General features: G+C 75.6%; 37 protein-coding genes (2 of these 37 cut by a window edge). 11 read left to right on the forward strand and 26 right to left on the reverse strand.

From position 1 onward, the window contains the following. Both ZF1_RS16510 and ZF1_RS16515 read left to right on the forward strand, forming a co-directional pair. A protein-coding gene (locus tag ZF1_RS16510; protein ID WP_337825988.1) for an ABC transporter ATP-binding protein crosses the window boundary here: on the forward strand, window positions 1–55 show its 3' portion. The gene continues 1,742 nt to the left of window position 1, outside the view; 55 of the gene's 1,797 nt are visible here — the last part of the coding sequence; its start codon lies beyond the left edge, outside the window; the stop codon is at window positions 53–55. Window positions 56–163: 108 nt separating this feature from the next. Continuing rightward, complete coding sequence (locus ZF1_RS16515) at window positions 164–1,204, forward strand: ABC transporter substrate-binding protein (protein ID WP_073574557.1); 1,041 nt, start codon at window positions 164–166, stop codon at window positions 1,202–1,204. A 67-nt stretch (window positions 1,205–1,271) separates the two neighbouring features. Here ZF1_RS16515 and ZF1_RS16520 read toward each other — a convergent pair whose 3' ends face one another. The 3 genes from ZF1_RS16520 to ZF1_RS16530 are packed head-to-tail and all read right to left on the reverse strand — an operon-like array spanning window position 1,272 to window position 18,058. Then, window positions 1,272–16,376, reverse strand: coding sequence for an amino acid adenylation domain-containing protein (locus ZF1_RS16520; protein ID WP_482637709.1), 15,105 nt, complete (start codon window positions 16,374–16,376; stop codon window positions 1,272–1,274). Window positions 16,377–16,424: 48 nt separating this feature from the next. Beyond that, window positions 16,425–16,637 (reverse strand): MbtH family protein, encoded by a 213-nt coding sequence (locus tag ZF1_RS16525; RefSeq protein WP_062395825.1) that lies wholly within the window; start codon window positions 16,635–16,637, stop codon window positions 16,425–16,427. A 38-nt stretch (window positions 16,638–16,675) separates the two neighbouring features. Then, window positions 16,676–18,058, reverse strand: a complete 1,383-nt coding sequence (locus ZF1_RS16530) for a lysine N(6)-hydroxylase/L-ornithine N(5)-oxygenase family protein (protein WP_073574555.1) — start codon at window positions 18,056–18,058, stop codon at window positions 16,676–16,678. 664 nt (window positions 18,059–18,722) lie between these two features. Here ZF1_RS16530 and ZF1_RS16535 point away from each other — a divergent pair. Further along, complete coding sequence (locus tag ZF1_RS16535; RefSeq protein ID WP_482637710.1) at window positions 18,723–20,072, forward strand: GGDEF domain-containing protein; 1,350 nt, start codon at window positions 18,723–18,725, stop codon at window positions 20,070–20,072. A gap of 5 nt (window positions 20,073–20,077) precedes the next feature. On the opposite strand, the gene ZF1_RS16540 is transcribed toward ZF1_RS16535, so the two are convergent. The 7 genes from ZF1_RS16540 to ZF1_RS16570 form a co-directional block, all read right to left on the reverse strand. Beyond that, on the reverse strand, window positions 20,078–20,707 hold the full coding sequence (locus tag ZF1_RS16540; RefSeq protein WP_179762537.1) for a TetR/AcrR family transcriptional regulator: 630 nt from the start codon (window positions 20,705–20,707) through the stop codon (window positions 20,078–20,080). A 32-nt stretch (window positions 20,708–20,739) separates the two neighbouring features. Further along, window positions 20,740–21,891 carry an acyl-CoA dehydrogenase family protein gene (locus ZF1_RS16545; RefSeq protein ID WP_482637711.1) on the reverse strand — a complete coding sequence of 384 codons (1,152 nt, stop codon included), beginning with the start codon at window positions 21,889–21,891 and terminating at the stop codon, window positions 20,740–20,742. 28 nt (window positions 21,892–21,919) lie between these two features. Continuing rightward, a complete protein-coding gene (locus tag ZF1_RS16550) occupies window positions 21,920–22,681 on the reverse strand; it encodes a 3-hydroxyacyl-CoA dehydrogenase (protein WP_073574552.1) in 762 nt (253 codons plus the stop codon). A 34-nt stretch (window positions 22,682–22,715) separates the two neighbouring features. Continuing rightward, entirely contained in the window at window positions 22,716–23,864 is a 1,149-nt protein-coding gene (locus tag ZF1_RS16555; protein WP_100877499.1) for a thiolase family protein, read from the reverse strand. A 249-nt stretch (window positions 23,865–24,113) separates the two neighbouring features. After that, complete coding sequence (locus ZF1_RS16560; protein WP_482637712.1) at window positions 24,114–25,460, reverse strand: dicarboxylate/amino acid:cation symporter; 1,347 nt, start codon at window positions 25,458–25,460, stop codon at window positions 24,114–24,116. Between the two features lie 203 nt (window positions 25,461–25,663). Further along, entirely contained in the window at window positions 25,664–26,989 is a 1,326-nt protein-coding gene (locus tag ZF1_RS16565) for an MFS transporter (RefSeq protein WP_482637713.1), read from the reverse strand. Further along, window positions 26,986–28,206: a M20 metallopeptidase family protein gene (locus ZF1_RS16570; protein WP_482637714.1), complete on the reverse strand. Its 1,221-nt coding sequence runs from the start codon at window positions 28,204–28,206 to the stop codon at window positions 26,986–26,988. Before ZF1_RS16570 ends, ZF1_RS16565 begins: the two co-directional genes overlap by 4 nt. Window positions 28,207–28,325: 119 nt before the next feature. Here ZF1_RS16570 and ZF1_RS16575 point away from each other — a divergent pair, with 119 nt between their 5' ends. Next, on the forward strand, window positions 28,326–29,354 hold the full coding sequence (locus ZF1_RS16575) for an Lrp/AsnC family transcriptional regulator (protein WP_482637715.1): 1,029 nt from the start codon (window positions 28,326–28,328) through the stop codon (window positions 29,352–29,354). A 6-nt stretch (window positions 29,355–29,360) separates the two neighbouring features. Here ZF1_RS16575 and ZF1_RS16580 read toward each other — a convergent pair whose 3' ends face one another. From ZF1_RS16580 to ZF1_RS16615, 8 genes are read right to left on the reverse strand one after another with little or no spacing between them, the layout of a single operon-like run. Beyond that, entirely contained in the window at window positions 29,361–31,142 is a 1,782-nt protein-coding gene (locus tag ZF1_RS16580) for an acyl-CoA dehydrogenase (protein WP_482637716.1), read from the reverse strand. Between the two features lie 46 nt (window positions 31,143–31,188). Continuing rightward, window positions 31,189–32,289, reverse strand: a complete 1,101-nt coding sequence (locus ZF1_RS16585) for an FAD-dependent oxidoreductase (protein ID WP_482637717.1) — start codon at window positions 32,287–32,289, stop codon at window positions 31,189–31,191. Beyond that, window positions 32,286–34,622, reverse strand: coding sequence for a hypothetical protein (locus ZF1_RS16590; RefSeq protein WP_482637718.1), 2,337 nt, complete (start codon window positions 34,620–34,622; stop codon window positions 32,286–32,288). The genes ZF1_RS16585 and ZF1_RS16590 overlap by 4 nt, the downstream gene beginning before the upstream one ends. Beyond that, the gene (sbnA, locus tag ZF1_RS16595) at window positions 34,622–35,677 is read right to left on the reverse strand and encodes a 2,3-diaminopropionate biosynthesis protein SbnA (RefSeq protein WP_482637719.1); all 1,056 of its coding nucleotides are present in this window, start codon (window positions 35,675–35,677) and stop codon (window positions 34,622–34,624) included. The genes ZF1_RS16590 and sbnA overlap by 1 nt, the downstream gene beginning before the upstream one ends. Before the next feature lie 31 nt (window positions 35,678–35,708). After that, the gene (gene sbnB, locus ZF1_RS16600) at window positions 35,709–36,752 is read right to left on the reverse strand and encodes a 2,3-diaminopropionate biosynthesis protein SbnB (RefSeq protein WP_100877493.1); all 1,044 of its coding nucleotides are present in this window, start codon (window positions 36,750–36,752) and stop codon (window positions 35,709–35,711) included. Beyond that, complete coding sequence (locus tag ZF1_RS16605; protein ID WP_482637720.1) at window positions 36,749–37,726, reverse strand: TauD/TfdA family dioxygenase; 978 nt, start codon at window positions 37,724–37,726, stop codon at window positions 36,749–36,751. The genes sbnB and ZF1_RS16605 overlap by 4 nt, the downstream gene beginning before the upstream one ends. 17 nt (window positions 37,727–37,743) lie before the next feature. Then, window positions 37,744–40,284 (reverse strand): non-ribosomal peptide synthetase, encoded by a 2,541-nt coding sequence (locus ZF1_RS16610; protein WP_482637721.1) that lies wholly within the window; start codon window positions 40,282–40,284, stop codon window positions 37,744–37,746. Then, window positions 40,281–42,974 carry a Pls/PosA family non-ribosomal peptide synthetase gene (locus tag ZF1_RS16615; protein ID WP_482637722.1) on the reverse strand — a complete coding sequence of 898 codons (2,694 nt, stop codon included), beginning with the start codon at window positions 42,972–42,974 and terminating at the stop codon, window positions 40,281–40,283. Before ZF1_RS16615 ends, ZF1_RS16610 begins: the two co-directional genes overlap by 4 nt. A 489-nt stretch (window positions 42,975–43,463) precedes the next feature. Here ZF1_RS16615 and ZF1_RS16620 point away from each other — a divergent pair, with 489 nt between their 5' ends. Then, on the forward strand, window positions 43,464–44,945 hold the full coding sequence (locus tag ZF1_RS16620; protein WP_179762527.1) for an alkaline phosphatase D family protein: 1,482 nt from the start codon (window positions 43,464–43,466) through the stop codon (window positions 44,943–44,945). Window positions 44,946–44,960: 15 nt separating this feature from the next. On the opposite strand, the gene ZF1_RS16625 is transcribed toward ZF1_RS16620, so the two are convergent. Together ZF1_RS16625 and ZF1_RS16630 are read right to left on the reverse strand one after the other, a co-directional pair. Further along, window positions 44,961–46,127, reverse strand: coding sequence for an acyl-CoA dehydrogenase family protein (locus ZF1_RS16625; protein WP_482637723.1), 1,167 nt, complete (start codon window positions 46,125–46,127; stop codon window positions 44,961–44,963). Beyond that, window positions 46,120–47,331 carry an acyl-CoA dehydrogenase family protein gene (locus ZF1_RS16630; protein WP_179762525.1) on the reverse strand — a complete coding sequence of 404 codons (1,212 nt, stop codon included), beginning with the start codon at window positions 47,329–47,331 and terminating at the stop codon, window positions 46,120–46,122. Before ZF1_RS16630 ends, ZF1_RS16625 begins: the two co-directional genes overlap by 8 nt. 149 nt (window positions 47,332–47,480) lie before the next feature. On the opposite strand from ZF1_RS16630, the gene ZF1_RS16635 reads away from it, so the two are divergent. Together ZF1_RS16635 and ZF1_RS16640 are read left to right on the forward strand one after the other, a co-directional pair. Beyond that, complete coding sequence (locus ZF1_RS16635; RefSeq protein ID WP_157818196.1) at window positions 47,481–47,630, forward strand: hypothetical protein; 150 nt, start codon at window positions 47,481–47,483, stop codon at window positions 47,628–47,630. A gap of 16 nt (window positions 47,631–47,646) precedes the next feature. Further along, window positions 47,647–50,280 (forward strand): ATP-dependent RNA helicase, encoded by a 2,634-nt coding sequence (locus ZF1_RS16640; protein ID WP_482637724.1) that lies wholly within the window; start codon window positions 47,647–47,649, stop codon window positions 50,278–50,280. A gap of 156 nt (window positions 50,281–50,436) precedes the next feature. Here the strand turns inward: ZF1_RS16640 and ZF1_RS16645 are convergent, their stop codons facing one another. Both ZF1_RS16645 and ZF1_RS16650 read right to left on the reverse strand, forming a co-directional pair. Continuing rightward, window positions 50,437–51,240, reverse strand: coding sequence for a class F sortase (locus ZF1_RS16645; RefSeq protein ID WP_482637725.1), 804 nt, complete (start codon window positions 51,238–51,240; stop codon window positions 50,437–50,439). Window positions 51,241–51,271: 31 nt separating this feature from the next. Then, window positions 51,272–51,661, reverse strand: a complete 390-nt coding sequence (locus ZF1_RS16650) for a hypothetical protein (RefSeq protein WP_482637726.1) — start codon at window positions 51,659–51,661, stop codon at window positions 51,272–51,274. A 135-nt stretch (window positions 51,662–51,796) separates the two neighbouring features. On the opposite strand from ZF1_RS16650, the gene ZF1_RS16655 reads away from it, so the two are divergent. Further along, complete coding sequence (locus ZF1_RS16655; RefSeq protein ID WP_251782221.1) at window positions 51,797–52,771, forward strand: threo-3-hydroxy-L-aspartate ammonia-lyase; 975 nt, start codon at window positions 51,797–51,799, stop codon at window positions 52,769–52,771. Between the two features lie 32 nt (window positions 52,772–52,803). Here the strand turns inward: ZF1_RS16655 and ZF1_RS16660 are convergent, their stop codons facing one another. Beyond that, a complete protein-coding gene (locus ZF1_RS16660; RefSeq protein WP_482637727.1) occupies window positions 52,804–54,111 on the reverse strand; it encodes an MFS transporter in 1,308 nt (435 codons plus the stop codon). A 115-nt stretch (window positions 54,112–54,226) separates the two neighbouring features. Between ZF1_RS16660 and ZF1_RS16665 the strand changes: the two genes are divergently transcribed. Beyond that, on the forward strand, window positions 54,227–54,517 hold the full coding sequence (locus tag ZF1_RS16665) for a hypothetical protein (RefSeq protein WP_476651737.1): 291 nt from the start codon (window positions 54,227–54,229) through the stop codon (window positions 54,515–54,517). Here the strand turns inward: ZF1_RS16665 and ZF1_RS16670 are convergent. Then, window positions 54,502–55,521: an alcohol dehydrogenase catalytic domain-containing protein gene (locus ZF1_RS16670; protein WP_482637728.1), complete on the reverse strand. Its 1,020-nt coding sequence runs from the start codon at window positions 55,519–55,521 to the stop codon at window positions 54,502–54,504. The genes ZF1_RS16665 and ZF1_RS16670 overlap by 16 nt on opposite strands. Before the next feature lie 70 nt (window positions 55,522–55,591). Between ZF1_RS16670 and ZF1_RS16675 the strand changes: the two genes are divergently transcribed. Next, window positions 55,592–56,116: a TMEM175 family protein gene (locus ZF1_RS16675; protein WP_482637729.1), complete on the forward strand. Its 525-nt coding sequence runs from the start codon at window positions 55,592–55,594 to the stop codon at window positions 56,114–56,116. 128 nt (window positions 56,117–56,244) lie between these two features. On the opposite strand, the gene ZF1_RS16680 is transcribed toward ZF1_RS16675, so the two are convergent. Continuing rightward, a complete protein-coding gene (locus ZF1_RS16680; protein ID WP_476651740.1) occupies window positions 56,245–56,625 on the reverse strand; it encodes a VOC family protein in 381 nt (126 codons plus the stop codon). A gap of 195 nt (window positions 56,626–56,820) precedes the next feature. On the opposite strand from ZF1_RS16680, the gene ZF1_RS16685 reads away from it, so the two are divergent. Next, window positions 56,821–57,207, forward strand: a complete 387-nt coding sequence (locus ZF1_RS16685; protein ID WP_307799818.1) for a DUF6319 family protein — start codon at window positions 56,821–56,823, stop codon at window positions 57,205–57,207. Window positions 57,208–57,234: 27 nt separating this feature from the next. On the opposite strand, the gene ZF1_RS16690 is transcribed toward ZF1_RS16685, so the two are convergent. Beyond that, window positions 57,235–57,671, reverse strand: partial view of an IclR family transcriptional regulator gene (locus tag ZF1_RS16690; RefSeq protein WP_482637730.1) — the 3' portion only. It continues 253 nt past the right edge of the window; only the last 437 of its 690 coding nucleotides appear in the window; the start codon falls outside the window, past its right edge — the gene reads right to left on this strand; it ends in the stop codon at window positions 57,235–57,237.

Here is a 57,671-nt window from a genome sequence, read left to right on the forward strand (position 1 = left end):
GTGGCAGGCCTGGACGGGTCTGCGCGGTGAGTCCGTCCGGCGTACCGGCGACTGAGGTAAGGATCTCTTGACCTGGCCTGGGACTTAGGTAAGCCTCAACTGCCACATCGGATCACCGGGCAACGACGGCCCCGTCGTCCCGGGTCGAGAGAACAGGAACGTCATGCCTCACGCCTCACCGTCCAGGGGACGGTTCCGTCCACTGCTCGTCGCCCTGCTCGGTGTCCTCGTCCTCGCCGGGTGCTCGTCGGCGCCGTCGGGCGGCGGCGCCGAGGCCCCCGCGGCCCCGGCCGCGTCCGGCACCTTCCCGGTGACCGTCGAGCACAAGTACGGCTCCACCGAGATCACCGCCGAGCCCGAGCGGGTCGTGACCCTGGGCTACACCGACCCGGACGCGCTGCTCGCCGTCGGGATCGCGCCGGTCGGCATCGTCGACTGGTTCACCCAGCCCCCGGCCGGTAACACGTGGCTGTGGCAGGAGCAGGGCTTCGCCGGGCAGACCCCCGAGGTCGTCGGCGTCCGCGAGGAGTACCAGCTGGAGAAGATCGCGGCGCTCCAGCCGGACCTGATCATCGCGTCGTACTCGGGCATGACCCAGGAGCAGTACGACCAGGTCTCCCGGATCGCGCCGACGGTCGCGCAGCCGAAGGGCTTCGAGGACTACACCGCGTCCTGGCAGGTCATGACCCGGGAGATCACCAGGGCCGTCGGCCGTGAGCAGCAGGGCGACGAACTGATCGCCGCGACCGAGAAGAAGATCGCCGACGCCAAGGCCGCGCACCCCGACTGGGCGCAGCAGACCGCCGTCGCGGTCTCCTACGACACCCCGAACTACTTCGCGTTCGCCGGTGGCGACATCAAGGCCGACCTGCTCGCCCAGCTCGGCTTCCGCGCCCCCGAGGCGATCACCCGGGCCGCGGCCGGGACGAGCGAGGCGCAGCTGAGCCCGGAGCAGGCCGGCGAGTTCGACGTCGACAAGCTGCTCGTGCTCGCCCCGACCGAGGCCGCGAAGGCCGAGATCCAGGCGCGTCCGGAGTTCAGCAGGCTCGACGCCGTCCAGCAGGGCCGGGTGCTGTGGATGCTCAGCTCCGACCGCACCGAGCCGCTGCCCGCCGCGCTGAGCTACGGCAGCGTGCTCAGCCTGCCGTACGCGATCGACAAGCTGGTGCCGGAGCTCGAGGCGCTCCCCGCCACCCAGGGCTGACCCCGGGGCGCACCCCGCGCACACGAGAGGGGGCCGGTCGCACCGCGACCGGCCCCCTCCGTCGTGCTCAGCCCTGCCCGGTCACCTCGCGCAGCGCCGCACCCCACCGCCGGCCGAGGTCGGCGACGACGGCGTCGTCGAACACCGCCACCGGGTGGATCAGGTCGGCGTGCACCCGGGGTCCGTCCACGCCGTCGACGGTACGGGCGATCACGGTCAGCGGGAACCGCTGACGCATGTCCGGCTCGACGGCGACGTCGAGGACGTCGTCCTCGTCGGCGAAGCCCCAGTCGCGCGGGGCGCGCCGGTCGAACCGGCCCAGGTAGTTGAACTCGATCTCGGGCAGCGGAAGCGGCGCGAGCTCCGCGGCGGTGTCGGGGTTCAGGTGGCGCAGCAGGCCGAATCCGATGCCGTGGTCGGGCTCGCCGTCGAGGTCGGCGACCAGCCGGTCGCGCACCTGCCCGGCGGGTCCGCGCGGGTCGACCGCGACCGGCCGGATCGCGGTGAACCAGCCGACGGTGCGGGACAGGTCCGGTCGCGCCGCGACGGCCTCCTCCTCCCGGCCGTGTCCCTCCATCGCGAGCGGCACGACCCCCTCGGCGGGGGCGCCGTGGTGGCGCGCGAGGCCGGCGACGGCGATCCCGAGCCCGGCGGCCAGTGCCCGGTCCGCACCGGCGGCGAGGACGGCGGCCGACAGGTCCGCGGGCAGCTCCACCGGATGCACCCGGTTGGTGCCGTGCCGGTCGCGGTCCGGGTCGAAGGGCGTCGCCAGCGGCAGTGCCACCCGCGGTCCGGCCAGGACCGACCGCCACCGGCCGGTCTCGGCGACCCGCTGCGGGCGGGCGGCCTCGGCGGCGAGCATCGACGCCCAGGCGCGGTAGGACACCGGGACCGGCGGCGGCGACGGCTCGCGCCCCGCGTCCTGGGCGGCGACGGCACCGGCGAGATCGTCGAGCAGGATCCGCCACGACACCCAGTCCACGGCGACGTGGGCCACCACCAGCAACAGGCGGCCGGGGGCGTCCGGTCCGGCGTCGAACCAGACCGCCGACAGCATCGTGCCGGAGCCGGGGTCGAGCCGGTCGCGCGCGGCGAGTGCCTCCTCCCCCAGCTGCTCGCGCACCTGGTCGGCGGTGTTCGCCGCGCTGACCGGCACCTCCCGCAGCACCGGGCCGGGCACCGCGGCCGGGATCTCCAGGCCGTCGGCGGTGCGCCGGGCGCGGAGCATGCCGTGCGTGGCGAGCAGCGCGCCCAGGGCGCGGCGCAGCACCGGCCCGGTCAGCCCGGCCGGCGTGCGCACCAGCACCGACTGGTTGTAGCCGGGCGCGTGCGGGTCGACCTCGGTGAGCCAGTCCAGGATCGGGGTGGACCCGACCGGCCCGACGCCGTCGTCGTGGGTGTGGTCGTGCGCGACCGGCTCGGCGACGGTGGCCAGCCCGGCGACCGTGCGCTGCCGGAACACCTGGCGCGGGGTGAGCGCCAGCCCGGCCGCGCGGGCCGCGGACACCAGCCGGATCGCGATGATCGAGTCCCCGCCGAGGGCGAAGAAGTCGTCGTCGGCGCCGACCCGGTCGACGGCCACCAGCTCGGCGACCAGCCCGGCCAGCACCCGTTCCGGACCCTCGGCGGGCTCCCGGCCGCTCCCGGTCGCGGGGGCGGGCTCGGGCAGCGCCCGCTTGTCGACCTTCCCGTTCGGGGTGCGCGGCAGCGGCCCGTCGAGCGCGACGAGGTGCGCCGGGACCATGTGCTCGGGCAGCCGCCCGCGCAGGTGCTCGGCGAGGCCGGCGGGCACCGCGGTGCCGCCGCCCGCCGGGACGACGTAGGCGTCGAGCCGGGTGACCGGGCCCCGCCGTCGTACGACGACCGCGGCCTGCGCGACGTCCGGGTGCGCGGCCAGGACGGCCTCGATCTCGCCGGGCTCGATCCGGTAGCCACGGATCGAGACCTGGTCGTCGGAACGGCCGAGGAACTCCAGGACCGGCTCGCGGTCGGGGTGCTCGGCGCCGTCGTCGAAGCGCAGCCGGACGCGGTCGCCGGTGCGGTACATCCGGGTGCCCGGCTCCCCGAACGGGCAGGCCACGAAGCGGTCCGCGGTGAGGGCGGTGCGCCCCAGGTAGCCGCGGGCCAGCCCGGCCCCGGCCACGTACAGCTCGCCGGGGACGCCGGGCGGGACGGGGGTGAGGGCGTCGTCGAGGACGTAGGTCCGCACGCCCGGGTCGGGGCGCCCGATCGGTGACCGGAACGCGGTGCCCGGCCGCGAGTGCCACAGCGTGGAGTTCACGGTGGCCTCGGTGAGCCCGTAGGCGACGTGCAGGTCCAGGTGCGCGCCCCAGCGGTCGATCAGGTCCGGCGGGACGGCCTCGGTCCCGGCGAGCACCGTCGACCCGGCCGGGAGCGACGCCTCCGGCGGCAGCGCGGTGATCAGCGACGGCGGCAGGATCAGGTGCGTGAGCCGCTGCTCGGCGAAGAACCCGGTCAGCTCGGACGGGTCGGCGTCGCGGCCGCGCAGCCGCTCCGGGGCGACGACGAGCCGGGCCCCGGAGCACAGCGCCATGCACAGCTCGAACACGAGCACGTCGAAGCCGGGCGCGGAGAACTGCAGGACCCGGGAGTCCTCGGTGAGCCGCATCCGGTCGCGGGCCAGCTCCAGCAGCTCGCCGATGCCGGCGTGCGGCAGGACCGCGCCCTTCGGGCGTCCGGTCGAGCCGGAGGTGTAGATGACGTAGGCGGCGCCCGCCGGGTCGGTGGGCGGGTCCGCCGGGGCCGGGCCCGGCTCCGGAGGCGCCGGGACGAGGTGGGTGACGCCGTCGACGGCGGGCAGCAGGGCCGCGGCGTCGCCGGTCGTCACGACCAGCCGGGTGCCGGAGTCGGTGAGCAGGTACTCCAGCCGCTCGGCGGGCAGGTTGAGGTCCAGCGGCAGGAACGCGCCACCGGCGCGCAGCACCGCCAGCACCGCGACGACCATCTCGACCGACCGCGGCACCGCGACCCCGACGACGGTCTCCGGGCCGACGCCGCGGGCGCGCAGCTCGCGGGCCAGAGCGGCGGTCTCGACGTCGAGCCCGGCGTAGTCGAGCTCGCGGTGCTCGTCGGCGACGGCGACCGCGGTGGGCCGGTCGGCGACGGAGCCGGCGACCATCTCCCACATCGTGCGGGCGGCCGGGACCGGGCCGCCGTCGAGGGCGCGGCGGGCCCGTTCGGCCTCCCCGGCCGCGGCGACGTCGATCCGGCGGACCGGGCGCCGCGGGTCGGCCACGACGGCGCGCAGCACCGTGGTCAGCCGCTCCCCCAGCGCGTGCACGGTCGCGGCGTCGAACAGCTCGGTGCGGTACAGCAGCCGCACCCCCAGCGGTTCCTCCGGCCCGCCGTCGCGGAATTCGACGACCAGGTCGAACTGGGCGCGGGCGGGCGGCTGCGGCTGCTCGCCGACGGTGACACCGGGCAGGACCAGGCCCGACTCGCGGGCGGTGCCACCGGCGCGGTGCACCACCATCACCTGGAACAGCGGGGTGGTGTCGGCGCTGCGGTCCGGGTTGACCGCGCGCACCACCGACTCGAAGGGCACGTCGGCGTGCGCGAACGCCTCCAGGTCGGCGGCCCGGACCCGGTCCAGGACCTCGGTGAACCCGGGGTCGCCGGACAGGTCGGTGCGCAGCACCAGGGTGTTGACGAAGAACCCGACGACGTCCTCCAGTGCCTGGTCCGCGCGGCCGGCGACGGGGGCGCCCAGCGGGATGTCGTCGCCGGCGCCGAGGCGGTGCAGCAGGACCGCGACCGCGGCCCGGGCGAGCATGAAGGTGCTCGCACCGGCGGCGCGCGCCGTGCGGCGCAGCTCGGCGCCGAGCGCGGGGTCGATCGGCACGTCGACCGCGTCGCCCGCCATCGTCGGCGACGCCGGCTCGGGCCGGTCGGTCGGCAGGTCCAGGCGCTCGGGCAGCCCGGCCAGGGTGCGGGTCCAGAACCCGAGCTGGCGGCCCGCGACCGACGACGGGTCGGCCGGGTCGCCGAGCAGCTCCCGCAGCCACAGGGTGTGGTCGGCGTACTGCACCGGCAGCGGGGTGAGGCGGGGCGCGCGGCCCGCGGACCGGGCCGCGTAGGCGGTCGCGAGGTCGGCCAGGAACGGCCGGTCGGACCACTCGTCGGTGGTGACGTGGTGGAGCACGAGGACCAGCACGTGCTCGCCGGTGTCGGACTCGGTGAGCAGCAGCGCCCGGACCGGCACGTCCGATCCCAGGTCGAACGGGCGCCGGATCTCCGCCGCCACCTCCGCCGGGGTGGCGGCGGCGTCGACGGTGCGGCGCACGAACGGCACCCGGGCCGCCGCGGCGTCGACGACCACCTGGACCGGGACGCCGTCGCCCCCGTCGACGAGCAGGGTGCGCAGCGACTCGTGGCGGGCGACGACGTCGTGTAGCGCCTGCTCCAGTGCGTCGGCGTCCAGGGCTCCGGCCAGCCGGAAGGTGATCGGGAAGTGGTAGGCGCTGTCGCGGCCCGCGTCGGCGTCGAGCCGGTCGAGGACCCAGAGCCGGTGCTGCGCCGACGACGCGGGCAGCGGCTCCGGGCGGGGCCGCGGCGACAGCACGGGGCGGGCAGGACCACGCTCGGCGCCGGCCGCGTCACCGGCGTCGAGGTGGGCGGCGAGCCGGGCCGGTGTCGGCTCGGTGAACAGGTCGCGGATCGACACCTCGGCCCCGAGCGCGGTGCGCAGCCGGGCGACGATCCGGGTGGCGAGCAGCGAGTGCCCGCCGAGGTCGAAGAAGTCGTCGTCCACGCCGACCTCGTCGAGGCCGAGGACCTCGGCGAACACCGTGCAGAGGGCCTGCTCGGTCGCGGTCTCCGGGGCCCGCGACGGCGCCGCGGCGGCGCGGGCGTCGGGGACGGGCAGCGCGCGGGTGTCGAGCTTGCCGTTGGCGGTCAGCGGCAGCTCGTCGAGCAGCACGAACGCCGACGGCACGAGGTGGTCGGGCAGGGCTGCCCGCAGGTCCTCGCGCAGCACCGGGACCAGCTCGGCGGCGAACCGGGCCGCGGCCGGGTCGGTCGCCTCGGGCGCCGCCGGGTCCCCGGCGCGGTGCAGCCCGACCAGCGGACGGCCCGCCGGATCGGCCCCCACGAGCACGACGTCGAGCACGCCGGGCCCGTCCGGGGACCAGGTCGGCTCGGCGTCGCGGCCGTGCCGGGCGGCGAGGGCGCGCAGCGCGTCGGGCTCCGGATCGTCGGCCGGGCGGCCCTGCTCGGTCGCGAGCCGCACGTCCGGGACGCCGGTGAGGCGCAGGCCGGTGGTCCCGGCGTCGGCGAGCAGCCGGTCGAGGTCGTCGAGCGAGGACAGGTCGGTGCCCCAGCGCAGGGTGCGGGCCGGGTCGGCGCGGCGCACGTCGGCGCCGGGCAGGTGCAGCTCGACGTCGTAGCGGTGGCGGGTCAGCTCGTTGTGGGCGTCGCCGCGCTTGGCGCGCACCGCGACCTCCGCGCCGAGACCGGCCGCGACCCGGTCGAAGAACGCCGGGGCGAGCAGCAGCTCCTTCTCCAGGGCCAGCGACCGCTCCGCCGCGGCGTCGACCGCGGCGGGGTCGGCCCCGTCGCCGAGCCGGGTCCGGGCGATCGCGGTGTGGAACGCGTGCAGCGTGTCCGGGCGGCGCACGTCCCCGACGACGATCCGGCCACCGGGGGCGAGCAGCTCCGCGGCGCCGGTGAGGACCCGCTCCAGGTAGCCGGCGTCGGGGAAGTACTGCACCACCGAGTTGATCACGACGGTGTCGAAGTGGCCCCGCGGCAGCCCGGACAGGTCGTCGGCGGGCCGGGTGTCGAGCTCGACGTGGCCGTAGCGGGCCGGGTCGTCGGCGAGCGCGGTGCGCAGCGCGGTGATCACCGGCTCGGCGAGGTCGGTGCCGCGGTACTCGGTGACCTCGGGGGCGAGCGGGCCGAGCAGCAGCCCGGTGCCCACCCCGATCTCCAGCACCCGCTGCGGACTCAGTGCCCGGATCAGGTCGACGGTCGCGGCCCGCCACTGCGACATCTGCGCGAACGGGATGGGATCGCCGGTGTAGGAGGAGTCCCAGCCGGCGTAGTCCTCGGTGGATACCGCGACCGGGATCCGGGAGTACTCCTCGGAGTAGATCGCGCGCCACTCGTCGACGGCGCCGGCGGCGGTGGCCGCGCGGTCGGCCTCGTCGGGGGCGGCGGGGACGACGTAGCCGACCAGCCGGAGCGACCCGCCGTCCGGGGCGGGGACCGGGACGACCGCCGAGCGCGACACCAGCGGGTGCCGGTCGAGGCGGGCGGTGACCTCTCCGGGCTCGACGCGGTGCCCGCGGATCTTCACCTGGTCGTCGGTGCGGCCCAGGAAGTCGAGCAGCCCGCCGGTGCCGGGGCGGCGCCGGACCAGGTCACCGGTGCGGTACATCCGCCCGCCCGGGCTCCACGGGTCGGCGACGAACCGCTCGGCGGTCAGCGCGAACCGGTCGAGGTAGCCGCGGGCCAGGCCGTCGCCGGCGATGTACAGCTCACCGGCGACGCCGTCGGGCACCGGGCGCAGCCACGGGTCCAGGACGTGCGCGACGGTGTTGCTGATCGGCTTCCCGACCGCCGGGGTGGCCGAGTCCGCGGTCCCGGTGCCGAGGGTGTTGATCGTGTACTCGGTGGGGCCGTAGAGGTTGTAGCCGAGCACGCCGTCGGCATCGCGCAGGGTCGACCAGACGGCGTCGGACACGGCCTCGCCGCCGAGCAGCACCAGCGGCATCGGGCGCCGGGCGAGCAGCCCGGTCTCCAGCAGCGCCGCGGCGTAGGTCGGGGTCACGTTGACGACGTCGACCTCGTGGGTGTCGCAGTAGGACACCAGCCGGTGCGCGTCGCGGCGCAGCTCCTCATCGGCCACGTGCACCTCGTGCCCCTCGACCAGCCAGAGCAGCTCCTCCCAGCTCATGTCGAACGCGAAGGACACGGTGTGCGCGACCCGCAGCCGGGCGTCGGGCCCGCGGCGGGCGCGGACCTCGGCGACCACCGGGTCGAAGATCTCGCGGCGGTGGTTCAGCTGCATGTTCGTCAGCCCCCGGTACGGGGTGACGACGCCCTTGGGCCGCCCGGTGGAGCCGGAGGTGTAGATGACGTAGGCGGGCAGGTCGAGCCGTGCCGGGTTCTCGCGGGCGAAGCTGCCCAGCTCGGCGTCGGGGATCGGGCCGGGGTCCAGTGCGGCGCGCTCGGCCGCGACGGCCGGGTCGTCCAGCGCGACCGTGGGCACACCGGCGTCAGCCAGGGCCGGGGCGACCGCGGTCGTGGTGAGCACCGCGACCGGGCGGGCGTCGCGCAGGGTCTCGACCAGCCGGGCCGCGGGGTGGTCCAGCTCCAGCGGCAGGTACGCCGCGCCCGCGCGCAGCACCGCGAACAGCGCGACGACGGTCTCGGCGGAGCGCGGCAGCCCCAGCGCGACGACGGTCTCGGGCCCGGCGCCGCGGGCGCGCAGCAGCCGCGCGGTGCGGTTCACCGCCGCGTCCAGCTCGGCGTAGGTGAGCCGCACGTCCCCGGCGACGACGGCGAGGTCGTCGTGGGCGAGCGCGGCCCGGTCGGCGAGCAGGTCGGCGACCGTCGCGGTGCCGGTGTCGACCCGGCGCCCGGTGCGGTGCGCCTCGACCTCGGTGCGCTCGTCGTCGCCGAGCGGGTCGATCCGCGCGACCGGGGAGTCGGGGGCGTCGAGCAGACCGTGCAGGACGCGGCGCACCCGCTCGACCCAGCGGGCCGCGGACCGCTCCCCGACGGTGTGCGACAGGGTCAGCCGGAACCGCTCGCCGGGGGTGACCGCGAGGGTCAGGGCGTAGTGCGTGGTGTCGGTGCTGGTCAGGTCGGTGATGCCGTGCCGGGCGCCGAGGTCGGCGACCCGCTGCTCACCGCCCTCGGGGCGGTAGACGAACAGCGTGTCGAACAGCGTCCGGTGCCCGGAGACCTGCTGGATCTCCCCCAGCCCGACGGTCTCGTGCCCCAGCAGCGCGACCCGCTCGGCCTGCACCCGGGCGAGCAGCTGCGCGCCGGTCTCGCCGGGGCGCAACGCGACCCGGGCGGGCACGGTGTTGAGGAACAGCCCGATCACGTTCTCCACGTCGGGCACGGTCGCGGGCCGCCCGGCGACCGAGGTGCCGAACACGACGTCGTCGCGGCCGGTGCCGGCGGCCAGGGCCAGCGCCCAGACCGTGGAGAGCACGGTGTTGGGGGTGACCGCGGTGACGCGGGCCAGCTCCCGCAGCCGCGCCGAGGTGTCCGCGTCGAGGGCGAGGTGGGTCTCGGCGACCTCCCGCGGGCCCGCGGCGGGGACCGGCGCGGTGAGGGTGGGCTCGTCGAGCCCGGCGAGTGCGTCCCGCCAGGCGGCCCGGCCGGGCTCCGGGTCGCGGGCGGCGATCCAGGCCAGCAGGTCGTCGTAGCCGCCGCCGGGAGCCGGGGGCGGCGACCCGGCGTAGGTGTCGAACAGCCCCTCCAGGAACAACCAGGCCGACCAGCCGTCCCAGATCAGCAGGTGGCGGTGGATCAGCAGCCGGTCGCGGCCGTCGCCGCGCAGCACGGTGATCCGGAACAGCGGCGGGGCGCTCAGGTCGAACGGCGCGGTCCGGTCGGCGGCGGTGAGCCGGTCCCGTTCCGCCTGCGAACCGGTGTGCACCAGACGGACCGGCGGGGCCGGGTCGGCGGCGATGAACTGCACCGGCCCGTCGAGGCCGTCGGCGGTGAACCCGGCACGCAGCGTGGGGTGGCGGCGCAGCATCGCGGTCACCGCGTCGCGCAGCCGGTCGAGGTCGATCTCGTGGTCGAGCTCGACGGTCTCCTGCACGGTGTAGGCGTCACCGGCTGCGGTGACGGTGCCCGCGGTGCCGTCGAGGGTGGCGTGGAAGTAGAGGCCCTCCTGCAGCGGGGACAGCGGCCAGACCCGTTCGACGTCGTCGCCGGCGATCTCCCGCACCCGGGCGAGGACGGCCGGGTCGGGGTCGGGCAGCGGCGGTACCGGCTCGGCGGCCGTCCCGGCCCGACCGGCGACGGCGGCCGGGGTGCGCCCGGCCAGCACGTCGCCGGGCCCGACGTCCAGCCCGGCCCGTCGCGCCCGCGAGGACACCGCGATGGAGGTGATGGAGTCCCCGCCGAGGGCGAGGAAGTCGTCGTCGGGGCCGACCCGGTCGCGGCCCAGGACCTCGGCGAACGCCGCGCACAGCACGCGTTCGACCTCGGTGGCGGGCTCGCGGTGCGACCCGCCCGCGGCGACGTCCGGGGCGGGCAGCGCGGCCTGGTCGAGCTTGCCGTTGGGGGTCAGCGGCATCTGCTCCAGCACGACGACCGCGGCGGGCACCATGGCCTCGGGCAGCACCCGGGCCAGCGCGGCGCACAGCCCGTCGCCGTCGGGAGCGGCGCCGGCGGCGGGCACGACGTAGCCGACCAGCGACGGGGACGGCCCGTCCCGGCGGACGACGACCGCCGCGCGGCCGACCCCGTCGGTCGCGGCGAGCACCGCCTCGACCTCACCCGGCTCGATGCGCTGCCCGCGGATCTTCACCTGGCCGTCGGAGCGGCCGAGGTAGACCAGCTCGCCGTCGACGCGGCGCACGACGTCGCCGGTGCGGTAGAGCCGCTCCCCCGGCGCGCCGAGCGGGTCGGCGACGAAGCGGTCCGCGGTCAGCCCGGGGCGGGCGTGGTAGCCCCGCGCCAGCTGCACGCCGCCGAGGTACAGCTCGCCGGGGACCCCGTCGGGGACCGGGCGCAGGCAGGCGTCCAGGACGTGGGTGCGGGTGTTCGCGACCGGCACGCCGATCGGGACGACGGCGCCCGGGTCGGCGGCGACGGTGTGCGCGGTGACGTCGACGGCGGCCTCGGTGGGCCCGTAGAGGTTGTGCAGCGCCACCCCGGTCAGCGCGTGCCAGCGCCGGGCCGCGGCCGCGGACAGCGCCTCGCCGGAGCAGAACACCCGCCGCAGCGTGGCCGCCCACCGCGGGTCGGCGACGACCTGCTCGGCGGCGAGGAAGCCCTCCAGCATCGAGGGCACGAAGTGCAGCGTGGTGATCCGCTCGTCGCGGACCAGCCGCGCCAGGTACTCGGGGTCGCGGTGCCCGCCGGGGGCGGCGAGCACCACGGTCGCGCCGGTCGAGGGGGCCCAGAAGAACTCCCACACCGACACGTCGAACCCGGCGGGGGTCTTCTGCAGCACCCGGTCGTCGGCGGTGAGCGGGTACGCGTCCTGCATCCAGTCGAGCCGGTTGCCGATGGCGCGGTGGCTGACCACGACGCCCTTGGGCCGCCCGGTCGAGCCGGAGGTGTAGATCAGGTAGGCGGCGTCGTCGGGGTCCGGGTCGGGCAGCGCGGCGGGCACCGGGCCGTCGGCGAGCTCGGCGACGGCGAGGCGGCGCACCCCGGGCAGGTCGGGCAGCGGGTCGGTGCCCGCGGGCACCAGCACGGTGTCGACGCCCGCGTCGGCGGCGGTGAACGCGATCCGCTCCGCCGGATGCTCCGGGTCCAGCGGCAGGTACGCCGCCCCGGCGCGGACGACGCCGAGCAGCGCGACCATCAGCTCGGTCGAGCGCGGCACGGCGATCCCGACGACGCTGCCCGGTCCGGCACCGCGCTCGCGCAGCGCCCCGGCCAGCGCGGCCGAGCGGCGGTCCAGCTCGGCGGCGGTGAGCGTCCCGTCCGGTGCGACGACGGCGGTGCGGCCGGGGTCGGCGGCCAGCCCGTCGGCGACCCGGCGGGCCAGGGTCCGCGGGTCGGCGGCCCGCTCGGGGCCGTGCACACCCTGCTCGGGACGGGTGCGCAGCGGCAGCGCGGCGATCGTGCGCTGCGGGCCGGTGACCAGCGCGGTCAGGGTGCGCTCGAACATCTCGAGCAGCAGGCCCGCGGTGGCGTCGTCGACGCGGGCGGTGTCGTGCTTGAGCACGACGGAGGTCTCCCGGCCCGGCCGCACGACCAGCGCGAGCGGGTAGTGCACCGCGTCGCGCACCTCCACCCCGGTGACCAGGCCGTTCGCGGTCTGCTCCGCGGCGTAGTTCTCGATCACCACGATGGAGTCGAACAGCTCCCCGCGGCCGCGCTGCAGCTCCGCGAGCCGGACCTGCGGGTGGTCGAGGACGGCGGTGCGGCCGTCCTGCATCCGGCGCAGCGGCGCGGCCGGCGGCTCTCCGGGTGCCCAGCGCATCCGCACCGGGACGGTGTTGACGAACAGCCCGACGGCCTCGCCGATGCCGTCGACGGCGGCGTCGCGGCCGGACACGGTGCTGCCGACGAGCACGTCCCGGCTGCCGGTGAGCGCGCCGACGGTGAGGGCCCAGGCGGTGTGCAGCACCGTCGACGGGGTGACGCCGCGGGCGCGGGCGGCGCGGTCGAGGGCGGCGGTCGCGCCGGCGTCGAGGGCCAGTGCGCGCTGGGCGTGCGGCCGGTCCCCGCCGTCCGGGCGGGTCCGCGGGGCGGGGAGGGCGTCGAGCAGCCGGACCGGTTCGGCGCCGGCGAGCTCCGCGTCCCACACGGCGCGGGCGGCCGCCCGGGCGTCGCCGGTGTCGAGGGCGGTGAGGTGGTCGAACCAGGCGCGCAGCCGCTGTTCGGCGCGGGCGCGCGGCCCGCCGGGGTCCTGCGGGGTGCCGGCGGCCCGGGCGGCGTGGGCCTGCTCCAGCTCGGTGACCAGCAGCGCCACCGACCACCCGTCGAGGACGGCGTGCTGGAAGGTCAGGGCGAGGCGGGTGCGGCCGTCGTCGTGCAGCAGCGCGGCGCGCAGCAGCGGCGGGCGGGCGAGGTCGAACGGGCGGGCCCGCTCGGCGTCGAGCACGGCGGCCGGGTCGGTGCCGCGCACGTCGTGCTCGGTCCACGGCAGCGTGACGCGGTCGGCGACGCCCTGGACGACGCGGCCGTCGGCGCGCTGGGCGAACCCGGCACGCAGCTGCGGGTGCCGGTCGAGCAGGTCGGACAGCGCGGCGCGCAGGGTGCCCGGGTCGACGTCGGCGGGCAGGTCGAGGACCTCCTGCACGACGTAGGAGGTGTCGGCCGGGTCGAGCGCGGCGTGGAAGAAGAAGCCCTCCTGCAGCGGGGACACCGGCCCGGCGAGGGTGACGGGGCCGAGCACGGCGGCCGCGGCGTCGTCGAGGACGGTCGTGTCGGGCCCGGTGGGCGCGGCGACGGCGTGGTGCTCGGTCACGAGCGGCGCGAGCTCGGCGACGGTGCGGTGGGTGAATACCTGCCGCGGGGTGACCAGCAGGCCGGACTCGCGGGCCCGCACGACCAGCCGGATCGACAGGACCGAGTCGCCGCCGAGGGCGAAGAAGTCGTCGTCGACGCCGAAGCCGGGCACCCCGAGGACCTCCGACACGAGGTCGCAGAGCAGCGCCTCGCGTGGTGTGCCGGGACGGGTGCCGCGGACCTGCGCGGACAGGTCGGGGGCGGGCAGCGCGGCCCGGTCGGTCTTGCCGTTGGCCAGTACCGGCACCGACGGCAGCGGGACGACGGCGGCGGGCACCATCCAGTCCGGGAGCCGGTCGCGCAGGTGCTCGCGCAGGGCGCCGACCAGGGCGTCGACGTCCCGGAACGGGGCCGGGCGGTGGAACGCGGGGCCGGTCGGGTCCGTGCTCGCGCGGTGCAGTGGGCCGGGGTCGACGCCGGGCCGGGAGAACAGCAGCTCGACCGTCGCCCCGGTGCCCCAGGTGCCCTCGGCCGTGTAGCCGAGGGACTCGCCGAGGGCCAGCAGCTCCTCGGGGTCGGCGCCGGCGGGCGGTTCGGGCTCGCCGTCGATGCGGGCGCGGGTGGCGCGGTCGGCGGCCGATCGCAGGTCGGGGACCCCGACCACGCGCACCACGTCCGCGCCGGCACGGGCCGCGCCGTCACCGTCGCGGCCCGCGGCCGGGCCGCTGTCGCCCGCCGGGCCGGGCCCGGCGCCCAGCGCGGCACGCAGGGCGTCGGTGAGCGCGGCCGGGTCGGCCCCGACCGCCTCCCAGTCGAGGACGAGCGGCGCGGTCGCGGGATCGGGCCGCGCGGCGGCGCCGGGCCGGAGCACGACGTCGTAGCGGTAGCGCGAGAGCTCGTCGTGCGCGCGGGCCCGCTTGATCCGGATGCTGCTCGCGTCGAACCCGTCGAGGGCGGTGAAGAACCGCGGCGCGCAGAGCAGCTCGCCCTCCCAGGCGACGGCGCCGTCGAGGGCGCGGCGCAGCTCGGCGGGCTCGGCGTCGGGCCGCCGGGCGGCGACGACCCCGGCGCGGAAGGTGCGCAGCAGCCCGGCGTGCCGGACGTCGCCGACGACGATCGCGCCGCCCGGGGCGAGCAGCGCCGCGGCCCGGGTCAGCACGTCGGTCAGGTACTCCGGGCCCGGGAAGTACTGGGCGACGGAGTTGATCACAATGGTGTCGAAGGGACCGGTGATGCCGTCGAGCTCGTGGGCGGCGGCGGGGGCCAGCTCGACGCGCCCGTGCAGCTCGGGGCGGGTCGCGACCCACCGCGACAGCGCGGCGACGGCCTCGGCGGACACGTCGGTGCCGACGTAGCGGGGACAGTCCGGGGCCAGCTCCGCGAGCAGCAGGCCGTTGCCCACGCCGAGCTCCAGGACCCGGCCGGGGCCGAGCTCGCGGATCCGGGCGACGGTGGCGTCGCGCCAGGCCTGCATGTCCGCGCGCGGGATGGGGGTGCCGTCGTAGGTGGAGTTCCAGCCGGCGAAGCCGCCCTCGTAGCCGGTGGGGTCGCCGTCGTCGGCGGAGGTGGCGGCGTAGAGCAGCTCGTGGACGTCGCGCCAGTCGGCGACGCGCTCGGCACCGTCGTCGGCGGGGGTGTCCCCGGCGGTCGCGGGGACGACCCACGCGGTGAGACGCCGGTCCCCCGGCGCGGCCTCGTGCACGCCGACGACGGCCTCGGCGACGTGGGGGTGGGCCCGCAGCGCCGACTCGATCTCGCCGGGCTCGATCCGGTAGCCGCGGACCTTGAGCTGGTCGTCGACGCGGCCCAGGAACTCGAGCTCGCCGCGCTCGTCGACGCGCACGAGGTCGCCGGTGCGGTAGAGCCGCCCGCCCGCGGGCCCGAACGGGTCGGCGACGAACCGCTCCGCGGTCAGGCCCGGCTTGTTCAGGTAGCCCCGGGCCAGACCGGGGCCGCCGAGGTAGAGCTCGCCCTGCTCGCCGTCCGGGACCGGGGCCAGGTCGGGGCCCAGCACGTACGCGTCGGTCATCGGGTCGGCGACCCCGATCGGCACCACCGGCCCGGTCCGCGCCGGGTCGCACCGGCCCAGCGTGGAGTTGACGGTGACCTCGGTCGGACCGTAGGCGTTGAACATCGTCCGGCCCCGTGCCCAGCGCGCGACCAGCTCCGGGGACACCCGCTCGGTACCGGCGAGCAGGGTCGCCGGGGGCAGCGTGACGTCCGGGCCCAGCGCGGCGAGCAGCGCGGGCGGGAGCACCATCACCGTCACCGCGTGCTCGTGGGCGTAGTCGGCCAGCTCGGGCACCGGCAGCCGCAGCTCCGAGGGCACCACGACCAGCCGCCCGCCGGAGAGCAGTGCCATGCACAGCTCCCAGAACGCGACGTCGAAGCCGGTCGAGGCGAACCCGAGGATCCGGTCGTCCGCGCCGAGCCCGAGCCGCTCGGTCTGGGTGGCGACGAGCTGGGTGACACCGCTGTGGGTCAGCACGACGCCCTTGGGCCGCCCGGTGGAGCCGGAGGTGTGGATGACGTAGGCGGCGCCGAGGACGTCGACGTCGGGCACCGGGGCGACCGGGGCGGCGGCGATCGCCGCCCGGTCGGCGTCGTCGTCGAGCAGCACGGTCGGGGTCCCGTCGGGCAGCGGCAGCTCGGCGGCGACACCGGCCGTGCTCAGCACGACGGCCGGGCGGGCGTCGTCGAGCACCAGCGCGGTCCGCGCCGGCGGCTGGTCCGGGTCGACCGGCAGGTACGCCGCGCCCGCACGCAGGATCGCCACCTGCGCGACGACGAGGTCCACCCCGCGCGGTACGGCGAGCGCGACCAGCCCCTCCGGTCCCGCGCCGCGCCCGCGCAGCACCGACGCGAGGCGCCCCGCCCGCTCGTCGAGCCCGGCGTAGGTGAGCTGCTCGCGGCGCTCCCCCGAGCCGCACTGCACCGCCACGGCGTCCGGCGTGGCCGCGACCTGCCGGGCGAACAGCTCCGGCCAGGTCGCGAGCGCACCGTCCGGCAGGGGTCCCGGGCGCGGGTCGGACGGGGACGGCAGCGTGCGGGTCACGGGAGGCGCTCCAGGGGTGGTGATGCGGGACGGGCGGTGTGGGACGGGTCAGCCGGCAGCGCGTTCGCGCAGGCTGCGCGGCCGCAGGTCGGTCCAGTGCGTCTCGACGAAGGACAGGCACGACGGCTTGTCGGCCGGCCCGTGCTCGACCGTCCAGCCGGCGGGGACCTCGGCGAACGCGGGCCACAGCGAGTACTGGCCCTCGTCGTTGACCAGCGCGTAGAAGCTGCCCTCGGGGTCGTCGAAGGGGTTCGTGGACATGGCTCTCCCTGGGATCGGCGGAACGGGTGGGGTCGCGCTCAGACGACGACGGGCGTCGGCGCCGTCGACGGCACGGGGGCGCCGGTCAGCGAGGCGACGACCTCGCCGGACCGGACCGCGATGTTGGACAGCAGGGTCGAGGTGATGCCGTGCGTGTGCTCGGTCGGTCCCTGCAGGTAGAAGCCGGCCCGCACCGCGGTGCCGTCGGCCAGCGCGGTGGTGCCGAGCCGGTAGTCGCGGTGCACGTCGAGCCGGCCGCGGGCGTCGCGGGCGCAGGCCTCGTCGAGGCCGCCGGACAGCAGCCACAGCGGGTCGGCGGGGCGGTAGCCGGTCGCGTAGACGACGGCGTCGGCGGTGATGACCTCGCGCGAGCCGTCGATCAGCGACTCGACGGCCAGCTCCACCCGGTCCCCGACGTCGACGACGTCGGCCACCCGCGACACGTTGCGGAAGCGCAGGCGCTCGGTCCCGGCGACCCGCTCGTGGTAGTGGGTGCGGTAGAGGCCCTCGATGAGCTCCGGGTCGACCACGGAGTAGTTGGTGTTCGCGTGGTAGCCGAGGATGCGGTCCTTGACCTCGTCCGGCGCGGTGTAGAAGTCGTCGACGGCGGCCGGGTCGAAGATCCGGTTGGCGAAGGAGGTGTCGTCGGCGGGGCTGTAGCCGTAGCGGGCGAACACCGCGTGCACCTCGGCGGTCGGGAAGGTGCGGTGCAGGTGCTCGACGGTCTCGGCGGCGCTCTGTCCGGCGCCGACGACGGCGAAGCGGGTCGGCTCGGTCCCGGCGAGCTCGCGGGTGCGGAACAGCAGGTCGCGGTTGTGCCAGACGCGACCGCCCATGGTGATCCCGCGCGGCAGGACGGGGGTGAGCCCGCAGGCGAGGACGACGTTGCGGGCGCGCAGGCGCTCCACCCGGTCCCCGGTGCGGACGACGACGTCGACGAGCTCCACGCCGTTCCCGCCGCGGACCGGCTCGATCTCGAGGACCTCGCTGCCGTAGTCGACCGTCACCGCCGACCCGGCGGCCGCGCTGATCTCCCCCACCCGTGCCGCGGCCCACTCCAGGTAGTCGTGGAACTCGCGGCGGGTCGGGAACGACGAGCCGTAGTTGATGAAGTCGGCGAGCCGGTCCCGGTCGTGGAGGTAGGACAGGAAGGAGAAGCCGCTGGTCGGGTTCCGCAGCGTGACCAGGTCCTTGAGGTGCGAGACCTGCATGGTCGCGTCCTCGAGCAGCATCCCGCGGTGCCAGCCGAACCGCTCCTGGCGCTCGACGAAGCGGGCGCTCACCCGCGCGTCGGCGGGGACCGTCGCGTTGTGCTCGAGCAGGGCGATGGCGATGCCGAGGTTCGACGGCCCGAACCCGACCCCCACCACGTCGAGTACCTCCGGGGTGGAGTGGGGGTTCGCGTTCGCGGGGTTCGCCATCACTGTCCTCTCGTAGCTTCGGCACGCCTCAGATAAGGCGAGGCTAACTGCAACACGAAGGTGGATGTCCCGCCTAGGGGGTGATCGCCGGGGCCCGGCCCCGAGGGACCGTCCGCACTGGTCAGCGCCGCGACGTGACGCAGGTGTCACCCATTGGGAGTACAAGGCGCAACGGTGCACGCACCGCCGCACGAGGGTGTCGCATGTCCCGCCCGCGCGTCATCAGATCTGACGAGAAGGCCTGTCGGGCCACCCGGGGCGTGAACGCGCCGGCCGGTGGCGCCCCCGGCCGCGCGACGGCGCGGAACGGCGGCGCCGCGCGGGACGACCGAGTGTCCCGCGCGACGCCGATGACGGTTCACCAGTCCCAGTTGCGCACGAGCGATCCCCCCTCGACCGGAGTGCTTCTTCCCGTCCCGGAACGGACGCCGTTGCGCTCCGCACGTGAGGACGCACGGCGTGCTCCACGATCGAGTGATGACGTGACCAGAGTAAGCGACGGACAACGCTCCGTCACGATTTAACGTGGACCTGAGGCGTTCGCCGTCGGTTCCGGGCCGTTCGGCGCGGATTCCGGCCACCGGGGGACGAACGGCAAAGGCTTGCCTTACCCGCGGGTAGCCTCGGTCCATCCCCTGACGCAGCCGACGAACAGGCAGACGACGTGACCTCTGGCCCGGTGGCACCGCACCCGGCCGGTCGCCGCCGTCGTGCGCCGGACGCCCGGTCGCTGCTCGGCCTGCCGCTGCGCCCGCTGCTGCTGGTCCTGGTCGTGGAGACCGCCGCGGTGGCAGCGGTCGTCGCGGGCCTGCTCACCGGGGACCCGCCGGTACGGACCGAGGTGCTGCTCTGCGGGCTGCTGGTGCTGGTGGCCGCGGTGCACACCGAGCTGTCGGTCAACGCCGAGCGCCTGCGGCGCCGGATCGCCGCGACCCGCTACATCAACATGACCTCGGTGTGGACCTTCGCGGCCGCGCTGCTGCTGCCGCCGGGGCTCGCCACGGTCGTCGTCGTCGTCATCTACCTGCACCTCTACCTGCGGGTGGCCCGCCCGAGCGGCACGCCGCCGCACCGCCAGGTCTACAGCGCGGCCACGGTGCTGCTCGCCGTGCACGCCGTCGCGGGGCTGCTCGCGCTGGTCGACGGCCGGGCCGGGGCGCTGGCGACCCCGCAGAACGCGGCGCTGGTGCTGGGCGCGCTGGTCGCCTACACGGCGGTGAACACGCTCCTGGTCGTGTCGGTGCTGCGGCTGACCGCACCGGGCTCGCGGTTCCTCACGATCCTGCTGGGCGGCGACATCGGCCTGGAGCTGGCGACGCTGTCGATCGGCGGGCTGGTCGCGGTCGTGCTCGCCAACACCTCCCCCTGGTTCGCGTTGCTCGCGGTGCTGCCGCTGCTCGTCGTCGAGCAGACCACCCTGGTGCGGCAGCTGGAGGCGCAGGTCGACACCGACGCCAAGACCGGGCTGCTCAACCCGGCGGCGTGGCGCTGGCGCAGCCGGCAGATGCTGGAGCGCGACACGCGTACCGACCGGGCCGCCGCGGTGCTGATCCTCGACCTCGACCACTTCAAGGCGGTCAACGACCGGTACGGCCACCTGGCGGGCGACGACGTGCTCCAGGCCGTCGCCGACGTCCTCACCGCCGAGGTCCGCGACCAGGACCTGGCCGGCCGGTTCGGCGGCGAGGAGTTCGTGGTCGCGCTCGGCGGGATGCGCACCGACGACACCCCGGCCGCCCGCGCCCGCGAGGTCGCCGAGCGGATCCGGCGGGGCGTGCGTGCGCTGCAGGTCGACACCGCGACAGCCGGGCTGGTCACCGGGCTGTCGGTGTCGGTCGGGGTCGCGACGACGCCCGACCACGGCACGGACCTCGACGGCCTGCTGGCCGCCGCGGACGCCGCGCTCTACGAGGCCAAGCACGCGGGCCGCGACCGGGTGGCGGTCCGGCGCCCCGCACCGCCGGTCGCCGCCGAGGGCGCGACGCCGCCGTTCGGGCTGAGCTTCGGCACCTGAGCCGGTCACGGCCCCAGCAGCACCCGCGCCAGGTCCTTCCACTGGGGCAGCATCGCGTCACCCGCGGGGTCGCGCGGGTCGAAGGTGTAGGTCAGCGCGGTCCCCCGCATGGAGGTGAGCAGCAGGTCGCGCAGCTGCTTGAACCGCGGGCGGCCCGCCAGCTCGTCGCCGAACATGCGGGCCATCGACGCGCGGATCGCCGCACCGAGCCGCTTCTCCTCGGGACGCAGCGCCTCGGCGATCTCGGAGTTGGACCGGGCCGCGGTCCACAGCTCCACCGCCGCCCAGAAGTGCGGCTCGGAGAAGCTCTCCCACAGCAGCTCGATGACCCGGTCGGCGCGTTCGAACAGGCCGACCTGGTCGGCGTCGAGCACCCGTCGCACGCGTTCCTCGGTGTCGGCGACGCGTTTGACCGCGAGATGCTGCGCCGCCGCGACCAGCAGTCGGTCCCGGCTGGGGAAGTGGTGCAGCAGCCGACCGCGCGAGACGTCGGCGGCCGACTGGATGGTCAGGGTCGTGGATCCGGAGTAGCCGCCGTCGATGAGGCAGGCGACGGCGGCGTCCAGGATCCGGGCGCGGCTGTCCGAGGACCGCTGCGCCCGGCTCCTGACCACCGGAGTGGGTTCGGTGTTCATGATGTGGTCATGATCGCCTGTCGGGCATCGGCTCAGAGTCCCAGACCCCGGCCGATCACCTCCTTCATGATCTCGGTGGTGCCGCCGTAGATCCGGGTGATGCGGGCGTCGGCGTAGGCCTTGGAGACCGGGTACTCGCTCATGTAGCCGTAGCCGCCGTGCAGCTGCAGGCAGCGGTCGGCGACCCGGCCCTGCAGCTCGGTGCACCAGTACTTCGCCTTCGACGCGTCGACGGCGGTGAGCTCGCCCGCGTTGAGCGCGCGGACGCAGTCGTCGACGTAGTGCTCGGCGAGGTCGATCTCGGTGTCCATCTCGGCCAGGGCGAACTTCGAGTTCTGGAACGAGCCCACCGGCGAGCCGAAGGCCTTGCGCTCCTTGACGTAGGCGAGGGTCCCGTCGAGCACCGCCCGGGCCGCCGCCGCACCGGCGATCGCGATCGACAGCCGCTCCTGGGGCAGCTTCTCGACCAGCTGGACGAAGCCCTTCCCCTCCTCGGGCCCGAGGAGGTTCTCCACCGGGACCTTCACATCGGTGAAGGACAGCTCCGCGGTGTCCTGGGCGTGCATCCCGAGCTTGTCGAGGTTGCGGCCCCGCTCGAAGCCCTCCATCCCGCGCTCGAGCACGAGCAGACTCATGCCCTTGTGCTTCTGCGACGGGTCGGTCTTGACCGCGACGACGATCAGGTCGGCGTTGATCCCGTTGGTGATGAAGGTCTTCGCGCCGTTGACGACGTAGTGGTCGCCGTCGCGGATCGCGGTCGTCGACATCGACGCCAGGTCCGAGCCGATGCCCGGTTCGGTCATGGCGATGGCGAGGATCGTCTCGCCGCTGACGACGCCCGGCAGCCAGCGCTGCTTCTGCTCGTCGGTGCAGTAGGTGAGCAGGTAGGGCAGCACGATGTCGTTGTGCAGGGTCAGGCCGAGGCCGGACCCGGCGGCGCCGACACGCAGCAGCTCCTCGCTGATGACGGCGTTGAAACGGAAGTCCTGGACCCCGCCGCCGCCGAACTCCTCGGGCGCGTCGATGCCCAGGAAGCCGTTCGCACCGGCGGTGGTGAACAACTCCCGCGCGACGGCGCCGTCACGTTCCCACTGCGCCTCGTGCGGGACGATCTCCTTCTCGACGAAGGCGCGGAACGCCTCCCGGAAGTCCTCGTGGTCGGACTCGTAGAGCGTGCGCTTCACGGCGCCCCCTCCCCTCGGGTGGTCGTGACTAGCGGGGCTGCATCCGGATGGCGCCGTCGAGACGGATCGTCTCGCCGTTCAGCATGGGGTTCTCCACGATGTGGGCGGCGAGCTTGCCGTACTCCGCGGGCTGCCCCAGCCGCGACGGGTGCGGCACCTGCTTGCCCAGCGAGGTCTTGACGTCCTCGGGCAGCCCGGCCAGCAGCGGGGTCTCGAACAGGCCCGGGGCGATGGTGCAGACCCGGATGCCGAGGTCGGCCAGGTCGCGGGCGATCGGCAGGGTCATGCCGACGATGCCGCCCTTGGACGCCGAGTACGCGGCCTGCCCGATCTGCCCCTCGAACGCCGCGACCGAGGCGGTGTTGATGATGACGCCGCGGTCGCCGTCGACCGGCTCGGACTTCGCGATCCGCTCGGCGGCGAGCCGGATCACGTTGAACGTGCCGATCAGGTTGACGGTGACGACCTTGGTGAACCCGTCCAGCGGGAACGGGCCCTTCTTGCCGTAGGTCTTGATGCCGTTGCCGATGCCGGCGCAGTTGACCGCGACGCGGACCGCACCGAGCTCTTCGGCGGCGTCGAGGGCAGCGGTCACCTGCTGCTCGTCCGTGACGTCGGCGGCGACGAAGCGGACGTTCTCCCCCAGCTTGTCCGCGACGGCCTCACCCTGCGACGACGGCAGGTCGATGATCAGCACCTTGGCGCCGAGCTCCACGAACTTCTCCGTGGTGGCGAGGCCCAGGCCGGACGCACCGCCGGTGACGACGGCGACGGAACCGTTGATGTCCATGTTCTGTCTGTTCCTTCCGGGTGGGGAGCGGGTGTCAGAGGAGCTCGAGGATGGTGGCGTTGGCCTGGCCGCCGCCCTCGCACATGGTCTGCAGGCCGTAGCGGATGCCGTTGTCCCGCATGTGGTGCACCAGGGTGGTCATGATCCGGGCGCCGGAGCCGCCGAGCGGGTGGCCGAGCGCGATCGCGCCGCCGTTCGGGTTGAGCAGGGCGGCGACGTCGCCGTCGTCGTCGGCGATGTCGGCCAGCCAGGCCAGCGGCACCGGGGCGAAGGCCTCGTTGACCTCGAAGGCGCCGATCTCGTCCAGCGACAGGCCGGAGCGCTTCAGCGCCTTCTCGGTCGCCGGGATCGGCGCGGTCAGCATGATCACCGGGTCGGCCCCGGCCAGCACCGCGGTGTGCACCCGGGCGATCGGGGTCAGGCCCAGCTCGCGGGCCTTCTCGGAGGTGGTCATGAGCAGCGCGGCCGAGCCGTCGGAGATCTGCGAGGAGTTGCCGGCGTGGATGACGCCGCCCTGGTCGGCGTCCTTGAACACCGTCTTGAGCTGGGCGAGACCCTCCAGGGTGCCGCCGCGGCGGACACCCTCGTCGGCGGTGACGCCGGCGATCGGGGCGATCTGGCCGTCGAACCGGCCGTCGTCCTGCGCGGCGGCGGCGCGCTCGTGCGACTGCAGGGCGAACTCGTCGAGACGCTGACGCGAGAAGCCCCACTTCTCGGCGATCATCTCGGCGCCGACACCCTGGTTCGGCGCGACGCCGTAGCGCTCGGCGAAGTCGTTGCCCAGCGGGTCCTGGTCCTGGCGCGAGGAGCCCATCGGGACCCGGGTCATGGACTCGACGCCACCGGCGACGGCCACGTCGTAGTGCCCGGCGATCAGACCGGCCGCGGCGAAGTGCACGGACTGCTGGCTGGACCCGCACTGGCGGTCGACGGTCACGCCGGTGACGGTCTCGGGGAACCCGGCGGCCAGCGCGGCGTTGCGGCCGATGTCGAAGGTCTGCTCGCCGCTCTGGGACACGCAGCCCCAGATCACGTCCTCGATCTGCGCCGGGTCGACGCCGGACCGCTCCACCAGGCTGCGCAGCACGTGGGCCGACAGGTCGGTGGGGTGGATGCCGGCGAGGCCGCCCTTGCGCTTGCCGACCGGGCTGCGTACAGCCTCGACGATGACTGCGTCTCGCACGGTGTTCGCTCCTTCGCGACGGTGGACGGCGCCCGGGAGGGGGCCGTCGGCTCGCCACGACGGTAGCAGGAAACAGTCAGTGTTGACTGCCACGGGCGGTGCGACCCGGGTCACGCCGACCACGGAGATCCCTCGGCCGGCGCGCCACTGTCGATCGGCACCTCGGCGCCGCCGGGGCGGCGCCGAGGTACTGATCGATCCCGGACCGGCGCCGCGGTACGGGCGCGGCGGGCCGGTGCGCGACCGGGGTCAGGCGGAGGTGGCCGACACCCGGCCGGCCGTCGCACCCTCGACGGAGGCGGTGGCCTCGGTGGCCGCGGTGGCGTCGCGCCCGAGGATCCCCTCCTGCGCCGCGACGAGCGTCGGCACGGTGATCTGCCCGGCGACGTTGGTGGCGGTGCGCATCATGTCGAGGATCGGGTCGATGCCGATCACGACCGCGATCCCGGCCGCGATCACCGCGGGCGGCATCCCGACCGCGGCGAGGGTCAGGGTCAGCATGGTGAACCAGCCGGTCGTCCCGGCCGTGGCCAGCGCCCCGAACACCGCGACGGCGACGATCACCAGGTACTGCCACACCGCGAGCTGCACCCCGGAGATGTGCGCGACGAAGATCGTCGCGAGCGCCGGGTAGACGGCGGCGCAGCCGTCCATCTTGGTGGTCGTGGCCAGCGGGACGGCGAACCCGGCGTAGTTGCGGTCCACGCCGAGGTCGATCGCGGCCTGCCGGGACATCGGCAGGGCGGCGCCGGACGAGCGGGAGACGAAGGCGAACTGCAGCACCGGCCAGGTGGTGCCGAAGAAACGGCGCGGCCCGATCCCGGCCACGACCTTCAGCAGCAGCGGATAGACACCGAACAGGACGATCGCGCAACCGAGGTAGACGGTGCCGATCAGCCCGGCGAGCGAGGAGACGACGCCGCTGCCGTAGGTGGCGAACGCGGTGCCGATCAGGCCGAGCACGCCGATCGGGGCGAGCACGACGATCCAGCGGATGACCGTCAGGACGATCTCGAACGCCGAGCGGGAGAACGCGACGAACGGCTCGGCCTTGTCCCCCAGCGCGTAGGCGGCGGCGCCGACGAGCAGCGCGGCGACGACGACCTGGAGCACGTTGTCGTCGGCGAACGCGGCGACCGGGTTGTCCGGCACCAGGTTCGACAGCAGCGCCTCCCACGACCCCGCGGTCCGCGCGCCCACGGCCTCGACGTCGGCCGGGTCGGCGGCGATCGTGACGCCCTCACCGGGCCGCCCGATCAATCCGATCGTGATGCCGATCAGTACCGCGACCAGGGAGGTCCCGGCGAACCAGGCGACGGTGCGCCCGCCGAGCCGGGCCGCGGTGCGGCCGCCGCCGAGGTCATGCAGGCTGACGATGCCGACGACGATCGCGAGGAACACCAGCGGCGCGACCGTGAACTGCAGCAGGCCGGTGAACAGTCCGCCGACGGTGTCCAGCGTGGTCGCGAGACCCGCGGACCCGGTGACCCGGGCGGTCAGCCCGAGCAGTGCGCCGAGCACGAGCCCGGCGACGGTGAGCAGTGCGAACACGCGCGGGCGCTGCCAGGCGCGTGCGGCACGGACGACGAGTGACACGGGTTCCCCCAGGAGGTGCGGTACGGGTGTGGTCGGCGGTCAGCGCCGACAGCCCGTGGCGGGACGGCGGCACAGGTCGATCACCCGCCGGCACACCAGCCACACACCCGTCCCCCGCACAGGGGGGAGCAACGCACCCGTTCGGCGCGATCTTCCCACCGGACGGGGGCACACAGCGTGACCCGCACCTCCGTCCGGGGCCGTCACCGCACCCGTGGGGTGGTCGCGTGCGCGGCCGGCTCGGCCCCGTCGCGGCCCGCGGTCGCGAGGTCGATCCCCCGGGTCTCGGGCAGCAGGTACACCGTCAGCCCGGACACCAGCAGCAGCATGATCGCGTAGCCGAGGAACAGGCCGGGCCTGCCGATCTCGGCGAACAGCGTCTGCAGGTAGGGGGCGGTCCCGCCGAACAACGCGACCGAGATCGAGTAGGGAACGCCGAGCCCGGCGGCGCGCACCCCGGTCGGGAACATCTCGGCGTAGAGGGCGGGCCCGACGGCGCAGCCCGCCCCGATCAGCGCGAGCGCGACGGTCATCGCGACGAACAGCGTCGGCCCGTCGTGGATCATCGCGTCGAGCGGGAACAGCGCCAGGACGAGCACCGCACCGGGCACGAGCAGGGTGCGGCGGCGACCGAACCGGTCCGAGGCCGCGCCCCACAGCGGCAGCAGCACCATGAACACCGCCAGCGCACCGGCGCCGGCCCACAGCGCCGCCGCCGGGTCCACCCCGCGCGCGGTGATGGCGTACGCCGGGGCTGCGACCGACCAGACGTAGTAGACGACGGTCAGGCCGCTGGTCAGGAACACCACCCGGGCCAGCGCCTTCGGGCGGGCCAGGACCTGGCGCCACAGCGACGGGCGGCCCGGCGTCGCGGTGCGGGCCTCCTCCTCCTGGGAGTAGGTGTCGGACTCACGCATCCGCAGCCGCATGACCAGCGCGTACAGCCCGAACAGCCCGCCCAGGACGAACGGCACCCGCCAACCGTAGGCGGTCATCTCCTCGCGGGTGAGCACGCTCGACAGGACGGCTCCGAGCACCGTCCCGACCAGGATGCCCGCGGTGCCGGAGAAGTAGATGAGGCTCGACCACAGCCCGCGCCGTGCGGGCGGGGCCATCTCGGCGAGGTAGGTCTGCGCGGCGGGCAGCTCGCCCCCGTGCGCGAGGCCCTGCGCCAGCCGGGCCAGGACCAGCACGACCGGTGCGGCGATGCCGATGACGGCGTGGGTCGGGACGAGCCCGATCACCAGGCTGCCCACCGCGGCGGTCGCCACGCACAGCGCCATCGACAGCCTCCGGCCGCGGCGGTCGGCGATCCAGCCGAACAGGAAGCCGCCGAACGGGCGGGCGACGAACCCGACGGCGAACACCGCGAGGGTCTTGAGCAGGGCGGTGCCGGTGTCGTCGCCCGCGAAGAACTGCGGGGCGAAGAACGCCGAGAACGTCGCGTAGACGTTCCAGTCGAACCACTCCATGGCGTTGCCGGCGCCGATCCCGAGGATCGTGCGACGCCGCTCGGTGCGCTCGGTCATGCCGCCACCCCCGCGGCCGGGGCGAGGCGTGTCGTGGCGAGCGCGGCGTACAGCGCGGTCGCGTCGGCGAGGACGCCGTCGTCGAAGCGGGCGAGCGGCGAATGGTTCATCGGCGCGGTGTCGGGGTCGACGCCGGGTGGGCAGGCGCCCATCCCGAGGAACGCGCCCGGGACGGCGGCGAGCACCCGGGAGAAGTCCTCGGAGCCGCTGACCGGGTTCGGTGCGAGCCGGAACCGGTCCTCGCCGAGCAGCTCGGCGCACACCCCGGCGGCGAACCCGGCCTCGTCGGCGTCGTTGACGGTGCGCGGGTACTCGTCGGTCCAGACGACCTCGGCGCGCACGCCGTGCGCGGCGGCGACACCGTCGCAGACCTCGCGGACCAGCACCGGCAGCGTCGCGGCGTGGGCGTCGGAGAAGCTGCGCACGGTCGCCTCGAAGCGGGCGGTGCCGGGGATGACGTTGCGCCGGGTGCCCGCGGCGACGACGCCGACGGTCAGCACGACCGGGTCGAACATGTCGAAGCGGCGGGTCACCATCGTCTGCAGGGCGGTGATCATCTCCGCGGCCGCGGCGATCGGGTCCCGGGCGGTGTGCGGGTTGGAGCCGTGGCCGCCCGCCCCGTGCACGACGACGTCGAGCGCGTGCGAGGCGGACAGGAACACCCCGGGCCGGGTCGTGACCAGCCCGGCGGGCATCCGGTTGGCGAACACGTGCAGGCCGTAGGCGTGGTCGACGCGCCGTCCAGCGGCGGTCAGGACGCCCTCGGCGAGCATGTGGCCCGCGCCGTCGAAGCCCTCCTCGCCGGGCTGGAACATGAACACGACGTCGCCGGCGAGGTGGTCGCGGTGGGCGCTGAGCAGCCGCGCGGCCCCGGCCAGCGCCGCGGTGTGCAGGTCGTGGCCGCAGGCGTGCATGGTGCCGGTCCGCGCGGCGAAGTCCTCGCCGGAGCCCTCGGCGACCGGGAGACCGTCCATGTCGCCGCGCAGCAGAACCACCGGTGCGCCCGCGCCGGCGCCCGGGGCGGTGCCGCGCAGGACGGCGGTGACCGACGTCGTCGTCGTCCCCTCGGTGATCTCCAGCGGGAGCCCCTGCACCGCGGCCAGGACCCGGTCACGGGTCCGGGGCAGGGCCAGCCCGACCTCGGGGTCACGGTGCAGCTCCCGGCGCAGGTGCACCAGGTCCGGCTGCAGCGACCGGGCGTCGTCACGAAGATCCACAAGCGTCCCCTCGGGTCGTACCGGCGGGCCACGCTGCCCGCCGGAGGTCCTGCCCGAGTCTCGGAGCCCGCGCGTTACGGCACGTAACATCGACGGATCCGATCCGGATCGGGGGCCCCGTGGACGGAACCGACCGTCATCCGCTGTCCGAGGACGACTTCGCGCTCGTCCACGCGCTGCAGCTGCACCCGCGCGCGAGCTGGGCCGGGCTCGGCCCGGTGCTCGATGCGGCGCCGGTGACGCTGGCCCGGCGCTGGGCCCGCCTGCAGGGGTCCGGGCACGCGTGGATCAGCTGTTATCCGGTGGTCGGCGAGGACGCCATGCAGGTGGCGCTGGTCGAGGTGGACTGCGCGCCGGGGTGGCTCGCCGGGGTCGTCGCGGCGCTGGACTCCGAGCCGTCGGTGATGACCATCGAGTACGCCGCCCGCGGCCGGGACCTGCTGCTGACGGTGAACGCGGCGTCGTTCACGGAGCTGTCGGGGCTGGTGCTGGACCGGATCGGACGGGTGACCGGGGTCGCGTCGGTGCGCACGCACCTGGCGTCGCGGGTGCACCGGGAGGGCAGCCGGTGGCGGCTCGACGCGCTCGACGCCCGGCAGGTCGCGGCCGTGCGCGCGCTGCGCCGGGCGGACACGACACCGCAGGCGGCGGGTGTCGATCTGCGGGGGCCGGTGTACGCGCCGCTGGTGCGGGAGCTGTGCGCCGACGGCCGGGCGAGCGCCGCGGAGCTCGCGGACCGGGTCGGGCGGCCGGCGTCGACGGTGCGCCGGCAGCTGTCGGCGCTGGTGCGCTCGCGGGCACTGGTGTTCCGCTGCGAGGTCGCACAGCTGCTGACCCGGTGGCCGATCTGCGTGACGTGGTGGATCCGGCTGCCGACCGCCGCGGTCGAGCACGCGGTGCGCCGGGTCCGTACCGATCCGCGGGTGCGGCTGTGCCTGTCGCTCACCGGGCCGGAGAATCTTCTGGTCACGGCGTGGACGCACTCGCTGGGCGAGCTGGTCGGGATGCAGTCGGCGCTGGAGCGGTCGCTGCCGCAGGCGCAGATCGTGGACACCTCGGTGATCCTGCGGACCCGCAAGCGGATGGGGTGGCTGCTGCACCCCGACGGCCGGGCCACCGGGGCGTGCGTCCCGGTGTTCCCCGGCTGAGGAGGGTCAGAGCCAGGCGTCGCGGACGTCGAGCGTGGTCCGGTCCAGCGACGCGAGCAGGTCCAGCTGCGGGCCGGTGCGGGGCAGCTCGTGGCGCACGAAGTAGCGGGCCGCGGCACGCTTGCCCTCGTAGAGGTCGCCGTCGCGGCCCTCGGCGGCGAGCGCCTGCTCCAGCCAGATCCAGGCGAGCACGACGTGCCCGACGGCCTCCAGGTAGACCGAGGAGTGTGCGACCGCCAGCGCCGGGTCGTCCTGGCCGTGCACGATCCCGGTCACCTCGACGACCCGGTCCACGGCCGCCGCGACGGCGTCGGCGTGCGCGGCGAGTTCCCCGCCGACCGCGCGTCCGCGCTCCACGGTCTGCCCGATCGTCTCCCGCAGCAGCGTCAGCCCGGCGCCGCCCTGCATCACGACCTTGCGGCCCAGCAGGTCCAGGCCCTGGATGCCGTGGGTGCCCTCGTGGATCGGGTTGAGCCGGTTGTCGCGGTAGAGCTGCTCGACGTCGTGGTCGCGGGTGTAGCCGTAGCCGCCGTGGATCTGGATGGCGAGGTCGTTGGCGTGCAGGCACCACTGCGACGGCCAGCTCTTCGCGACCGGGGTCAGCACCTCCAGCAGCAGGTGCGCCCGGCGGCGTTCCTCGTCGGTCCCCGCGGTGCGCTCCTCGTCGAGGAGCCGCCCGCAGTACAGGTTCAGCGCGAGCGCACCCTCCACGTAGGACTTGCTCGCGAGCAGCATCCGGCGCACGTCGGTGTGGGCGACGATCGGCACCTGCGGGCTCGCCGGATCCTTCGCGCCGGCCGGGCGGCCCTGGGTGCGGGTACGGGCGTGGTCGAGGGCCAGCAGGTAACCGGCGTAGCCGAGTGCGGTGGCACCCGCCCCGACCCCGACCCGGGCCTCGTTCATCATGTGGAACATCTGGGCGAGACCGGTGTGCGGCTCCCCCACCAGGTAGCCGACGGCGCCGGCCTCCCCGCCCGGGGTCGCGCGGCCCTCGCCGAAGTTCAGCACGGTGTTGACGGTGCCGCGGTAGCCCATCTTGTGGTTGAGCCCGGCGAGGGCGATGTCGTTGCGTTCGCCGCTCTCCAGCACCCGGGGCACCACGAACAGCGAGATGCCCTTCACCCCGGCCGGTCCGCCGGGGATCTTCGCCAGCACGAGGTGGACGATGTTCTCCCCCAGCTCGTGCTCGCCGCCGGAGATCCACATCTTGGTGCCGGTGAGCCGGTGCGTGCCGTCGTCGCGGGGCTCGGCCCGGGTGGTGACGTCGGCCAGCGACGACCCGGCCTGCGGCTCGGACAGGCACATCGTGCCGAAGTAGCGGCCCTCCACCATCGGGCGCACCCAGGTCTGCACCTGCTCGGAGCTGCCGTGGGTGAGCAGAAGGTTGGCCGCGGCGACGGTGAGCATCGGGTAGGCGGCGGTGGCGACGTTGCCGGCGTGCAGCCACACGAAACACGCCTGGACGACGACGGCGGGCAGCTGCATCCCGCCGACCCGCTCGTCGAGCCCGGCGCCGACGATCCCGGTGTCGCCCAGCACCTTCAGCGCGGCGCGGACCTCGTCGGGGAGCGTGACGCGCTCGCCGTCGAACTCGGGCTCGCGGGTGTCGGAGACCTTGCGGTGCGGCGCGAAGTGCTCGGTCGCGACCTGTGCGGCGAGGTCGACGACGGCGTCGATGGTGTCGCGGTCGTGCTCGGCGTAGCGCTCGCGGTCGCAGAGCTCGACCACCCGCAGCCAGTCGTGGAGCAGGAAGTCGAGGTCGGCACGGGAGATCAGCTGCGCTCGCACGGCACCCACGATCGCACCCCGGGGCGGATCCGGGGAAGCGGGCCGCTCAGCCCCCGGCCGCGAGCGCCGGGGTGAACGCCGGCGACCCGGACCGGCCGGTCCGCACCAGGTCGGCGACGAGCTCGCCGACGGCCGGGGCGTACTTGAAGCCCTGCCCGGAGAACCCGCCGAGGACGACGGTGCGCGGCTCCCACGGGGCGAGCGCGACGATCCCGCGGCGGGTCGGCGTGTAGCCCTCGACGTAGGACTCCAGCCGGGCGGGCCGGTCGGACATCCCGGCGAGGCGCGCGGCGACCGCACCGGCCCAGTCCCGGGTGTAGCCGGCCTCGACCCACGGGTGGTGGTCGGCCGGCGAGTGGACGCGGGGCTGCGGCTGCTGGTGGTTGATCTTGACGGTGGCGCCGTCGACGGCGGGGAAGAACGTGTGCACCGGTGCCGCGGTGTGGATCCCGGGCGGGAAGACCGCGGGCGCGAACCGGGCGGGGTCCCGCACCCCGAACCAGCTCAGCACGACGCGGCGCTGCTCGATCCCGATGGCGCCCGGGACGAGACCGGCGCCGTGGCCGGTGGCGATCACGACGTTGTCGGCGACGGTCTCGCCGTCGACGGTGTGCAGCACGCCGCGCCCGCGCCGCCTGCCGATGCCGACGACGGTGACGCCCTCCCGGACGGCCGCTCCGGCCCGGCGGGCCTCCGCGACGAGCCCGCGGGTGGCGGTGCCGGCGTCGAGCAGCCCGCCGCCCGGGTCGAGCACGGCCACCTCGTCCGCGCCGAGCAGGTGCGCGGGCCAGCGCACGGCCGCCGCGGCCGCGTCGAGCACGGTGGTCCGGCCCGGCAGCGCGACCGCCCGGACCCGCGGGTCGTCGCGGGCGCCGAGCGTGAGCGCGCCGCAGGCGGTGAACGGCGCGCCGGGCAGCCCGGTCCAGAGCTCACGGCTGCGGTCGAGCAGGCGGACGTGGTCCGGCCCGGTCGCGACGGCGGTGCGGAAGATCCGCGTCTCGCCGCCGGAACCGCCGTCGGGGTGGCCGACGCGCCCGGACTCCAGCCCGACGCAGGACACCCCGGCGCGGGCCAGCGCGAGCAGCGACGCCGCGCCGAGCACACCCAGCCCGACGACGGCGCACTCGACCGACCCGGCCCGCCTCACGGGTGCTGCGACCGGATCCGGGCGTCCGCGGGCAGCGGGACGCGGGCCGGGTCCCGGGGCAGGCGTCCCGGCCAGACCAGGCAGAGCAGCGGCGGCGCACCGACCGCCCGCAGCGCGGCGACGGCCGTCACGACGTCCTCGGTGGTCGTCGCAGCGGTCTCGACGACGAGCACGCTCGGCCCGCCGTCGCGCACGGCGCGCAGGTCCTCGTGCGCGAGCCGCGGGACCCGCAGGGCCCGCACGACCGGCGCTCCGGGGTCGACGGTCGTCGCCGGGGCGCCGGGGGTGAGGTCGCGGTACTCGCGCCGGTCCCCCACCAGTGCGGCCGCCTTGACCAGCTCCGACGCGACGTCGCAGGCGGGCTCGCGGGTCAGCTGGACGACGGTGAGGCAGTCGACGTGGCGCAGCAGGTCGCGATAGGCACCGGCCAGGCGCGGCACCGCGTCCGGGGCGGAGCCCGGGGCGAGCACCGGCACGTCGAGCCGGGCCCGGAGCCGGTCCTCGGGGTGGGCCTCGGGCAGCAGTCCGCGGCCGCGGCGGACCGCGGGCACACCGAGACCGGCCAGCAGCAGCGCCGCACCGGCGCCGATCCCGGCCGCCCCACCGACCCACCACGCGGTCGGGACCCCCGGCGCGACGACCGGGGCGGGCCCGTCGACGACGACGGTGACCTGCCCGGTCCGGTCGGCCAGCGTCCGGCCGAGCTGCTCGGCGACCGGGTCGGTCCCGGTGGTGCCGGAGCTGCCGGTGGCCTGGGCGTCGGCGGCGCGCCGGTCGATCTCGGCGCGCAGCGGCTGGGTGCCGCCGGTGATGACGGCGGCGTCGAGGGCGCCGATGCGCTCGCGCAGGGCGGTGACCGCGTCGTCGGCCAGCGCGGTGGCGCTCGCGTCGTCGGTGCCGGTGGCGCGGACGGCGACCACACCCGGTTCGGGTGCGGTGAGCACGAGGCGCCCGGCGACGTCGGTGACGGTGGAGCCGGTCAGCTGGGCGACGCGATCGCTGAAGGCGGCGCTGCCGGCCGCAGCGAGCGCGCGGGCGGTGGCGGGCCCGGGGTCGGCGGTGCCGACCGAGCCGACCTGCACCGACGTCGTCGCGACGGCGGGTGGTGGGACGAGCACGGCCAGGCCCGCGGCGCCCGCGGCCGCGAGCAGCACGGCTCCGGTGACCGGGGCGCGGCGACGGCGCAGGGTCGCGCCGATCTCCGCCAGGGGGCCGTTGCGGTCCGACCCGGACGGGACGGGTTCCGGTGTCGCGGCCGGGATCGGTGCGGCCGCGGGGGCGGTCGTCGGGGCCGCGGTCCGGTCCGGCCGGGGCGCCCCGGGCGGGGCCGGACCGTCGAACCCGGCCGGCAGCGCCGGGCCGGACCCCGTCGGGGCCGGGCGCGGGGATGCGACCGGGGACCGCTGCGGGTCCTGTGCGGGGGTGGGCACGGACGCCGCCGGCGGCACCGGCGGGATCACCGAGGTGGCCGGGGACGGGCGGGACGGTGCCGGCGCGCCCGGCGGTGTGGACCGGGTGGGCAGGGCCGACGAGCCGGTGACGGGCGCCGTCCTTGTGACCGCCGACGGTCCGACGGGCGTCGTGGCCGGCACCGCGCCGCGCGCACCGTTCCTGCCCTTCGCGCCGTTCACCGGACCCTGAACCGGGGTCGTGGACGTGGCCGGGGTGCCGGTGCGGGGTGAGGTCGGCAGCGACGTCGGGGTCGCGGTGCGGTGGGCCCCGGCGCGCGGCTCGGTCCCGGCGCGTGCGTCGGTGCCGTTGCGTGTCTCGGCTCCGGTGCGTGCCCCGGCCGCGGTGCGCGGCTCGGTCCCGTGCTGCGCGTCGGTGCCGCCGCGCGGGTCGGCGCCGGTGCGCGGTCGCGTCTGCACGGTGTCCTCCACCCCGGAAGGACCGGAAGCACCGGAACCGTCCGGGGCACCGGGACCCGCCGTCGACGCGGCGGGCTCGGCCCGGGTCACCGCACCCGGCGGCGGCAGCAGCCCCCGCCGTCGCGACCGGGCCCGGTCCGGCGTGCCGGAGCGCGACGACGGCTCGGCGGGCCGCGACAGCTCAGCGGGACCGGTACCGGGCGACGCCGGGTCTGCGGCGCGCACCGGGGGTCGCTCGTCGCCCCGCGCCGGGGCCGCACCGGCCGGCGACGGAGTCACCGCGGGCAGCGCCGTCGTCGCGGAGGCGTCGTCGACGGCACCCGGGGCTCCGCCGGCCGGCTCCCGCGGTGCGTTCTCGCGGCGGTAGGGCGTCGGCCGGGACGGCGACGACCCGGCTGCCGTCTCCGCCGGTGCCTCGCGCCGCGGCGGGACCAGCGGGGCCCGCGAGGTCCTGGTGCGGGCCATCAGCGGGACCCCGCGACCAGGGCCGGGCCACCGGGCAGGATCTCGGTGACCACGCCGGCGGGCGTGACCTCGGTGATCGTGGCCTCGCGCGGCTGCGGCATCCCGGCCGCCGCCTCGGGGCCGAAGTGCTCGGCCAGCCAGGACGGCCGGTAGACCGTGTCCAGGTAGCGCTCCCCCATGTCCGGGGCGAGCGCGACGGCCGTGGTCGTCGCGTCGCCGTGGCGGCGCAGCCAGTCCGCGGCCCCCGCGACGACGGTGCCCGTCGACCCGCCGAACAGGAACCCGCGGCGGGCCAGGGCGTGGCACGCCTCGAGCGTGTCGGGCTCGGCGACGTGCACGACGTCGTCGATGTAGGACTCGTCGAGCGCCTCCGGGCGGACGCTGGTGCCCAGCCCCGGGATCATCCGGGGCGTCGGCCGGTCGCCGAAGGTGACCGATCCGGCCGCGTCGACCGCGACCACCCGGACCGGCCGCGGCCGGGACCGGAAGTAGCGGGCGCAGCCCATCAGCGTGCCGGTCGTGCCCGCGCCGACGAAGACCACGTCGAGCTGCGGGAACGCCGCCTCGATCTCCGGCCCGGTGGTGACCAGGTGCGAGCCCTGGTTCTCCGGGTTGGCGTACTGGTTGAGCCAGACGTAGCGGTCGTCGCCGGCGACCAGCGAGCGGACCAGCGCGATCCGGGTGGCGAGGAAGCCCCCGGCGGCGTCGGGGGTGTCGACGACGCGGACCTCCGCGCCGAGCGCCTCCATCAGCCGGTGGGTGGCCGGGTTGCAGCGCGGGTCGGTGACGCAGACGAACCGGTAGCCCCGGCTCGCCGCGATCATGGCGAGCGCGACGCCGAGGTTGCCCGAGGAGGACTCCACGAGCACCGATCCGCGGTGCAGCAGGCCGCGCCGCTCGGCGTCGGTGACCATGCCGAGTGCGGCCTTGAGCTTGACCGATCCTGCGAAGTTGAAGCCCTCGCACTTGAGGTAGACCGACAGTCCGAGGACCCCGGTCAGGTCGACGTACAGGTCGTCGGTGTTGAAGTCTTCGGGTGCGGAGATGACGGTCATCGTCGACCCCTCGTGTACCAGTGGTGGCGGCTCAGCCGTGCCGGCTCAGCTCGTGGAAGAAGTCGTCGACGGTGTGCAGCTCGCCGGCGCGGGCGACCTCGGCGTGGACGAACCGTCCGACGGCGAGGTCGAGGACCCCGAGGCCGAACGGGGAGAACACGACCGTGCGGTCGGTGGGGACGGCCAGCGTGCCGTCGAGCACCTGGTCGAGGGTCCCGTCGACGAAGTCGCGGTTCCCGGTGGCCTGTTCGGCCAGGTGCGGGGAGGTGTCGGCCTTGAGGCAGTGCTCGACGTCGTCGAGGACGTTGAAGGCGCTGAGCACGATGTCCGCCGACAGGTCGCGCAGCGACACGTTCAGCACCAGCGGGTGGTGGTCGAACCAGGCGGGGTCGTGCACGTGCGGGGTGCCCGCCACGGTCGCGAAGATCACCAGGTCGCTGCCGCGGACCAGCGACTCGGCGGAGTCGTGGATCCGGACCGCGCCGGGCGCGGTGCGCTCGACGTGGCCCCGGAACCCCTCGGCGGAGTCGGCGGAGAGGTCGAACACGCCGACCTCGTCGAAGGTCCATCCGGTGCCGACCAGGAACTGGTGGATGTAGCGGGCGATCAGCCCGGTCCCGACGAACCCGACGCGACGCGGGCGGGCCCGGTCGCGCGAGAGCCGGTCGGCCGCCGAGGCCGCCGACGCCGCGGTGCGCGTCGCGGAGATGATCGAGCTCTCCAGGCAGGCGTACGGGTAGCCGGTGCGGGGGTCGTTGAGGATCAGCACCGCCGAGGCCCGGGGGACGCCGCGGGCGACGTTCTCCGGGAAGCTGGAGATCCACTTGATGCCGTCGACGCCGGTGTCGTCACCGGTGCCGCCCAGCGACGCGGGCAGCGCGATGATCCGCGACGACGGCCTGTCGGGGAACCGCAGGAAGTACGACGGCGGGTTCACCGTCGCGCCGGCGCCGTGCACCCGGTAGGTGTCCTCGACGAGCTCGACGAGCTCCTTCTCCCGCCCGCCGAGCGCCCGCGCCACCTGGGCGCCGGAGATCACGGAGAAGGCGGGGACGGACTCGGCCGGGGCGTTCATCGGGCTCCCTCGAAGGCGGGGACGGCGACGCCGTCGGTCATGGCGACGACGACGTGCCGGTCACCGGTGTAGGGGTCGCGGCCGTGGGCGAACCGCAGGTTGTCCACGACCAGCAGGTCGCCGTCCTGCCAGGGCTCGCGGACGGCGTGCCGGTCGTGCGCGGCGTTGATCTCGTCGACGACCGCCTCGGGCACCGGGGAGCCGTCGCCGAAGCGGGTGCTGAACGGCAGCCCGTCCGGGCCGTGCATCTCCAGCAGGAACTCGCGGACCTCGGGGTCCATCGCGAACTCCGACAGGAACGCGATCTGGTTGAACCAGACCCGCTGCCCGGTGACCGGGTGCATCAGCACGCCGTGCCGGCGCTGGCGGGTGCGCAGCCCGCCGTCGGGCGTCCAGACCGTGCCGATGGCGTTGGCCCGGCAGTAGCGCTCGACGGCGTCGCGGTCGGCGGTGCCGAACGCCTGCTCCCAGGAGGCGCCGATGTCGTCGCCGTAGGAGCGGGTGAGGATCCAGCCCTCGCGCTCGACGCGGTCGACGAGTGCGGGCGGCAGGTCCGCCGCGACCCGGGTGGTGTCGACCAGCGGTGTCGCACCGCCGGTATCGGGTGCACGCAGGCAGGCGAACAGCAGCGTGGCGGGCGTGTCCAGGACGTAGGACAGCTCGTGGTGGGCGCACATCGGCTGGCGCGCGGGCCACGGGGTGGCCGAGTAGACGCCGTCGGACAGCAGGGTCCGGGCGGCGATCGCCTCGCGCTCGACGTAGCTGCCGGTCCCCAGCCGGGCGGCCACACCGGCGACGTCGGCGACGGTGCGCAGGCCGAGCCCGCGCACCAGCACGACACCGTGGTCGTCGAGCAGGTCGCGCAGCGCGTCGCCGTGGCGCTCGGTCCAGCCGGCGGCATCGCCGCCCGGGCCCGCGTCGAGGACGGGCGGTCGTCCGGGGTGCGGGCGCACCCCGAGCAGTGATCCGGTCATGTCTCCCCCTGTGGTGGTCAGCGCTGGTCGGCCGGGAGCAACCCGGCGAGGTCGGTGAGGACGGGATGGTCGAGCACCTGGCGGACCGTGACGGCCCGGCCGAGCGCGATCACGAGCTTCACCGCGGACAGCGAGCTGCCCCCCAGGTCGGCGAAGTCGTCGTCGGGGCCCACCGATCCGGCGGGCAGGTCGAGCACGCGGGTGACGGCGTCGACGACGCGGCGCTGGGCCGCGGTGAGTTCGCCACCGGTCGGGCCGGCCGACGCGCTCCCAGCGACGGCGGCCTGCGCCGCGGCCGCGGTCGCGTGCGCGGTGAGGGTCTTGCGGTCGATCTTGCCGTTGGCGGTGACCGGCAGCGGGTCGAGCCGGTGGACCGTCGGCGGGACCATGTAGGCGGGCAGGCTCTGCCCCAGCCGGGCCCGGACCTCGGGCGCGTCCGGGCCGTCGCCGGCGTGATAGGCGACCAGCTGCGGCCCGCCCGCGGTCGTCGCGACGACCACGCAGGCGTCGCGGACGCCGGGCACCGCCAGCAGCGCGTTCTCGATCTCGCCGATCTCGATCCGGAAGCCGCGGATCTTGACCTGGTTGTCGCGACGGCCGAGGAACTCGAGCTGCCCGTCGGGGCGCCAGCGGCCGTGGTCGCCGCTGCGGTAGAGCCGCTCGCCGGGCCGGTGCGGATCCGAGCCGAACGCGGCGGCGGTGCGGTCGGGGTCGTTGACGTAGCCGCGGCCGACGCACACCCCGGAGAACACGATCTCCCCGGGCGCGCCGAGCGGCACGGGCGCCAGGTCGGCGTCGACGACGTAGACCTTCACCCCGGGCACCGGGGCGCCGAGCGGGACCCGGCCGTCCGCGGGAGCCTCGCGCAGCACGGCGTGGTTCGTGTCGTCGGAGGTCTCGGTGAGGCCGTAGGCGTTGACCAGCGGGACGCCGGGCAGCACCCGGAACCAGCGCTGCACCAGCTCGGTCTTGAGCGCCTCTCCGGTGGCCGAGACCATCCTCAGGTCGGGCAGCGCCGTGGGGTGCTCCTCCAGGTAGGTCAGCACGACCTCGAGGTAGCTGGGCACGAGCTGGGCGACGGTGACCCGGGACCGCACCAGGGTGTCGACGAAGCGGCGGACGTCGAGGATCACGTCCTGCTCGACGAGCAGGGTCCGCCCGCCGGCGAGCGGACCCGCGACGAGCTGCCACAGCGAGATGTCGAAGCACTGCGGCGCGGTCTGGGCGACCACGCAGCCCGGCTCCAGCTCCAGGTCCTCGATCTTGGCGAGCAGGTGGTTGAGCATCCCGGCGTGCTCGCACATCGCGCCCTTGGGCTCGCCGGTGGAGCCGGAGGTGAAGTACAGGTAGGCGAGTCCGTCGGCCGGGACGTCGGCGGTGGGTGCGGGGCCGTCGGCGGCGGCGACCGCGTCCGGCACGGTCAGCACCGTCGTCGCGACGGCGGCCTCGTCGAGGTGGGCGCGGGTGGCGTCGGTGGTCAGCGCGATCCGGCACCCGGCGCGGGTCAGCGTGCGGGCGATCCGCTCCGCCGGGAAGTGCGGCTCGACCGGCAGGTAGGCGCCACCGGCGCGCAGGACGGCGAGCACCGCGACCATCCAGTCGAGGTCGCGGTCGCACACCACGGCGACGACCTCCTCGGGCGCCAGCCCGGCGGCGAGCAGGGTCGAGGCGACGCGGGCGGCCCGGTCCTCCAGCTCGGCGCGGGTGAGGGTGACCCCGGCGTGCTCGGCGACGACCTCGTCGGGCGCGGCGGCGGCGCGGTCGGCGAGCAGCTCGTGCGGGCGGCGGTCGGGCAGGTCCCGGGGCCGGCCGGCGAGATCGCCGAGCTGGGCGTCGCGCTCGGCCCGCCCGACCAGCGCCGACGGGCGGACGGGCGCGTCGGCGTCGGCGGCGGCGAGCGCCAGGGCCGCGGCGTGGTAGCCGGCGATCCGGGCGGCCGCGTCCTCGTCGAGCAGGTCGAGACGGTGGGTCAGGCGCAGGGTGGACCCGGACACCGCGACGTGCAACCCGGCGGCCGGCCCGTCGCCGGTGGTGGGGCACGGGTCGGCGCCGCGGTCGCCGGTGCGGCCGAGCGCCCCGGGGGCGATCTCGGCGCCGCGCAGGTCCGCGCCCGGGTCGAGCACCGTGCCGAACGACGGCACCGCGGTCCCGAGCTCGGCGGCGAGGCGTCCCAGGTCGGGCCCGGGGTGAGCGCGCAGCCCGGCCAGTGCGTCGGCGGCCGCGGTGACCAGCGCGGACCAGCTGCGGGCCGTGTCCAGGCACACCGGCAGCGGCGTCGCGCCGGCGCGGGCCGGGACACCGGCGGTCACCTCGGTGTCGCCGGACAGGGCCGCGAGGACGGCGGCGTGCGCGGCGAGCAGCACCGCGCCGGGCTCCACGCCGGTCACCGCGGCGACGGAGGCGACCGCGTCCCGCGGGATCGGCTCGGTGTGCACGGCGGTCCCGGGCCGGGGTGTCGCCGTCCACGACGGGGCCGGGGTGGCGCCGCCGGTGAGCAGCACCCGGGTCCAGTACTCGCGGGTGGTCGTGGTGGCGGGGTCGGCGAGCGTACCGGTCATCGTGCGGTCTCTCCGTTCAGCAGCGGGGCCGGGGCGGGGCGGGACCGCGGGGCGGCGGCCGGGTTGCCCTCCCAGACGGCACCGGCGGGGACGTCCTCGCCCTTCATGAGGAAGGCGTCGCAGCCGATGCGGGCGGCGTCGCCGACGACGGCGCCGTAGTGGACGAAGGCGCCGACATCGAGACAGGCGCCGGTGCCGACGGAGATGAAGTCGGACTTGAAGGTGCCGTCCTCCTGCGAGTGGCACTGCAGCACCGACCCGGCGTTGAGGACGACGTCGTCGCCGATGCGCACGAGCGTGCGGTCGGTCATGTTGCACCCGTCGTCGAACACGCGGCGGCCGATCTGCACACCGAGGGCGCGGGTGACGAGGCTCTTGAACGGGGTTCCGGCGAGCATCCGGTCCCAGCCCTGCACCACGAGCTTCCAGTACCGCTCGTGCCACCAGAAGTACGGGTCGTAGACCGAGCAGAAGCGGGGCTGCAGCCGGCGGCGCCCGGCGACGGTGAGCCGCTCGACGGTGATCGTGTACGTCATCGTGAACAGCAGCGACAGCAGCAGCTGCACCCCGACCGCGACCGGACCCAGCGGCGCCAGCAGGGCGGCGACGATCAGGGTGAGCAGGGTGACCCCGAACAGGGCACCCCACCGGAACGCCACGGCCAGGGCGATGGTGCGGCGGTTGTAGCGGTTCTTGGCGCGCAGCCGGTCGTGCAGGTCGAGGCCGGTGTGCAGGTGGCCGAACATCGAGTCCCGGGCGACGGTGCGGGGGATCTCGAACGGCGGCGAGCCGAGGAGCCCGACCCCGGTCCGCACCCGGCCGTCGGTGGGGACGAGCGTCTTGGTGGCGATCAGGCAGTCGTCGCCGACCCTGGAGCCGGCCGTCCACACGATCCTGTTACCCAGGAACGAGTTCGACGCAATCCGTGTCCGGTTCACGACGAATGCGGTGTCCGAATAGTCGACATTGACGATGGACAAACCGTCGGCGACCATCGTGCCGGTTCCGATCGAGCTCGCGAACGGCGTCTCCTGCTTCACCGCCGTCCCGAAGTTCGTCCCCGTCTGCGGGGTCCGCCGGAGATCGTGTCCGATGATCCGGAGGTAATCGACGATGTAGGAGCTGTCGCCGAGCAGATAGGTGAAGAACCGGACGTTCGTGATCCGTAACACGGTGCGCTGCAACGTGTATCGCAGGCCGTAGAGGGGGTACGGACGTCCCTCGGTGAGCCCGAGCGACAGCACGCGCGCGACCACTGCGGCCCCGAACAGACCGACGGCCGTCCCGGCGAGGAGCAGGCCGGTCGAGCTGACGAGGGCGTCGAGCCAGAGCTGGGACGAGACCACCCCGGCGGCCCCGCTGCCGATCACCGCCGCCAGCGTCGGCACGGACGCCAGCACGACGTCGACCACACCGGTGCCCAGCGGCAGCCAGACCAGCAGCAGCCAGCCGAGCTGGCCGGTCGCATAGCCGGCGCGCCGGGCCCGGCCGATCGTCGCCGAGACCCCGGCGCCGGGGTCTCCGCCGCCCGGGCGGGCCGGAGTGCCCCACCAGGTCGCACCGGCCGGGACGACCTGGCCGGTGTGCAGCGAGGAGGCGTGGGCGAGCCGTCCGCCGTCGCCGATCTCGGTCCCGATGTCGATCACCGACGCCTCGCCGACGACGACGCGGGCACCGATCGTGACCCGGCCGGTCCGGATGATGCCCGGCTCGGCGCGGTAGCAGGACAGGATCGAGTCCTTGCGCAGCACGGTGTTCGCGCCGATCGTGAGCAGGTCCGGGCAGGCCGGGATGGTGCGCGCCAGCATGACCACGCCGGGTCCGATCCGGGCGCCGAGCAGCCGCAGGTAGAGCGGCAGCAGCGGCGAGCCCGCGGCGACCAGCAGCAGCGGGTTGGTGCGGACCAGGGTCCTGGCCAGCCAGAACCGGTAGTACGCGGCGCTCCACAGCGGGATCTCGCGCTCGGTCCACCGGCCGACGAGCAGCCACTTCGCGGCGATCGGGAGCACCGCGAACACCGTGAAGGCCACCGCCACCGCGGCCAGCGAGCGCAGGTAGAAGTCCAGCAGCCCGGTGCCGAGGGCGATCCACTGGAACACGGCGCCGAGCAGGGTGCCATAGGCGAGGGTGAACACGACGAAGGTGAGCAGCTGCGCCGCGCCGCACAGCACGTAGGCGCGGGTGGTGCCGGTCGGGACCGGCAGCGCGGGCGGTGCCTCGTCCGGCACGGGACCGGCGTCGCCGGCGAGCGCGACGGCCAGACCGGCGGCGGTGGGGTGGGCGTAGACGTCGGTCATCGCGACGTCGGGCAGGTCGTCGCGGCGGCGGACCCTGGCGCAGAACCGGGTCATCGTCATGGAGTCGGCACCGAGGTCGGCGAACACGTCGGCATCGGCCCCGACGTCGGCGCCGACCAGCTCGGCGAGGATCGCCCGGTAGCCCTCGCGCACGTCGTCGACGGTGCGAGCGGAGCGCGCGACCGACGGGGCGAGTGCCGCGGCCAGCCCGGCCACGGTGGGGTGGGCGTAGACGTCGGTCATCGCGACGTGCGGCAGGTCGGGCCGTTGCCGGACCCGCGCACAGAACCGGGCGAGGACCATCGAGTCGGCACCGGCGTCGACGAAGAAGTGGTCGTCCGGCCGCACGGGTGCGTCGAGCAGGTCCGTGATGATCGCTGTGAAAGCGATCACGACAGCGTGTTCCGGCTCGGACACCGTGCGCGATTCCTGTTCGCGCACAGGCCCGGCGGTCATCACCCCGTCTTTCGACACCATCGTCATCCCCCGGCGGTACGAGCGTGTACGGGCAGAATCGTCGACCATTTCCAGCGCGTTACATAGTCAATATTTATGATCGACCGACCCCCGACTCACACATTTTCGGGGGCAGAGCGGCACGATTCCGACCGCGACGTCGAGGGCGTCGCGGTCGCGGGCCGCGATCCGGCGCGATCCCGATGAACTGTTTTCGTGACTCGACGAGCGGAGGTTCGATGTGAGCCTGGATGTGATGCAGGTCACTGCACATCAGTCGTCGGTGCGGGCGTGCCGCGGGGGACCGGGTGTGGACCCGGCCGGTTCCGGCCGATCGCCCGTGGCCGGGCACCCGCGGTGATTCACTCGTCCGGCGACACCGGCCCCGGCGCGTGCGCACCGCCGTCGGGGTCGCCGGGGCGGAGCATGGACGGTTCTCCCCGACCACCACGCACAGGAGGACGTGTGACCGCACTGCCACGCCGCAGCGTACTGCTCGGCACCCTCGGGGCCGCGGTCGCCGGGCTGGTGCCGGCCACGCCCGGCGGTGAGCCCGCCGCCGTGCCCCGCTGGTTCGCCGGTGCCCTGCGCCAGGCGACGACGCCCGACCCGTTCACCCTCGGCGTCGCCTCGGGCGACCCGTCGCCCGACGGGATGGTCCTGTGGACCCGGCTCGCCCCCGAGCCCGACGCCGAGGACGGCCGCGGCGGGATGCCCGACCGGGCGGTCGAGGTCGAGTGGGAGGTCGCCGAGGACGAGCGCTTCGCCCGCGTCGTGTCGCGCGGCACGGAGACCGCCACCCGCGAGCTCGCGCACAGCGTGCACGCCGAGCCCGCGGGACTCGCCCCGGGCCGCGAGTACTTCTACCGGTTCCGTACCGGTGGCCACCTCTCCCCCGTCGCGCGCACCCGGACCGCGCCCGCGGCGGGGGCGGCCGCCGCCTCGCTGACCATCGCGACGGCGTCGTGCGCGAAGTTCGGTGCGGGCCACTTCACCGCCTACCGCGGGATGGCCGCCGACGCCCCCGATCTCGTCCTGCACCTGGGCGACTACTTCTACGAGACCGACCGGGGGGAGGTCCGCGACCCGGGCCCGCCGGAGCCGAAGAACCTCGCCGGCTACCGGCGTACGCACGCCCACCAGCGCTCCGACGACGACCTGCGCGCCGCCCACGCCGTCGCCCCGTGGGTGGTGGTGTGGGACGACCACGAGGTCGTCAACGACTGGGACGGCGCGACGCCCGACCGGCGCCGGGCCGCGGCCCAGGCGTACTACGAGCACATGCCGCTGCGCCGCGCCTCGGTGCCCGACGGCCCGGACATGCAGCTCTACCGGCGGCTGGAGTGGGGCTCGCTCGCCACCTTCCACGTCCTGGACACCCGCCAGTACCGGATGCGCGGCTCGATGCTCGGCGCCGACCAGGAACGCTGGCTGCTGCGCGGGCTGACCGACTCCGCCGCGGGCTGGGACGTGCTGGCCCAGCAGGTGTTCTTCGCCCCGCGCCGGGGCGGCAAGTCCGGCACCTGGGGGGAGTTCACCGGGTCCCGGGAGCGGGTCGTCCGCGGCTGGACCGAGGCGGGCGTGCGCAACGCCGTCGTCCTCACCGGCGACGAGCACGTCCACCACGCCAACGAGATCCCCGGTGCCGACGACCGGATCGCCGGCACCGAGCTCGTCACCACCTCGGTCACCTCCGGCGGCGACGGCGACGGCGACGCGAAGTCCGGTGGCAGCGGCAGCTCGGTGTGGTCGCTCGACCGGCGCGGCTACGTGCTGGCGACGTTCACCCCCGCGCAGATGCGCGCGGACTTCCGCACCGTGTCCCGGATCAGCGAGCCCGGTGCCACGGTGCGCACGGCGGCGTCGTTCGTGGTGCCGGACCGGGAGCCGGGCCTGAACAAGGTCTGACCCGGCCCCCGGCGCTCAGCCGGTCGCCACCCGGGGCTCGCGGACGTCGTCGCCGAGGGTGTCCAGCACCAGCGCGGCGATGCGCTCGCGGTGGGCCTCGGCGGACCCGAGCAGCGCCGCGTCGGCGACGGCGCGCTTGTAGTACAGGTGCGCGACGTGCTCCCAGGTGAAGCCGATCCCGCCGTGCAGCTGCACCGCGTCGGCGGCGACCCGGTACGCCGTCTCCGAACAGGTGGCCTGCGCGATCGACACGGCGAGGTCGGCATCGTCGACGCGCGGGTCGTCGACCGCCCAGGCCGCGTGCAGCGCCGCGGTCCGGGCCTGTTCGAGGGCGACGAGCATGTCCGCGCACCGGTGCTTGACCGCCTGGAACGACCCGATGGGCCTGCCGAACTGCAGCCGCTCCTTCGCGTAGGCGACGGTCAGGTCGAGCAGCCGGCGGGCGATGCCGGCCTGTTCGGCGGCGAGCAGCGCCCCGGCGGTGCGGAAGGCGTGCCGCAGCGCGCCGTCGGCGTCCGCGCCGGTGGCGAGTACGGTTCCGGTCGCCCCGTCGAGGACGACCCGGGCGACCGGGCGGGTCACGTCGAACGAGCCGCACCGTTCCACCCGCACCCCGTCGGCGCCGGGGTCGACGACGGCCAGCACCGGGCCCTCGGGCCCCGCGGCCGCGACGACCAGCACGTCCGCGGCGCCCGCGTCCGGGACGTGCTCCACCGTGCCGGTGAGCCGGTCGCCGTCGGCGGTGACACCGGCCGCGGACGCGCCGTCGTAGGGCGTGGTGAGCCGGGCGACCAGGGCCGCGGTGCGCGAGCCGTCGGCCAGCGCGGCGAGCAGCGCGTCGCGCCCGTCGCCCGCCGGGGCCGCGACCAGCGCCGGGACCGCGAGCGCGACGGTGCCGAGCAGCGGCCCGGTCACCAGCGCCGCACCCAGCTCCTCCGCCGCGACGGCCTGGTCCACACAGGTCCCGCCGGCGCCGCCGAGGTCCTCGGGCACCGCGAGGGACAGCGCGCCGAGCTCGGTGCCGAGCCGGGCCCACAGTGCCCGGTCGAACCCGTCGGTGGTGTCGACGAGCCGGCGCAGGGTGGCCTCGTCGTGCTGGCGCTCGGCGAAGCGGTGCAGCGCCGCGCGCAGCTCGCGCTGCTCGTCGGTGACGTCGAACTCCCGGAGCTCCTGCTCAGCCACGGGGGACCTCCTTCCAGGGGCGGTCGGAGTCCGACCGGGGCTCGCCGGGCAGACCCAGCACGCGTTCGCCGAGGATGTTGCGCATGACCTCCGAGGTACCGCCCTCGATGGTGTTCGCGCGCGAGCGCAGGAAGCGCTGCTGCACCGTGGAGTTCGGGTCGGTGTGCACCCGCCCGCGGTCCATCGTCCAGTCGTCGTAGAGCAGCGCGTCCGGGCCGAGCAGGTCCATGCAGAACTCGTAGACGTCCTGGTTCAGTTCGGCGCCGACCAGCTTGGACACCGACCCCTCCGGACCGGGCTGTCCGGCGCTCGCGGTGCGCCGCGCGCGGGCCAGGGTGAGGCGGTGGGTCTCGGCGCGGGTCCACAGTGCCGCGAGCCGGTCGCGCAGCACCGGGGTGTGCCGGTCGGGGTGGGCCCGCCACAGGCCGAGGGCCTCGCCGATGACGCCGCTGCCGCGCCGCCCGGTGACCCCGCCGATGGCGGTGCGCTCGTTCATCAGGGTGGTGATCGCGACCTTCCAGCCGGCGCCGACCTCACCGAGCCGGTGCGCGTCGAGGACCCGGGCGTCGTGCAGGTGGACCTCGTTGAACTCGGCCTGCCCGGTCATCTGCCGTAGCGGGCGGACGTCGACGCCCGGCTGGGTCATGTCGATCACGAAGTAGGTCAGGCCGCGGTGCTTGGGCTGCTCGGGGTCGGTGCGGGCGACGAGCATCCCCCACCGCGCGACGTGGGCCAGGGTCGTCCAGACCTTCTGCCCGTTGACGACCCACTCGTCACCGTCACGGACCGCGGAGGTGGCCAGGCCCGCGACGTCGGAGCCGGCGCCGGGCTCGCTGAACAGCTGGCACCAGATCTCCTCGCCGGTGGCCATCGGCCGGAGCCAGGCCCCGACCTGGTCACGGTCCTGGCCGTACTCGACCACGGTCGGCGCGCCCATGCCGTAGCCGATCGGGTTGACCGCGAACATCCGCTCGCCGCCGGCGTCGGTGACGATCTGGTCGACCACCGGCTGGAGCCCGCGGGACAGCCCGAGGCCGCCGAGCCCCTCGGGGTGGTGCACCCAGGCTAGCCCGGCGTCGTAGAGGGCGCCGAACAGCTCCTCGCGCGGCACCGACAGCGGGTCGTGGGCCTCGACCACCTCCCGGGCGGCCTGTGCCACGCGGGCCGCGTCGGATGCCGGTCGGGTCGTGGTGGGCGAGCTCATCGCACCTCCGGAAGGTGGGCCTGACGGTCGTCGTCGACGTCGCTCCGAACCTAGCCGTCATCAGTTTCGGGGACCACGGTTAACGGTTCCTGGTCCGTGCGCGACATCAGGTTCGTCCGTCCGACGCAGTCCGAACCGCAGGAGCAACGATGCCCGCCACCACCGCCGCCACCCACCGTCCCGCGGCCCCCGTCCTCGACGGGACCGCGCTGCCGGGCTGGGTGCTGCTGCTGATCACCGCCGGGCTGGCCGCCGCCGTCGTCGTGATCATGGTGCTGTCCTACAGCGGGCTGGCCTGACCCATACTCGGGAGTGATGCCCCCACTCCCCGACCTGCCGGTCCGCGCCGTCCTCGACGAGCTGCGGGCGGCGCTGGACGACCGCGGCGGCGCCGTGCTCGTCGCCCCGCCCGGTACCGGCAAGACCACCCTCGTCCCGCTCGCCCTGGCCGGGCTCGACGGCTCCGGCCCGGCACCCGGGGGCACGGTGCTGGTCGCCGAGCCGCGCCGGGTCGCCGCCCGCGCCGCCGCGGCCCGGATGTCGTCGCTGCTGGGGACCGAGGTCGGTGGGCCGGTCGGCTACCGCGTCCGCGGCGACGCCCGCACCGGGCCGGACACCCGGGTCGAGGTCGTCACCTCCGGCCTGCTGCTGCGCCGCCTCGCCGGGGACCCGGAGCTGGCCGGGGTGTCCACCGTCGTCCTCGACGAGGTGCACGAGCGTCACCTCGACGCCGACCTGCTGCTCACCCTGCTGCTCGACGCCCGCTACGGGCTGCGGCCCGACCTGCGGCTGCTCGCCACCTCCGCGACCCTCGACACGGCCCGCCCCGCCGTGCTGCTGGGCGACGACGACCGGCCCGCGCCGGTGCTGGAGGTCGCCGCCCGCAGCTACGACGTCGCCGTCGCCCACGTCCCGCCCGCCCGGGCCGGTCGCGGCGGGAGCGAGCGGATCGAGAACACCGTCGCCCGGACGTGCGTGCGGGCGCTCGAGCACGGCAGCGTGCTGGCGTTCCTGCCGGGCGTCGCGGAGATCGGGCGGACCGCGTCCGCGCTGCGCGAGCTCGGACCCGACGCCGACGTCCTCGCGCTGCACGGCAGGCTGCCTGCCGCGGAGCAGGACGCGGCGCTGCGCGACGGGCCGCGGCGCCGGATCGTGCTCGCCACCGCCGTCGCCGAGTCCAGCCTGACCGTGCCCGGTGTCCGGGCCGTCGTCGACTCCGGGCTGGTCCGGGTCCCGCACACCGACCACCGGCGCGGACTGTCCGGCCTCGTGACGCGGCGGGTCTCGCGCGCGGTCGCGACCCAGCGCGCGGGCCGCGCCGGCCGGGAGGCGCCCGGCGTCGCCTACCGCTGCTGGCCCGAGGGCGAGGTCCTCGCCGACGCCCCGGACCCCGAGATCCGCACCGCCGACCTCACCGCGCTCGCGCTGGACCTCGCCGTCTGGGGCACCCCCGACGGCAGCGGTCTGCGCTGGTGGGACGCCCCTCCCCCCGGTCCGCTGGCTGCCGGACGGACGGTGCTGACCGCACTCGGCGCGATCGACACGCGAGGCGCGGTCACCGACCGGGGACGGCGGATCTCCGCGCTGGGCCTGCACCCGCGCCTCGCCAGGGCCCTGCTCGACGGCGTCGCCGCCGGTGGGGACCCGCGGGAGGTCGCCGGGATCGTCGCCGTCCTCGACGACGACACCCTCGCCGGTCCCGCCGACGACCTGACCGCCGCACTGACCCGGCTGCGCTCCGGCGACGCCCCCGGCGCCGGGCGGTGGCGTGGGGACCGGGACCGCCTGACCGGTGCACTGCGCCGCGCCCGCGCCTCGTCGCCCGCCTCCTCCTCGGTCGCCGCCTCGCCGACCGCCACCGTGTCGCCGGGCACCTCGCCGGGAGCCGGGGCGCACTCCGGCCCGGCCGCCGCGGCCCCGGGCCCTGCGCGCGAACGGGCCGGGCGCGCCGCGGGGGCTCCGGGCGCCGAGCTCGTCGCGCTGGTCACCGGGCTCGCCTACCCCGAACGGCTCGCCCGGCGCCGCGACGCCGCGGCCGGGGTGTTCCTCATGACCGGTGGCACCGCCGTCGAGGTCCCGCCCGGCCCGCTGCGCGACGCCGAGTGGCTGGCCGTCGCCGTCGCCGACCGGCGCCCCGGGCAGACCCACGGCCGGGTCCGCCTCGCCGCGACCACCGACGCCGCGACCGCGCTGCGGGCCGCCGCGCCGCTGCGGGTCACCGGCTCGGAGGCCGTCTGGAGCGACGGCGACGTCCGCGCCCGCACCGTCGACCGGCTCGGCGCGATCGTGCTGTCGGAGAAGCCCGACCGCTCCCCCGACCCCGGCGCCGTCCGCGACGCGCTCGTCGCCGGGCTGCGTGCCGAGGGCACCGGGCTGCTGCGCTGGACGGCGGGGGCGGTCTCCCTGCGCGAGCGGTTGGACTTCCTGCACCGGGTGCTGGGCGCACCGTGGCCCGACGTGTCCGAGGAGGCGCTGCTCGACTCGGCCGCCGATCCCGCCGGGTGGCTGGCCGGTCCGCTCGCCACCGCCCGGCGCCGCTCCGACCTGGCCCGGGTCGACGCCGGCCCCGCGCTGCGCCGCCACGTCGCCGCGTACGTGGGCGGGCTCGCCGGGCGGATCGACGAGCTGGCCCCGGAGCGGCTCACCGTCCCCACCGGGTCCCGGATCGCGCTGGACTACTCCGGCGCGGCCCCGGCCCTGCCGGTGAAGGTCCAGGAGGTGTTCGGGTGGACCGGCTCCCCGGCCGTCGCCGACGGGCGGGTGCCGGTGGTGCTGCACCTGCTCTCCCCCGCCGGACGTCCGACGGCGGTCACCGCCGACCTGGACTCGTTCTGGGACAACGCCTATCCACAGGTCCGGGCCGAGCTCCGCGGGCGCTACCCGAAGCACGCCTGGCCCGAGGACCCGCGGACCGCGACACCGGGACGGGGCACCGGACGCCGGAGATGAGACCCGCACCCCGCCCGGCGACCCGGTCCAGCCGGTCCGGTCGCCGAGATGTAGCTCAGCGGGAATTGTCGATCTCCACAGCCCGCTGAGCTGCATCTCGGCGTTCGTGGTGCGTCCGGACCGCGCTCCGTGGGGCGTGGGGCGCGGTCCGGACGCTCAGCGGACCTGGTCGGCGAACACGACGACGTTGTCGACGTAGCTGCGGGCCGACCGGTCGAACACCCCGCCGCAGGTGATCAGTCGCAGGCCCGCGTGGTCGAGATCGCCGTAGACCTCGGCGGTCGGGAACTCCGCCTTGGGGAAGCGCCCCACCCGGCGCACGGCGAACACCACCGACGTCCCGTCGGCGCGGTCGACGCGGATCTCGTCGCCGGGCTCGAGGGTGTCCAGGTCGGCGAAGGCGCCGGGCAGTCCCTTCCAGTCGACGTGCGCGGTGAGCACGGCGGGACCGACCTCCCCCGGGGTCGGTGCGCCGGTGTACCAGCCGACCGTTCCCGCATCCTCGGGGACCTCCATCGACCGGTCGGCGGCCAGCCCCATCGGCCGGGGCACGGTGTCGAGCCCGAGCCGGTCGACCCGCAGCCGGACCGGCTCGGACCGCACCAGCGGCGCGGGCCCCGGCGGCAGCAACGCCCCCGGCGCGGGCGCCGGAGCGGGCACCGGGACGGAGGCGACGGCCGTCGCCCCGGGCTCGGGTGCGCCCGCGGGGTCGGCGAGCAGCAGCGCGGCGGTGAGGACACCGACCGGCGCCAGCACCCGCGTCACCCGGCGCAGCGCACCGACCCGTCGCCGCGCCCGTCGCCCGCCGTCCGGGCTCCCGCGCCGCACCGTCCCGGCCCGGTCCCCGGCCACCGTTCCGCGCTCGGCGTGGTCCCCGGCCACCGTCCCGCGCCCGGACCGGTCCCCGGCCACGGGGCGGCGCCCGGCCCGCGCACCGGGCGGTGCGGCGGGTCCGGGCACCGGGAGGACGGGACCGGGCACGGTGCCGGGGTCAGCCGCGGCGACCGGCGGCGACGCGCCGCACCGCGACCGCGCCGATGCCACCGGCGACGACGGCACCGAGCGCCAGCGGCAGCACGTCGGCCGGGCCGCCTCCGGCCTCGACGCCACCGACCGGCGTCGCGGTGACCTGGGTGGAGTCGTCGGAGGCGGCCTCGACCGCGGCCGGGGACGCCGCGCTGCCGTAGTCGTGGTCCTCGCAGGCCTGACCGTCGTTGTCGCGGTCGAGTCCGTAGGGGTCACCCGGGGTCAGGGCAGACTGGGCGTCGGCCTGGCCGGCGAAGTCGTCGCAGTTGCGGTCCTGGGCGAAGGCCGTACCGGCCAGCGGGAGGGCGGCCGCGGTCGCGAGGAGCACGGCGGCGGACAGGGAGCGGAGGCGCATCGGGGGTGTCCTTCCGGGGAACGTGGGGGGAGCCACGCAGGTAGCAGCGATCCGGACGTGTCGGTCGTTACACCCGATCGTGAATGGACCCGAACGGACTTGAACCGGCTCCGCCGGGCGGCGGAAGGTGGTCCGGTGAACGCTCTCCCCACCCCCGACGACGTCCGTGCCGCGGCAGCGATCCTGCGCGGCCACGCCCACCGCACCCCCGTCCTCACCTCCCGGCTCACCGACGCCGAGCTCGGCGCACAGGTGTTCGTGAAGGCGGAGAACCTCCAGCGCACCGGGAGCTTCAAGTTCCGCGGGGCGTTCCACACGCTGTCCCGGCTGTCCGCGGCACAGCGGCGGGCGGGGGTCGTCGCGTTCTCCTCGGGCAACCACGCCCAGGCCGTGGCGCTGGCCGCGCAGCTGCTGGAGGTCCCCGCGACGATCGTGATGCCGCACGACGCCCCGGCCTCGAAGCTCGCCGCCACCCGCGGCTACGGCGCCGAGGTCGTCGGCTACGACCGCTACGCCGAGGACCGCGCGGCCATCGCGACCGCGCTGTCGGAGGAGCGTGGGCTCACCCTCGTCCCGCCCTACGACCACCCGCACGTCATCGCCGGGCAGGGCACCGCGGTGCTGGAGCTGCTGGAGGACCACGGCCCGCTCGACGCGCTGTTCGTCTGCCTCGGCGGGGGCGGGCTGCTCTCCGGATCACTGCTCGCGACGCAGGCCCTGTCCCCCGACGCCCAGGTGTACGGCGTCGAGCCCGAGGCCGGCGACGACGGCCTGCAGTCCCTGCGCGCCGGGCACGTCGTGCGCATCCCGCAGCCCCGCACGCTCGCCGACGGCGCCGCCACCACCCACCTCGGCGACCACACGTTCCCCGTGATCGCGCAGCTCGTCACCGACATCGTGACCGTGCCCGACACCGCCCTGGTCGAGTCGATGGCGCTGTTCGCGGCGCGCTACAAGGTGCTCGTCGAGCCGACCGGGGCGCTGGCCTTCGCGGGCGTGCGGGCGGCCGTCGCCGCGGACCCGCAGCGGTGGGCGGGGACGCGGATCGGCGTCACGATCTCCGGTGGCAACGTCGACCTGGACCGCTTCGCCGCCCTCGTCACCGGCTGACCGCGCCACCGGCCCGGTCGGGGCGGAGGGTCTCAGCGCCGGTCGTGCTGCAGCGCGTCCTCGGCGATCACCGCCTCGGTCGGCAGCCCGGGCACCTCCCGGACGGCCTCCTCGGCGGCGGCGCGCTCGTGCGACGGGCCGGGCTGCTCGGCCTCGGCGTCGGCGGCGTCCAGGTCACGGCGGATCGTCGAGAGCAGCGCCACTCCCACCAGCACGACGACCGCGGCGATCAGGAACGGCACCGAGGCGCCGACGGCCGCGGCCATCAGTCCCGCGGCGAACGGGGCGAGGCCGCCACCGATGAACCGGACGAACCCGTAGGTGGCCGACGCGGTCGGGCGGGGCACCGGCGAGATCGACATGACCGCCGTCGTCACCAGGGTGTTGTTGACGCCGACCACGATGCCGGACAGGACCACCGCGACGATCACCACGGCGGGCACGTCGTCGAACAGCCCGATGGCCGCGAGCAGCACCGCGATGCCGACGAGCGCGCCGTAGAGGGTGCGCGCGGTGCCGAAGCGGTCCTTGAGCCAGGGCGCGCCGAACACCGCGAAGGCCGCGACGAGCAGCCCCCAGCCGAAGAACACCGCACCGAGCGAGATCGGGTCGAGCCCGCCCATCAGGAACGGTGCGTAGCCGAGCAGGGTGAAGAAGCCCCAGTTGTAGAGCAGCCCGACCCCGCTGGTGGTGGCGAGCGCGCGGTGGCGCAGGGCGGCCAGCGGTTCGGAGAGCCGTGCCTTGTGGGTCGGGACCGGCGTCGGTTCCAGCAGCACGACGGTCGCGACGAGCGCGATCAGCATCAGCACCGAGACGCCGAAGAACGGTCCCCGCCAGGAGACGTTGCCGAGCAGGCCGCCGAGCAGCGGACCGGTGGCGATGCCCACGCCGAGCGCGGTCTCGTAGAGCACGATCGCACCGGCGAAGCCGCCCGAGGCCGAGCCGACGATCACCGCGAGCGAGGTCGCGATGAACAGCGCGTTGCCCAGGCCCCAGCCGGCCCGGAAGCCGACGATGCCCCAGATCCCCGACGACGCCCCGGCCAGCGCCGCGAACACCACGATCAGCGCGAGGCCGGTGATGAGGGTCCTCTTCGCGCCGATCCGGGACGACACCCAGCCGGTCACCAGCATCGCGATCGCGGTCACGACGAGGTAGCTGGTGAACAGCAGCTCGACCTCGGCGTGCGTGGCGTGCAGCTGCCCGGACAGCGACGGCAGGATCGGGTCGACCAGCCCGATGCCCATGAACGAGATGACGCAGGCGAACGCCACCGCCCAGACGGCCTTGGGCTGGCGGAACGGGCTGGGGGCGTGCGCCGCGCTGGATGTTCGGGACATGTCATCGCCTTTCCCCGGGAACGGACCCCGGAGAGATCATGGACGTATCGGACCTGTCGAACATTGCATCACGCAACGCATGTCATGAGCAATGCGAACGACCGTGACCGTGCCCATGTCCCGCTACGGTCGGGGACCCGCCGTCGAGGAGGCCCCGTTGCCGCACACCGCCGACGAGGCCGACCGCCTCGCCCGGCAGGCCGCGTTCCTGGGCGCACTCGCCGCGATCGGCGCCCTGCTCCTGGCCGTGCTCGGCTGGGCCGGTGGCGCGGTCGCGATGTGGATGGGTGTCACGGCCCGCCGCCGCGGCGCGGGGCGCACCGCCGTCGTCGCGATCGCGCTCGGCGGCCTCGGCCTGGTCGCCGGCGTCGGGAACGCCCTGCTGGGCGCCTACCTGTTCCGCTGACCGGTGGTCCGCAGCACCGGCTTGCCCGGAGCCCGGTCCGGTGACTCCAGGTGCGCGTGCGCGGCGGCGACGGCCGCGACGCCGTCGTCCAGGTCGAAGACCCGCTCCACCAGCGGGGTGAGCGTGCCCGCGGCGAGCCCGGCGCGGGCGAACGCCTCGGCGCGGGCCAGCACCGCCGCGTCGCCGGTGACCTCGCGGACGTGGAAGCGGCGCAGCCACACCGGCGCGTACCCGGCCGCGGGCAGCGGTGTCGGCTCCCCGGACAGTCCGCCGTGGACGATCACCGCGCCGCCCGGGGCGCAGGCCCGCACCAGCCGGGCGACGCCGGGCCCGCCCTCGGCGTCGAGGACCAGGTCGGCACCGCCGCCGAGCGCGGACCGCAGCGTCTCGGCGTCGGGCGTGCCGGTCAGCACCTCGGCGGCCCCGGCGGAGCGCAGGACCGCGGCGTGCCGGTCGTCGGGCACGACGGCGACGGCGTGCACCCCGAGGTGCCGCGCGACCTGCAGCGCCGCGGCCCCGATGCTGTTCGCCGCGGCCGTGACGACGAGCCGGTCCCCCTCCCGCAGCCGGACGGCGTGGCGGGTCATGCCCCACACCGTCAGCAGCGGCATCCACAGCGCGGCGGCGCCGTCGTCGTCGAGACCGGGCGGGCGGGCCAGCAGCGACCGGACCGGTACGACGGCCTCGTCGGCGTAGACCGGGTGCTCGTTCTGCGACGACGCCGGGATCACGCACACCTCGTCGCCGGGCGCCCAGCCCGTCACCCCCGGACCGGTCCCGAGCACGGTGCCCGAGCACTCGCTGCCCAGGCCCGCGGGGAGCACCGGGGCGTCGAGGTAGGTGCCGCGGCGGAAGTTGACCTCGGAGCGGTTGAGCCCGACCGCGTGCACCCGGATCCGCACCTCCCCCGGGCCCGGGTCGCGCAGCGGCAGCCGCTCGAGCCGCAGCACCTCCGGGCCGCCCGTGGTGTGGAAGCGGACGGTGCGCACGAGCGGGGACGTCACGACGGACCAGCCTAGGTCCGTGGCGGCCGGTGGGGCACGATGAGCGCCGTTGCACGGGGAGAGGACAGGGATGCGGCGTCGGGTCGAGGTCGGGCTGGAGCGGATCACATTCTTCAGCGACGGGGTGTTCGCCATCGCGATCACGCTGCTGGTGCTGCCGCTGACCGACGCCGAGATCGGCCCGGGCCCGGTCGCCCCGCAGCTGGTGGAGCTGCTGCCGCGGATGCTCACCTTCGCGCTGAGCTTCGCGGTGATCGGGCGGTACTGGACGGTCCACCACCAGCTGTTCGCCCGCTTCGACCGCGCCGACGCCCGGATGATGACGCTCAACCTCGGCTACCTGTTCGGCATCGCGTTCCTGCCGTTCCCGACGTCGCTGCTCGGCGGGCACGGCGACAGCACCGCGGCCGTCGTGCTCTATGCGGCCACGCTGGTCGTCATCGGCTCGTTCTCCGCCGCGATGTGGGCCTACGGCTCCTACCGAGGCCGCCTGACCCGCGCCGACGTGACCCCGGACGAGGCCCGCCACACGCTGGTCAACGGGCTGGCGCCGGTGGTGTCGTTCCTGCCGTCGCTGGTGATCGCCCCCCGCTGAGCCCGACCTGGGCGATGCTGTCCTGGCTGCTGACCGTCCCGGTCTCGGCCGTCGCCGAGCGGCTGTTCCCCGAGCACCGCGCGGCGCGGGCCCGCGCGCAGGCGGGCACGCCGGACACCGCGTGAGGCTCAGACCTCGTTGCTGATCTCGACGAGATTCCCGTCCGGATCGCGCAGGTAGACGCTGAGCAGCGGACCCCGGGCCCCGGTCCGCTCGACCGGCCCCTCCTCGACGGCCACGCCGGCCTCGGCCAGCTCGCGCCGGACCTGCTCGATCGGGTCGAGGGTGATCAGGCACAGGTCGGCGCTGCCCGGAGTGGGCCGCTCGGCCTTCGGCTCGAACTCCCGCCCCGCCTCGTGCAGGTTGATCTTGCTCGGGCCGAAGGCGAGTGCGCGGCGCCCGCCGCCGAACTCGACGGCCTCCATCCCGAGCACGCGGGTGTAGAAGGCGACGGTGGCGTCGATGTCGGCGACGGTCAGCACCAGGTGGTCGAGGTGGTCGATGCGCATGCCCGCGATGCTGGCAGCCGGGCCACCCGGACGCAGATCCTCCTGTGGGTGACCGCCACCGCCCCGGACCGTGACCGGGCGTCCGACGTCGACACCCACACGGACCACTCGGGCGGGTCGCTACGGGCGAACGGGCGTTCGTGAATCACCCTTGTACCTGGCCGTGCAGCCGGGTGGAGAGGGACGAGGACGCACGTGGACGACGAGCTGACGACCGGCGGGGAGACCCCGCCCGCGGACACCGCGAGCACCCCGGCGCCCGAGCCGCCGAAGCGGAGGCGGGGCAGGCCACCGGGTTCGACGGCCCGCACCACCCGGGTCGTGACCATGACCCTGACGGTCAGCGGTTCCGCCGACGGCGACTGGCAGGCCGAGCTGAAGCAGGGCACCACGTGGGTGGCCCGCGGCCTGCCGGTGACGGCGTCGGCGGTGTCCGCGGCGGCTGCGGCGCTGCACGCCGACCTGTCCGGCCCGGTCGACGAGCTCATCGAGGGCGCCCGGTCGGCGAAGGCCGCGCGGGTGGCGGAGCTGGAGGCCGAGCTGGAGCAGGCCCGCAAGGACCTGGCCGAGCTGGAGCAGTGACCGCGCCGGGGTGACCGGCGCGGTGGCTCAGCCGAGCAGCGGCCCCAGTGTCGTGGCGTGCTCGCGCAGGAGGGTGACCAGCTCGGGGTCCGGGTCGGCGACCCGGGTCGCCGGGCCGGACAGCGCGAGACCCGCGACGAGCGCCCCGTCGGCGGGCGAACGGACCGGTACGGCCAGGCACCCGCGGTCCGGGCGCAGCTGACCGGTCTGGGTGGCCAGGACGGCGTCGAGGACGGCGTCGAGCGCGTCCGGGTCGGTGACGGTGCGGTCGGTGACCGGGCGCAGGTCGCGGACCAGGGCCCGCCAGTCGGGCTGCTCGGCGAGCAGCAGCCTGCCCAGCGCGGAGGCCTGGGGCAGCCGGGCGAGCAGGTCGGCGTCGCTGGGCGGGTGGTCCGGGTCCGGGTCGAGGACCTGCAGCCGGGCGCCGTCGAAGATCGCCAGGTGCACGCCCCAGCGGACCCGGC

Source organism: Pseudonocardia sp. ZF1, assembly GCF_056835605.1.

Bases quoted from the DNA above. Each gene is read 5' to 3' on its own strand.
- ZF1_RS16515 (WP_073574557.1), top strand. From the start codon at position 164: ATGCCTCACGCCTCACCGTCCAGGGGACGGTTCCGTCCACTGCTCGTC.
- ZF1_RS16525 (WP_062395825.1), bottom strand. From the start codon at position 16,637: ATGTCCACGAACCCCTTCGACGACCCCGAGGGCAGCTTCTACGCGCTG.
- ZF1_RS16530 (WP_073574555.1), bottom strand. From the start codon at position 18,058: ATGGCGAACCCCGCGAACGCGAACCCCCACTCCACCCCGGAGGTACTC.
- ZF1_RS16540 (WP_179762537.1), bottom strand. From the start codon at position 20,707: ATGAACACCGAACCCACTCCGGTGGTCAGGAGCCGGGCGCAGCGGTCC.
- ZF1_RS16550 (WP_073574552.1), bottom strand. From the start codon at position 22,681: ATGGACATCAACGGTTCCGTCGCCGTCGTCACCGGCGGTGCGTCCGGC.
- ZF1_RS16565 (WP_482637713.1), bottom strand. From the start codon at position 26,989: ATGACCGAGCGCACCGAGCGGCGTCGCACGATCCTCGGGATCGGCGCC.
- ZF1_RS16590 (WP_482637718.1), bottom strand. From the start codon at position 34,622: ATGGCCCGCACCAGGACCTCGCGGGCCCCGCTGGTCCCGCCGCGGCGC.
- sbnA (WP_482637719.1), bottom strand. From the start codon at position 35,677: ATGACCGTCATCTCCGCACCCGAAGACTTCAACACCGACGACCTGTAC.
- sbnB (WP_100877493.1), bottom strand. From the start codon at position 36,752: ATGAACGCCCCGGCCGAGTCCGTCCCCGCCTTCTCCGTGATCTCCGGC.
- ZF1_RS16605 (WP_482637720.1), bottom strand. From the start codon at position 37,726: ATGACCGGATCACTGCTCGGGGTGCGCCCGCACCCCGGACGACCGCCC.
- ZF1_RS16610 (WP_482637721.1), bottom strand. From the start codon at position 40,284: ATGACCGGTACGCTCGCCGACCCCGCCACCACGACCACCCGCGAGTAC.
- ZF1_RS16620 (WP_179762527.1), top strand. From the start codon at position 43,464: ATGGACGGTTCTCCCCGACCACCACGCACAGGAGGACGTGTGACCGCA.
- ZF1_RS16630 (WP_179762525.1), bottom strand. From the start codon at position 47,331: ATGAGCTCGCCCACCACGACCCGACCGGCATCCGACGCGGCCCGCGTG.
- ZF1_RS16635 (WP_157818196.1), top strand. From the start codon at position 47,481: ATGCCCGCCACCACCGCCGCCACCCACCGTCCCGCGGCCCCCGTCCTC.
- ZF1_RS16640 (WP_482637724.1), top strand. From the start codon at position 47,647: ATGCCCCCACTCCCCGACCTGCCGGTCCGCGCCGTCCTCGACGAGCTG.
- ZF1_RS16650 (WP_482637726.1), bottom strand. From the start codon at position 51,661: ATGCGCCTCCGCTCCCTGTCCGCCGCCGTGCTCCTCGCGACCGCGGCC.
- ZF1_RS16660 (WP_482637727.1), bottom strand. From the start codon at position 54,111: ATGTCCCGAACATCCAGCGCGGCGCACGCCCCCAGCCCGTTCCGCCAG.
- ZF1_RS16665 (WP_476651737.1), top strand. From the start codon at position 54,227: ATGTCCCGCTACGGTCGGGGACCCGCCGTCGAGGAGGCCCCGTTGCCG.
- ZF1_RS16675 (WP_482637729.1), top strand. From the start codon at position 55,592: ATGCGGCGTCGGGTCGAGGTCGGGCTGGAGCGGATCACATTCTTCAGC.
- ZF1_RS16680 (WP_476651740.1), bottom strand. From the start codon at position 56,625: ATGCGCATCGACCACCTCGACCACCTGGTGCTGACCGTCGCCGACATC.